General features: G+C 50.2%; 53 protein-coding genes (1 of these 53 cut by a window edge). 13 read left to right on the top strand and 40 right to left on the bottom strand.

Annotated features, from left to right (window positions below):
* A protein-coding gene (locus tag AC0YNV_RS13580) for a right-handed parallel beta-helix repeat-containing protein (protein WP_475768574.1) crosses the window boundary here: on the top strand, nt 1-756 show its 3' portion. 498 nt of this gene lie to the left of the window's left edge; only the last 756 of its 1254 coding nucleotides appear in the window; the start codon falls outside the window, past its left edge; it ends in the stop codon at nt 754-756.
* Nucleotides 757-900: 144 nt separating this feature from the next.
* Here AC0YNV_RS13580 and AC0YNV_RS13575 read toward each other — a convergent pair whose 3' ends face one another.
* From AC0YNV_RS13575 to AC0YNV_RS13460, 24 genes are all read right to left on the bottom strand, one after another.
* A complete protein-coding gene (locus tag AC0YNV_RS13575; protein ID WP_210038272.1) occupies nt 901-1047 on the bottom strand; it encodes a paeninodin family lasso peptide in 147 nt (48 codons plus the stop codon).
* A 197-nt stretch (nt 1048-1244) separates the two neighbouring features.
* Nucleotides 1245-2426: a nucleotidyltransferase domain-containing protein gene (locus AC0YNV_RS13570; RefSeq protein WP_475768573.1), complete on the bottom strand. Its 1182-nt coding sequence runs from the start codon at nt 2424-2426 to the stop codon at nt 1245-1247.
* Nucleotides 2427-2461: 35 nt separating this feature from the next.
* Nucleotides 2462-3409, bottom strand: a complete 948-nt coding sequence (locus AC0YNV_RS13565; RefSeq protein WP_475768922.1) for an aldolase — start codon at nt 3407-3409, stop codon at nt 2462-2464.
* A 104-nt stretch (nt 3410-3513) separates the two neighbouring features.
* Nucleotides 3514-3657 carry a paeninodin family lasso peptide gene (locus tag AC0YNV_RS13560; protein WP_475768572.1) on the bottom strand — a complete coding sequence of 48 codons (144 nt, stop codon included), beginning with the start codon at nt 3655-3657 and terminating at the stop codon, nt 3514-3516.
* A 26-nt stretch (nt 3658-3683) separates the two neighbouring features.
* Nucleotides 3684-5618: an asparagine synthase-related protein gene (locus AC0YNV_RS13555; protein ID WP_210038269.1), complete on the bottom strand. Its 1935-nt coding sequence runs from the start codon at nt 5616-5618 to the stop codon at nt 3684-3686.
* The gene (locus tag AC0YNV_RS13550) at nt 5615-6859 is read right to left on the bottom strand and encodes a sulfotransferase family protein (protein WP_475768571.1); all 1245 of its coding nucleotides are present in this window, start codon (nt 6857-6859) and stop codon (nt 5615-5617) included. Before AC0YNV_RS13550 ends, AC0YNV_RS13555 begins: the two co-directional genes overlap by 4 nt.
* Before the next feature lie 158 nt (nt 6860-7017).
* Complete coding sequence (locus AC0YNV_RS13545) at nt 7018-8355, bottom strand: UDP-glucose dehydrogenase family protein (protein WP_475768570.1); 1338 nt, start codon at nt 8353-8355, stop codon at nt 7018-7020.
* 34 nt (nt 8356-8389) lie between these two features.
* Nucleotides 8390-9502: a hypothetical protein gene (locus tag AC0YNV_RS13540; protein WP_475768569.1), complete on the bottom strand. Its 1113-nt coding sequence runs from the start codon at nt 9500-9502 to the stop codon at nt 8390-8392.
* Nucleotides 9503-9512: 10 nt separating this feature from the next.
* The gene (locus AC0YNV_RS13535; RefSeq protein WP_475768568.1) at nt 9513-10883 is read right to left on the bottom strand and encodes a sugar phosphate nucleotidyltransferase; all 1371 of its coding nucleotides are present in this window, start codon (nt 10881-10883) and stop codon (nt 9513-9515) included.
* 79 nt (nt 10884-10962) lie between these two features.
* On the bottom strand, nt 10963-12006 hold the full coding sequence (locus AC0YNV_RS13530; RefSeq protein WP_475768567.1) for a glycosyltransferase: 1044 nt from the start codon (nt 12004-12006) through the stop codon (nt 10963-10965).
* A gap of 45 nt (nt 12007-12051) precedes the next feature.
* Complete coding sequence (locus tag AC0YNV_RS13525) at nt 12052-13089, bottom strand: NAD-dependent epimerase (protein WP_475768566.1); 1038 nt, start codon at nt 13087-13089, stop codon at nt 12052-12054.
* A 28-nt stretch (nt 13090-13117) separates the two neighbouring features.
* Entirely contained in the window at nt 13118-14410 is a 1293-nt protein-coding gene (locus AC0YNV_RS13520) for an oligosaccharide flippase family protein (RefSeq protein WP_475768565.1), read from the bottom strand.
* The gene (locus tag AC0YNV_RS13515; protein WP_379113932.1) at nt 14403-14699 is read right to left on the bottom strand and encodes a serine O-acetyltransferase; all 297 of its coding nucleotides are present in this window, start codon (nt 14697-14699) and stop codon (nt 14403-14405) included. The genes AC0YNV_RS13520 and AC0YNV_RS13515 overlap by 8 nt, the downstream gene beginning before the upstream one ends.
* Nucleotides 14700-14986: 287 nt before the next feature.
* Nucleotides 14987-16261 (bottom strand): UDP-N-acetylglucosamine 1-carboxyvinyltransferase, encoded by a 1275-nt coding sequence (locus AC0YNV_RS13510; RefSeq protein WP_475768564.1) that lies wholly within the window; start codon nt 16259-16261, stop codon nt 14987-14989.
* A 95-nt stretch (nt 16262-16356) separates the two neighbouring features.
* Nucleotides 16357-17592, bottom strand: a complete 1236-nt coding sequence (locus AC0YNV_RS13505; protein WP_210038259.1) for a glycosyltransferase family 4 protein — start codon at nt 17590-17592, stop codon at nt 16357-16359.
* Nucleotides 17589-18149, bottom strand: a complete 561-nt coding sequence (locus tag AC0YNV_RS13500) for a WcaF family extracellular polysaccharide biosynthesis acetyltransferase (RefSeq protein ID WP_475768563.1) — start codon at nt 18147-18149, stop codon at nt 17589-17591. Before AC0YNV_RS13500 ends, AC0YNV_RS13505 begins: the two co-directional genes overlap by 4 nt.
* A gap of 4 nt (nt 18150-18153) precedes the next feature.
* Nucleotides 18154-19221 (bottom strand): glycosyltransferase family 4 protein, encoded by a 1068-nt coding sequence (locus AC0YNV_RS13495; RefSeq protein ID WP_210038257.1) that lies wholly within the window; start codon nt 19219-19221, stop codon nt 18154-18156.
* Nucleotides 19222-19282: 61 nt separating this feature from the next.
* Nucleotides 19283-20608 (bottom strand): hypothetical protein, encoded by a 1326-nt coding sequence (locus tag AC0YNV_RS13490; RefSeq protein ID WP_475768562.1) that lies wholly within the window; start codon nt 20606-20608, stop codon nt 19283-19285.
* The gene (gene gmd / locus AC0YNV_RS13485; protein ID WP_475768561.1) at nt 20599-21591 is read right to left on the bottom strand and encodes a GDP-mannose 4,6-dehydratase; all 993 of its coding nucleotides are present in this window, start codon (nt 21589-21591) and stop codon (nt 20599-20601) included. The genes AC0YNV_RS13490 and gmd overlap by 10 nt, the downstream gene beginning before the upstream one ends.
* Nucleotides 21592-21615: 24 nt before the next feature.
* Complete coding sequence (locus tag AC0YNV_RS13480; RefSeq protein WP_475768560.1) at nt 21616-22554, bottom strand: GDP-L-fucose synthase family protein; 939 nt, start codon at nt 22552-22554, stop codon at nt 21616-21618.
* A 37-nt stretch (nt 22555-22591) separates the two neighbouring features.
* Nucleotides 22592-23290, bottom strand: coding sequence for a sugar transferase (locus AC0YNV_RS13475; RefSeq protein WP_210038253.1), 699 nt, complete (start codon nt 23288-23290; stop codon nt 22592-22594).
* Nucleotides 23291-23301: 11 nt separating this feature from the next.
* Nucleotides 23302-24198, bottom strand: coding sequence for a UTP--glucose-1-phosphate uridylyltransferase GalU (galU, locus tag AC0YNV_RS13470; RefSeq protein ID WP_210038252.1), 897 nt, complete (start codon nt 24196-24198; stop codon nt 23302-23304).
* Between the two features lie 242 nt (nt 24199-24440).
* A complete protein-coding gene (locus tag AC0YNV_RS13465; RefSeq protein WP_475768559.1) occupies nt 24441-25130 on the bottom strand; it encodes a CpsD/CapB family tyrosine-protein kinase in 690 nt (229 codons plus the stop codon).
* On the bottom strand, nt 25111-25845 hold the full coding sequence (locus AC0YNV_RS13460) for a YveK family protein (RefSeq protein ID WP_475768558.1): 735 nt from the start codon (nt 25843-25845) through the stop codon (nt 25111-25113). Before AC0YNV_RS13460 ends, AC0YNV_RS13465 begins: the two co-directional genes overlap by 20 nt.
* A 296-nt stretch (nt 25846-26141) precedes the next feature.
* Here AC0YNV_RS13460 and AC0YNV_RS13455 point away from each other — a divergent pair, with 296 nt between their 5' ends.
* Entirely contained in the window at nt 26142-26510 is a 369-nt protein-coding gene (locus AC0YNV_RS13455; protein ID WP_210038249.1) for a helix-turn-helix domain-containing protein, read from the top strand.
* Between the two features lie 178 nt (nt 26511-26688).
* Here the strand turns inward: AC0YNV_RS13455 and AC0YNV_RS13450 are convergent, their stop codons facing one another.
* From AC0YNV_RS13450 to gltB, 4 genes are all read right to left on the bottom strand, one after another.
* Nucleotides 26689-26829 (bottom strand): hypothetical protein, encoded by a 141-nt coding sequence (locus AC0YNV_RS13450; protein ID WP_475768557.1) that lies wholly within the window; start codon nt 26827-26829, stop codon nt 26689-26691.
* A 198-nt stretch (nt 26830-27027) separates the two neighbouring features.
* The gene (locus AC0YNV_RS13445) at nt 27028-27174 is read right to left on the bottom strand and encodes a hypothetical protein (RefSeq protein WP_475768556.1); all 147 of its coding nucleotides are present in this window, start codon (nt 27172-27174) and stop codon (nt 27028-27030) included.
* A gap of 506 nt (nt 27175-27680) precedes the next feature.
* On the bottom strand, nt 27681-28718 hold the full coding sequence (locus AC0YNV_RS13440; RefSeq protein ID WP_475768555.1) for a right-handed parallel beta-helix repeat-containing protein: 1038 nt from the start codon (nt 28716-28718) through the stop codon (nt 27681-27683).
* Between the two features lie 197 nt (nt 28719-28915).
* Nucleotides 28916-33520 (bottom strand): glutamate synthase large subunit, encoded by a 4605-nt coding sequence (gltB, locus tag AC0YNV_RS13435; protein ID WP_475768554.1) that lies wholly within the window; start codon nt 33518-33520, stop codon nt 28916-28918.
* Nucleotides 33521-33941: 421 nt separating this feature from the next.
* Between gltB and AC0YNV_RS13430 the strand changes: the two genes are divergently transcribed.
* Nucleotides 33942-35324 carry a stalk domain-containing protein gene (locus AC0YNV_RS13430; protein WP_475768553.1) on the top strand — a complete coding sequence of 461 codons (1383 nt, stop codon included), beginning with the start codon at nt 33942-33944 and terminating at the stop codon, nt 35322-35324.
* A gap of 146 nt (nt 35325-35470) precedes the next feature.
* Here AC0YNV_RS13430 and AC0YNV_RS13425 read toward each other — a convergent pair whose 3' ends face one another.
* From AC0YNV_RS13425 to kapB, 4 genes are all read right to left on the bottom strand, one after another.
* Nucleotides 35471-37495 carry a YhgE/Pip family protein gene (locus tag AC0YNV_RS13425; RefSeq protein WP_475768552.1) on the bottom strand — a complete coding sequence of 675 codons (2025 nt, stop codon included), beginning with the start codon at nt 37493-37495 and terminating at the stop codon, nt 35471-35473.
* Between the two features lie 127 nt (nt 37496-37622).
* Nucleotides 37623-38210 carry a TetR/AcrR family transcriptional regulator gene (locus AC0YNV_RS13420; RefSeq protein ID WP_210038242.1) on the bottom strand — a complete coding sequence of 196 codons (588 nt, stop codon included), beginning with the start codon at nt 38208-38210 and terminating at the stop codon, nt 37623-37625.
* A 169-nt stretch (nt 38211-38379) separates the two neighbouring features.
* On the bottom strand, nt 38380-38913 hold the full coding sequence (pyrE, locus tag AC0YNV_RS13415) for an orotate phosphoribosyltransferase (protein WP_475768551.1): 534 nt from the start codon (nt 38911-38913) through the stop codon (nt 38380-38382).
* A 15-nt stretch (nt 38914-38928) separates the two neighbouring features.
* On the bottom strand, nt 38929-39327 hold the full coding sequence (kapB, locus tag AC0YNV_RS13410) for a kinase-associated lipoprotein KapB (protein WP_475768550.1): 399 nt from the start codon (nt 39325-39327) through the stop codon (nt 38929-38931).
* 347 nt (nt 39328-39674) lie between these two features.
* On the opposite strand from kapB, the gene AC0YNV_RS13405 reads away from it, so the two are divergent.
* Both AC0YNV_RS13405 and AC0YNV_RS13400 read left to right on the top strand, forming a co-directional pair.
* Entirely contained in the window at nt 39675-40790 is a 1116-nt protein-coding gene (locus AC0YNV_RS13405) for an MGDG synthase family glycosyltransferase (RefSeq protein WP_210038239.1), read from the top strand.
* 154 nt (nt 40791-40944) lie between these two features.
* Nucleotides 40945-42360, top strand: a complete 1416-nt coding sequence (locus AC0YNV_RS13400; RefSeq protein ID WP_379113930.1) for an NAD-dependent malic enzyme — start codon at nt 40945-40947, stop codon at nt 42358-42360.
* A gap of 30 nt (nt 42361-42390) precedes the next feature.
* Here AC0YNV_RS13400 and AC0YNV_RS13395 read toward each other — a convergent pair whose 3' ends face one another.
* Nucleotides 42391-43029: a hypothetical protein gene (locus AC0YNV_RS13395; protein WP_475768549.1), complete on the bottom strand. Its 639-nt coding sequence runs from the start codon at nt 43027-43029 to the stop codon at nt 42391-42393.
* A gap of 119 nt (nt 43030-43148) precedes the next feature.
* Nucleotides 43149-44438: a glycosyltransferase family 39 protein gene (locus AC0YNV_RS13390; protein WP_475768548.1), complete on the bottom strand. Its 1290-nt coding sequence runs from the start codon at nt 44436-44438 to the stop codon at nt 43149-43151.
* A 114-nt stretch (nt 44439-44552) separates the two neighbouring features.
* Between AC0YNV_RS13390 and AC0YNV_RS13385 the strand changes: the two genes are divergently transcribed.
* From AC0YNV_RS13385 to AC0YNV_RS13375, 3 genes are all read left to right on the top strand, one after another.
* Nucleotides 44553-45257 (top strand): glycosyltransferase family 2 protein, encoded by a 705-nt coding sequence (locus AC0YNV_RS13385; protein ID WP_475768547.1) that lies wholly within the window; start codon nt 44553-44555, stop codon nt 45255-45257.
* Nucleotides 45258-45337: 80 nt separating this feature from the next.
* The gene (locus tag AC0YNV_RS13380; protein ID WP_475768546.1) at nt 45338-45700 is read left to right on the top strand and encodes a DUF2304 domain-containing protein; all 363 of its coding nucleotides are present in this window, start codon (nt 45338-45340) and stop codon (nt 45698-45700) included.
* Complete coding sequence (locus AC0YNV_RS13375; protein ID WP_210038233.1) at nt 45697-46068, top strand: EamA family transporter; 372 nt, start codon at nt 45697-45699, stop codon at nt 46066-46068. Before AC0YNV_RS13380 ends, AC0YNV_RS13375 begins: the two co-directional genes overlap by 4 nt.
* 60 nt (nt 46069-46128) lie before the next feature.
* On the opposite strand, the gene mgrA is transcribed toward AC0YNV_RS13375, so the two are convergent.
* From mgrA to AC0YNV_RS13355, 4 genes are all read right to left on the bottom strand, one after another.
* The gene (mgrA, locus tag AC0YNV_RS13370; RefSeq protein ID WP_210038232.1) at nt 46129-47118 is read right to left on the bottom strand and encodes an L-glyceraldehyde 3-phosphate reductase; all 990 of its coding nucleotides are present in this window, start codon (nt 47116-47118) and stop codon (nt 46129-46131) included.
* 270 nt (nt 47119-47388) lie between these two features.
* Nucleotides 47389-49215, bottom strand: coding sequence for a B12-binding domain-containing radical SAM protein (locus AC0YNV_RS13365; protein WP_475768545.1), 1827 nt, complete (start codon nt 49213-49215; stop codon nt 47389-47391).
* Nucleotides 49216-49362: 147 nt separating this feature from the next.
* Nucleotides 49363-50925 carry a stalk domain-containing protein gene (locus AC0YNV_RS13360; RefSeq protein ID WP_475768544.1) on the bottom strand — a complete coding sequence of 521 codons (1563 nt, stop codon included), beginning with the start codon at nt 50923-50925 and terminating at the stop codon, nt 49363-49365.
* A gap of 119 nt (nt 50926-51044) precedes the next feature.
* Nucleotides 51045-51926 (bottom strand): helix-turn-helix transcriptional regulator, encoded by an 882-nt coding sequence (locus AC0YNV_RS13355; protein WP_475768543.1) that lies wholly within the window; start codon nt 51924-51926, stop codon nt 51045-51047.
* A gap of 150 nt (nt 51927-52076) precedes the next feature.
* On the opposite strand from AC0YNV_RS13355, the gene AC0YNV_RS13350 reads away from it, so the two are divergent.
* Nucleotides 52077-52889, top strand: coding sequence for a phytanoyl-CoA dioxygenase family protein (locus tag AC0YNV_RS13350; RefSeq protein ID WP_210038228.1), 813 nt, complete (start codon nt 52077-52079; stop codon nt 52887-52889).
* Between the two features lie 108 nt (nt 52890-52997).
* On the opposite strand, the gene AC0YNV_RS13345 is transcribed toward AC0YNV_RS13350, so the two are convergent.
* Entirely contained in the window at nt 52998-53711 is a 714-nt protein-coding gene (locus tag AC0YNV_RS13345) for an SDR family oxidoreductase (RefSeq protein ID WP_475768542.1), read from the bottom strand.
* A gap of 118 nt (nt 53712-53829) precedes the next feature.
* Here AC0YNV_RS13345 and AC0YNV_RS13340 point away from each other — a divergent pair, with 118 nt between their 5' ends.
* Complete coding sequence (locus tag AC0YNV_RS13340; RefSeq protein ID WP_475768541.1) at nt 53830-54270, top strand: MarR family winged helix-turn-helix transcriptional regulator; 441 nt, start codon at nt 53830-53832, stop codon at nt 54268-54270.
* An 87-nt stretch (nt 54271-54357) separates the two neighbouring features.
* Here AC0YNV_RS13340 and AC0YNV_RS13335 read toward each other — a convergent pair whose 3' ends face one another.
* Nucleotides 54358-55182 (bottom strand): squalene/phytoene synthase family protein, encoded by an 825-nt coding sequence (locus AC0YNV_RS13335; RefSeq protein ID WP_475768921.1) that lies wholly within the window; start codon nt 55180-55182, stop codon nt 54358-54360.
* 195 nt (nt 55183-55377) lie between these two features.
* Here AC0YNV_RS13335 and AC0YNV_RS13330 point away from each other — a divergent pair, with 195 nt between their 5' ends.
* Genes AC0YNV_RS13330 through AC0YNV_RS13320 form a run of 3 tightly spaced genes read left to right on the top strand, consistent with a single transcriptional unit; the run spans nt 55378 to nt 57560 of the window.
* The gene (locus AC0YNV_RS13330) at nt 55378-55929 is read left to right on the top strand and encodes a sigma-70 family RNA polymerase sigma factor (protein ID WP_475768540.1); all 552 of its coding nucleotides are present in this window, start codon (nt 55378-55380) and stop codon (nt 55927-55929) included.
* Nucleotides 55926-56753, top strand: a complete 828-nt coding sequence (locus AC0YNV_RS13325; RefSeq protein WP_475768539.1) for a DUF4367 domain-containing protein — start codon at nt 55926-55928, stop codon at nt 56751-56753. Before AC0YNV_RS13330 ends, AC0YNV_RS13325 begins: the two co-directional genes overlap by 4 nt.
* Before the next feature lie 3 nt (nt 56754-56756).
* Nucleotides 56757-57560: a hypothetical protein gene (locus AC0YNV_RS13320; RefSeq protein ID WP_475768538.1), complete on the top strand. Its 804-nt coding sequence runs from the start codon at nt 56757-56759 to the stop codon at nt 57558-57560.
* The last annotated feature ends 111 nt before the right edge of the window (nt 57561-57671 follow it).

Genomic DNA, 57671 nt, shown 5'->3' with positions numbered 1-57671 from the left:
ACATCTGATGTGCACTTGAAGGGTGGAAGATTTACAGGGGACGCACTGCCAACGGATGGCTCTTATGCATCCAGAATTGCCGTACTCGTCCAAGAAAGCGAAGATTGTTTAATCGAAAATATAACCATGAAAAATTTCTCGCAAGGCGTCAATTTATACAAGTCAAACAAAAGCACAGTCAGGCATGTCGTGACTGAATATAACAAAGGTTCCGGCATTATCAGTATACGATCCAAGAACTCCATCATCAGCTCCAATACAATAAGCAATTCCGGTGACGGCCATCTTTCGCTATATGGCGGAGGAGAATACAATACAGTTTCCAATAATACGGTTTCCGAGAGTCGTGCTGGCAAGAGCGATCAGCAAGGAATAACACTGGAAGCGGAAAAGTATAGTATGATTAAAGGAAATACGGTGACAGGCTTTTACTATGGCATCGATATTAAAAATGATTCCAGATACTGCAATATTACACAAAATACAGCCACGAATAACCGATATAACATCGCTCTAAGGTTGGGAGATCCCAACAGCAAACAGCTGCCTAGCCATAACATCATTATTTTCAAAAACAACGCGATGGATCCCCGTAAAGGTGGACCGAACGCCGGCATCTACGTTTCCTATGCGGGAGGCGGACATATTATACAAGGCAATACAACCAACATAGGCAAGCTGATTTATGGCAGTACAGTGATTGAAGAAGATATGCGAAACAAATTCGTTAATTTCGCATCCAATATCTTGAAATAAATCAAACAGTGGTCCTTACAGCCAAATAAAAGAGCGCCCGATCAACAGTCCGGCGCTCTTTTATTTGCGTACAGGCAAATAAGCATGAAAAAATGCCCCTATACACAAAGGTATAGGGGACTTGGACTAGCAGTTAAGTACGAATTAAGAGACCGGAGGCGTATCGGTAATATCAAGGTCACTTGGAGATACGGAGTCGATGTACTTCGAACCTTTACCCTCGAGCGTTCTGCTCACTTGCAATGTTTCCAGGGTTGGTTGTTCCCAGACATTCTTCACTTGTTGTTCCATGTTATCACCTCCTTTCATTAGCGATTTATCCGTTTGCATGCGGCTGATGGTCGCTCTCTAATTGGGATGTGATTCTATAAGTGAAATCAGACTTTCCTCCACTCTTGGCAGGAGCGGCTCTTGATAGGCCTTAATAAAGCCTGATTGATCTTCAAATGCTGAAATTCAGGTTGGGTGAGCAGATCAAGCTTCGCTTCTTATGGCGACGTCTGCTGTCTCATCCTTCGCCAGCACCACAGGAACGGCCGCAAGGGGAAGTAGAGCAGATGCAGCTGTTTGGGCAAAGGCAAGGTTTCAAGATCCCGGTTGTTGGGATACATCAAACTGACAATCAAATACCATTTTTGCGGCATGGATCTTAAGGAGAACAAGTATTTCCGGTAATAAATATCCAGGTCTTTGGGGACCGGGGACAATGTAATCATATCCTTCATAAAAACAATCGCTCCCTGTGCGAGCCTGCTTGAATGCAGACCGGCCGTGAGGGGCTTCATCTCCATCGTAATCGGCGTGTGAAACAGCTCTGCAGCTAATAGAAGAGCCTGTCCTCCCACTTGTATGGAATCATGTCTCATCATAATACGGAGGACACTGGACCAATCCAGCTCTTGCCGGACCATATGATCGATGTCTGCCAGCCAGCGCAGTCGGAACCAGCCGTGACGCGCGCCATGCAGGGCAAGAAAGAAAAACAGATCTTCATTACCTAATGTGTAAGCAAAGGGGCCGGCCTGAGAGCTGGCTCTTCTTCGTTCCCACAATTCATCAAAGGAAGGTTCCTTTCCCTTGTCGGGATTCAATCTCCAGTGCAGCTCGATCTGGATTTTGCTATCCGGATGGGTATAGGAGATATGATGAACTCTCCACTTCCAGTCACTGAGAACCCGCACTTCATCGCTGTCCAGAACGAACCCGCTTTGAAGCAAAAGCTGTTCGGCCTTCTCCACATCCTGCAGTGGCACAAGAATATCCAGATCCTTGCAGGTTCGAAGAGAGAGATCGCCATAAAGGATTTCCGATAAAACCGGTCCTTTCAGCATCAGGGAGCGGACATGCTCCTCATGGAACAGGGCGCAAACCTTATTCATTTCAGCTGTCAAATGAAGCATTTTGAATACATTGCCGGTATAGTCATGCTGCAGCGCATCCACAACCTCGGCAGGAAGCCACTGCCTATCCATCCTTTTGGTCTGAAGATAGACAGTCGGATACACACGATGATGCCTCACCAATTGGATGAATTTCTCCCAATCCACAGGTCCGGCATTTTGGAGCAGGCTTTCCTGCAGCTCCGGATCGGGATCAGCACCGGCGAATGAAAGCATAAGCATGAATTCTTTTGAAAATACACTTAAATCCAGCTTGGATGTTTTATTCATAACAAATGCTCCTTTGATCTTACGCCGCAGTCAGGTTAAATGTCATTGGCGAATTCCAACTTGCGGCTGACAAGCTGAATAATATGAGATGCCAATTCATGAGCGGTAAACCCGGCTGTAGGTCGGCGCAGCTGGAAGACTTCACAATGCTTGGCGATGGTTGCCGTGCCTGCAAAATGCCATTGCTCCAAATGCAGAAGCGAGATGAAATAACTGCGGTATGTATGAAGCAGCAGCAAGGGGAGGCGGTTCAGCATCTTAACGGGCTGAATATCCCAGGTTGCGCCTTCTGTCTTCACAAGTTCAAATACACCGCCCAATGGCACAGGCTCCGCATAAAATTTGGCAGCAACCGGTACCGCAAACTTGGTCACTTCCTCATAAAGTGGCGCGAATCCGCTGGATTCCATTCCCAGCTGGTCGATGCTTTCCTGCCATAATTTCTGCTGCGGATAAGCCGGAATAACGGTCGGTCCGTTTGCCTCGGCCAACGAGACTGCTATGACATCATCTGTCAGCAGCGGATAGCCTTGGCTGAGAAAGGCGGCAGCCAGCGTTGATTTGCCAGCTCCTGAATCGCCTACAAAAGCGTATGCCTTGCCTTCTATGACCACTGCGCTCCCATGCAGAGGCAGCAGATTCCGTTGGAACAGCAGCGCTCCCATGCAGGATCCCAGCAAATAGACGCGTATCTTTTTCTGATCCGCATCAGGCATAGGAGATACAACCACTTTGCGGCCTTCTTGAATGCTGTAGACAGCCGTACCCGGAATGTAGAAAAGCACACGCCCATCCTCGAAGATACAGAAATGGCGATCCATGGCTCGACCCTCATTCCATATAAAGGACAAATCGCCTTGTACAATTTCAACATCGATGTTTTCTGTCCGATTCGTGGAACGGATCAACTCAGGCAGCGGGATTTCACTGGTTAACCGCATACCGAAGGCTGTATAGATCGTCTTCTCGGCTGTAACCATGATCATCACCCTTCAAGGCTGGAATAAATCCTATACTTTCACGCGTATGTCAACAAGGGGCCCTTAGTCCATGGACGGCAAGAATAAGGGCCATGGGATGTTTTTCCTTAGGAAGGATCGTAGATGTCGCTGTCGGACGGGGTAACGATATCGATTATTTTTGTACCCTTGCCTTCCATCGTCAGCTTCACTTCAAGGACTTCAAGACTTGGTTCCAGCCATGATTTCTTCACATGGTTTTCCAATGCCATCACCCCCTCTCCCATCCCTTGCACAGCTACAGCCGGCTGAGAAACCGGTTGACAATCACGCTTCGCATCAGAAGTCGGATATCCGGATCGAAGGCTTCGTCCGGCCTGGGGCTGTCGCCAATCTTGGCAAGCGCCGTCCGGATCGCATCCACATTCAAAAATTCCGCTGCAAGAGGACTGCCGCACAGCTGCTGAACCTCTTCCTTGAAAGGCTTCCATACCGGGATCATACGGTGGACCCAATCCGCGCCCTGAACGCCCCGCACCCGCTGATTCAAGCGGACCTTATCCGGCAGAAGGCCTTTGGTCGCTCTACGGATCAGCGCGCGGTCCATCCCGTTCTTGACATATTGGTCAATCGGCACCGACAGGCAGAAACGGACCACTCTCGGGTCGCAGGTCGGATCCTTCTCCCAGATTGAGTATTTCAGCGAAAGCTTGGTGCCTTTCGTGCCCCGCAAATTGGCAATCATCAGACTCTCCAGATGACTTCGACGCGCTTCATTATAGTCTCTTTTCAGAAAACCGCTGAGCGCTTCGTCATGCTCCAGGAGCCTATCCACCACTTTCGTTTGCCGGGCAAATTCGGGATTGATCATGCGGGGAAGCTCAGACTCTCCTGTGGCAACCGATTGTTCCGCCACGAAAGGCCTCGCCTGCTTCCCGATCAGACGCATCAGATAGGATCGCCCGATTCCCCTGCGCTGGCTGAACATATGCAGTTCCCGGTAGAACTGCAGCCATCGCATTCTTTTCAGCAGCATGGTGTAATACTGAATCGCAGGTCCCCAAGAGATGGTCTGGTTGCCTCTAGCCCCGGTCAGGAGCATTCGGACCCCCTGCTTCGCAGCAGATTCATAAATGCCTCTGATCCAGAAGGTATTCTCGAAATATTTGTAGGGCATCTCGAGAAGCTCCAGCCAGTCGTCCACCTCCGAAATCGGACTTCTTCCGGGAAAATCCAGATAGTGGCTCTTAATATTTCCTACATGCTCCACCGTTGCCTGAATATATTCCCGCTCGTCTGCAACTCTGCCGCGAGTCGTCCAATCCTCAAAATCCGATACGGGCACGTAGCTGTACGTGTGCAAAGCTTTATTTTCCCTGGCGAGCGCGCTTGAAGCGAAGCTTGCGATCGTTCCCGAATCAAGGCCCCCGCTGAGCTTGGCGCCAACCTGGCCGTACGAGCGGATGCCCGATTGGATGGACGATTCGAACACTTCACGAAACGCTTCTTCGTATTCCTCATCCGATTTCAGGATAAGCGGCTCGGCGGGCATTACGCTTCCGTAACGCGACAGGGCAATCTGACCGTTCTTCACCGTAAGGGTATGGGCAGGCGGCAGCTGCCGGATTCCCTTATACAGGGTTGACGACGTGTCGGTTGATTCGATCATGACCGGAATGGACAAAAATTCGGCCAGCCACATCCGGTTCAATTCCTTCGACGTTCCCGGCAGCGTCTGCAGAGGGCCGATCGTCGTACAGAATGCGAACCGCTCCTGATTCTGATCAAAATAAAGCGTCCGGTTGCCGAATAAATCTCTTGCCCCGAACAGGAGCCGGTTCGCTTCATCCCAGATCATAAAGGTGAAATCGCCGATCAGATAGCCGGGAGCCTCCATTCCCCATTTGCGGTAAGCAAGCAAAATGAGATCGCTGTCGGTTAACAGCTCCTTATGGGAAATCCCGACGCGCAGCCTGCTGAGCAGCTCATTGCGGTTATCCAGAACAGCGTCCGCCGTTATCGCCAGCCTGCTCTCCGGATCATAGAAGGGCAAGCGTTCATGCACGGATTCGGGCGTCACCCACTGGGCAAGGCAGCCAAGCGAAACAGCGCCTTCCTGCCAAATACGCGTATCATCAGCGGGATAGCGCTCAAGCGATTCCATGAGATGATGAATCTCATCTGCCTTGAAATGATCATTATTGTGAGACACAATCCCAGCGATTGCACTCATCTTTTTTTACCGCCGATCAAATAGGTCGAGGCCAGATGAGACAATTGATTTCCGAATGGAATCATCGATTTCACCCGTTTTATCTTTTGCTTGGTCGCTTCCAGCTGGGATTGCAGACGTCTTTGCTCCAGATAGCTTTTTTCCAATCGCCTTTCCAGGGAACGAAGAGTAATTTGCAGCTGCAGCTGCTGCGAATTGACACTCTGCTGCAGCTCCGGCAGGGTCATTTCACTTGCAGCGCTGTCAGCGGCGTCCGTGTAATCGCTTCTCAGCTGATACCCGTCCGACCAGCTGCAGCCGGACGCGTCAATGAGCTGCTTCCTGCGCAGCTGAAGCAGTGCCGTATCAGGCTCCAGTTGAAATGTTGTACCGGTGATCCGCTGCGCTTCCTCCAGTTCCTCGGTATAGCCAAGATCGTGGAATATTTTCGCCCCGATCGCCCGGCAGTACATTTCAATTTCTTCTTTATCCAAAATTTCTTTCCAGCTGTGCAGGGAATCCAGATGCGGCTCATTATGATGAGTGACGAATGGATCGCCTACCCCCATGCTGTAATACAAATCCGATTTGGCCGTGTCCTGAAAATCGCCGTATTTCTCAAGGCCCTCTTCATACGACAAGCCGAGGAAGCTGCAAAGCTTTTGCAATTCCGCCTGCGGCCGCTTGACCATTTCTTCGTAACGCAGATGGTAGGCATATTTGCTTTTGACGGAGAAGTAATCCAAATATCGGAACAAACCCACAGTGATATCTGTCATTTTAATGTTGAAACCCGGATGCAGCAGATCTTCCTTCAGGTTGAAGCGGTCATTGACATGCTTATTCACTTTTTTATAGGAAGAGATAATGGACAATGGATTGCGGATCAGCCAGATCCTCTTGGATTGCGGGAACAACGAATCGATAAATTCAAGATTGTAATAATACCTTGGCGATTTATCGATCAGCATCTCTGCTCCGCTGCTTTGCAGCAATCCGTTATAGACTTGGAGAGAGAAAGCCCGGCTTGCATTCTCGAACGTCTGTTTCGGAAGAATGCCATGATAGAACTGCTTGATAATTCCATTGCCTCCATAGGGGCGATGCGCAGCCACCTGCAAATCGCTGAGTCCCATCAGGAACCACATCTCCTGGGTTGCAAATACCTTGCTGTGGTTTTGCAGCATCACGGTTGCCAGCGAGCTGCCGCTCCGGGGAGTACATAGTAAAAATATAAGATTATTACCACGATTGTTGATCAAGTTGATCCCCCCATAGAGCGTTTTGCTACTTAATGTTTCAATTATACACTAAATGATACATTTTGTAACTATGATTACAGCATAAATCCTCTTTTTACTAAAACTTTAGTCAAAAAGAAATTAAAAAACATTGGAATATTGCCGACGAACGGCAGCTATTAAAAAGACAGCTGCGGCGTTTGTTCTTTTACGCCGTTGTTCATGTTCGGCCGCCCTACAGAATAATAAACCAGCCCCGTATTCTCCAGTTCCTCTTCCGTATATATGTTGCGGCCGTCGATCAGGTTCGGCCTTGCGAGCCATGCCTGAATCTCTGTCGGCGAGATATTGCGGAACTCTTTCCATTCCGTCAGAACACATAGTGCATCGGCATTTTGAGCTGCGTCTTTGGCTGAATGGCAGTACTTCACCTTGGCGTGCTCAAGATTCTGCCGGAAATTATCTGTCGCGATCGGATCATACGCCTTGACAACCGCACCGCGCTGCAGCAGAGAAGTGATTATCTCAAATGCCGGCGAGTCTCTTACGTCGTCTGTCTCCGGCTTGAACGCGAGGCCCCATATGGCAATTGTCTTCCCGCTCAGATCATCCAGAATGGTTTCCAGTTTGCGGATGACATTAAACCGCTGGTCACGGTTCACCTCAACAACCGATTTCAACAATTTGAATTCATAGTCGACATGTCCGGCAATCTGGATCAGTGCCTGTGTATCTTTCGGGAAACAGGAGCCCCCATAACCGATGCCCGCTTTCAGGAACGAGGAGCCGATCCTTTTGTCATGTCCCATACCCTCGGCAACCAGCGTAACGTCGGCTCCGACCTTCTCGCAAATATTGGCGATCTCATTAATGAACGATATTTTGGTCGCCAGAAAGGCATTGGAGGCGTATTTAATCATTTCCGCGCTTCTGACATCCGTGAACAGGATTTGATCCGTCAGAGGCCTGTGCAGCTCCTCGATCATTTGACGCGCTTTATCGCTTGTTGTGCCAATAATAATGCGGTCCGGATTCATCGTATCCCGTACAGCCGATCCTTCTCTGAGAAATTCGGGTACGGATGCGATGGAGACCGGATGAAGCGAGAACTGTCTGAACTCATTTTCAATCTTTTCATTGGTGCCCACAGGTACCGTACTTTTTGTCATGATGACCTTGGGGCCCTTAATGGATAGCGCAATTTCCCTGGCCGCTCCCATAATATAAGTCAGATTGGCTTCCCCGTTTGGAAGCGATGGCGTACCGACCGCCAGAATGACGATATCGGCATGTTGTACTGCTGCGGTCAGATCTGTCGTGAAGCGCAGCCTTCCTGCTTCGGTATTCTTCTCGATCAGCTCCTTAAGTCCCGGCTCATAAATCGGAACTTCTCCCCGCTGCAGCAGTTCGATCTTCTCGCTCAATTTGTCCACGCATGTGACATCATTGCCCAAATCCGAGAAACACACACCAGATACAAGCCCAACATAACCGGTACCAATAACAGCCAGTTTCATCTTTAGCACTCTCCCACTTTGTACTGCTTCTCTTTTACATCACCAAGCCGCCTATAAAATCGCTTATATCCTGCACCGCATCCTGCGGAAATTCACTGCTTGCTTGCGTTTCACCCTGCTGACCAATGTATGCCGGAACAGGCTCCTTTATATCCACATGCTTTAACTGGCCCCATCCCATCAGACGGTAGGGGTGCCGGCCGTTCAATGCCTCAATCGTATTCCTGTCCTCGGCAAAGAGGCTGCGATCCAGCAAAATCAACGGTTTGTTCAGCATAACTGCCTCGCTTACCGTTCCCCAGCCGGGCTTGGTAATCACCATGTCCGACATGGCAACGTAATGCTGGGATTCCGTGTAACCCTCCGGTATCCGGATCACATTCGCGCGGTCGACCGCCATATTGCTCGATACGATAAAACGGCAGCTCTCATCCTCCCACAGGGACAATTCGGAAAGATCATCGACCGTTATGCTCATTCCAAGTGCAAAGAAGACAATCATTCCGGAGCGGTCAGGCTGTATCACCTTGCGGAGCCTGTCTAGTTCCTTATCGTCGGACCGGCGGCAAAAGAAATCCGTTCTGATTCCGCCGTGGCGTCCCCAAGGGGGTTCATTCCCGGAGCCTGGCAGGGCAATAAAATAATCCATTTGCGAATATGCCTCGTATAGCGGTTCGAGAAGCGGTTCATTCAACATCTGTTTGTAAGCTGTAAACCAAGTAAAATTAGACAAGCCGACGGTTCTTACGTTTACTAGATTTGCAGCCAACAAAGGGATTGGTGAAATATCCGAAATGACCAGGCTCACCTTATTTTGCCGGAGAAACATGCATTCCCTGTCCACTTCCTCAGGGAATGCAGCGATGTATCGCGTATATTGCAGCTTCAGCAGCTCAAGATCAGGTTCAATGGAGCCCGCCTTCAGGCAGTAGCCGAGGTCGCTGGCGGCAGAGCGGTATTCAATCTCCGCTTCGCGGCAGTCCTTCAACGATTCCTTTATAAATCCAAGCGATCGGGAAGAGCAGACAATCAGTCTGAGCCTCGTTTGCGACTGCTTCGCCAGCCTGCGGATAACGGCTATGCTGCGCGCGGCATGGCCATACCCATAATCAGAAATATAGTAACAAATTGTTATCATAAAAGCCATGGACCTTTCCTTACAGCTTGATGCAGTGCTCCGTCACTTCGTCCCATGTCGTGTAGATCTCAACCACCTGATTGACATCCTGCTCAACGCCGCTCTGCACCACGATAATTTCCAGCTCCGAGATGGCGCGGACACTATGCAGGGTTTTCATTGGGATGTGAAGCACGTTGCCCGCCTGAACCTGCATGAAATTGCCGTTCTGGACGAATTCACCCTCGCCCTTGACAATCGTCCACACTTCCTCCCTGTTGGAATGAAGCTGATAGCTCAGGTTCTTGCCCGACTTGATGCAGACGCGCTTGGTGAGCACACAGCGGCCGTTCTCGTATTTCTGGTCATCCAGAATGCGGTGCCAGCCCCACTGCCTTTCCTCGTACATCGGTCCTTGATCGTAATTGATGAAATCCTTAATGCGCGGGCTTGCGCTCTTGTCCGTAACCAGAATGCCGTCCGGGCTGACAGCAACAACAACGTTGGACAAGCCGAGAATGGATACCGGGATATCAATTTCATTGATCAGATGCGTATTCTCGCAGTCATGACTGATCGTGCCCCAGCCGATCTGATTGTTCTTCATCTCTTCCGTCAGTGTATTCCAGGTGCCCAGGTCCTTCCAATATCCCTCATAAGGCAGGACGACGATATTGGCCGCTTTTTCCACCACTTCATAATCAAAGCTGATTTTCGGCATCGTATTGTACTGCTTCGCCAGCTCCTCATAATGAATGGAATGACCCCTCTGCTCCAGCAGTTGGATGACATAGCCAAGCTTGAAAGCAAACACGCCGCAGTTCCATAAGGCATGCTCCCTGATCAGCTCTTCCGCGTATTCCTCCGTAGGCTTCTCCAGGAAGCGGCTGACCGTACGGTAGTCGGAAGTGTCCGTATCCTGCTCCTCAGGTATGATATAGCCGTATTTCGATGAGGGGTAGGTCGGCCGGACACCGATCAGCGCAAGATCGGCATCCGAAGAACGAAGCACCGTCTCCAGCTGTTTCACGGATTCGAAGAAATGATTTTCGACAAAAGGATCGACAGGCAAAATCGCGATGACCTCATCCAGACTGACGCCCTGAAATGAATAAAGATACGTGGCAGCCAAGGCAATGGCGGCGAACGTATCTCTTCGTTCAGGCTCTATGATCAAAGGCACGTCAGAGCTGATCTGACTTTGCATCATTTCGATCTGCGATTTGCTGGTGGCGATATAACTGGAGTCTCCCAGGCCATTGGCCTTGATCTGGCTCCAGACCCTCTGGACCATGGATACCATTTGGTCATCGTCGTTTTCCAGCACCTTTAGAAATTGCTTCGACCTTGCATCATTGGATAAGGGCCATAAGCGTTTTCCGGAACCTCCGGACAACAGAACCAGTTTCATCCTAACACTTCCCTTCTTCCAGTACTGTTCAGGCAGTTTGCTTCTGCGGCTCATACTTATAGATCCGAATGTTGCGATCTTACATTTTCTTCAATTCGCCTGATTCGCCGAACACTACTGATGTCCGCTTGCTTTCCGCATCGGAAATGGTGGACTTCCTTTGATGTCCTTTCATCCGGCTTAATAAATGAAAGGTCAAATTTTGAATGATTTTACTTTTTCGCAGCAGAGCCAGCAGCATGATAGAGATAATATTGTTAACCGTCCATTTTTCTTTCACGCTTAGCTCATTAAAATAAGAAGACCCTTCTAAATCCTTTTGCGTTAATGAAATAATCGAAAGTCTCCAAAAAATTAATGAAAGTCTCTTCGTTCTTCCTCTGTATAAAGCACAATATACGCCGTGAGATTGAATAATATCTTTTTTTCCGTTCGACTGCTGATCAAAACATTGCCGCGCAATTTCCGCAAAATACATTTGCATGGAAATTTTACTGGAAGAGGCGCTGACGCCATCTGACAATGTATATCTTGTATATAAGACCTCGGGTACCACTGCAAAGTCTGTGTGTAAACTCATTCTTAGCCACAAATCATAATCCTGAGCGAATTTAAAATAATCCCGATATCCGCCTGATTTATCATAGACGCTTTTTCTAAACATCACTTCACCATGCAAAAATATGTTTTTATGGAGAAGTTGTTTTGAAATTCCTGCCTTTTCGTCGATGACAGGCTTGCTGATCATGAAACTGTTATTTACAACATTCTCATTTGCAACATGACATCCTACTACTCCAATTTCAGGTCTGTCTGTCAACACCTTAACCTGTTTCTCGATTCTTTCCGGTAATGAGATGTCTCCCGACCCGTGTATTGCGATGATATCATGTGAGGCACAACTAACCGCCTTCATAATAGACTTCACGAACCCTTGATTAGGATGTGAAATAATCTTCAGTCTCGAATCGGTGAAGGAATGCATTACTTCCAATGTGTTGTCTGTAGATCCATCATCAACAGCGATGATTTCAATGTCGGAATAGGTTTGATCCAACAGGCTCTGAATCGATGCTATAACATGCTCAGCCCTATTGTAGTAAATGGTAACGATCGATACCACTATTCAACACCTCGTTTAACATGGTTGGCCTGAAATCAGATGTTATTATTTGGAGGAAATGCCATTTTCACTTTTTACGTCGTAATACTGCAAATACCAATCAAGAAATTTATCTAAGCCTTCTTCAATTGAAGTTTGAGGTTTAAAGTCAATTTCTCTCACCAAGGCATCCACGTCCGCATAAGTCTCATGGACATCGCCAGGCTGCATCGGAAGATATTCCTTGTTTGCTGTTCTATCAAGCTTCTTCTCAATGACAGAAATAAAATGTTTCAATTCCACTGGATTATTGTTTCCTATATTATAAATCCTGTATGGGGCTGTGCTTGTGCTTGGATCAGGATTATCGCTGTTCCAATGCGGATTTGGTTCGGCCTTTTTGTCAATAAGCTTCACAATTCCATCGACAATATCATCAATATAGGTGAAGTCGCGTTTCATATTGCCGTGGTTGAATACTTTTATTGTTTCGTTGTTTAAAATGGCTTTAGTGAAGGAGAAATACGCCATATCAGGTCTGCCCCACGGCCCGTATACCGTAAAGAAACGAAGGCCGGTTGTCGGCAATTTATACAAATGGCTGTAAGTGTGAGCCATAAGCTCATTCGCTTTTTTCGTTGCTGCATACAAGCTTACAGGATGGTCTACGTTATGTGTTACAGAAAATGGCATTTGGGTGTTTGCACCGTATACCGAGCTTGAAGACGCATAGATCAGATGTTCAGCTTTATAATGCCTGCATGCTTCCAGGATGTTCATAAAACCCGTCAGGTTGGAATCGATATATGCCCTTGGGTTTGTGATACTGTAGCGGACTCCCGCTTGCGCCGCCAAATGCACCACCACCGAGACTTCATGCTGCTTGAAAATCTCCTCAATCTGCTCGTAGTTCTCCAGCTGGCACAAATAGAATTTGAACTGACTATGCTGCTTTAATAGCTCCAGTCTGGACTGCTTCAGAGCTGGATCGTAATAATTGTTGATACTGTCTAACCCAATGACTTCGCAGCCCTCACTTAATAGTTTGTTGGCCAGATGAAATCCGATAAAACCAGCTGCTCCGGTAACCAATATTTTAGCCATTCGTTCCACCTGCTTTCTTCAGCTGCTGTTACCTCTTCAGGTCGCTCCGCTTAATAATAAGCAAATCCTTGATTTTAACACCGGTATTGCGCGAATATATGACCAAGAACAAAAGACCTCCGATAACATAACTAATTGAAGATGCCATTGCTGTTCCGTTAATATTGTAAAGCGGAATGAAAATGAAATTTAAAACAACATTCAGGATTAGCGGAAGAATATATGCTGCCAAGGCAAAAAGCGGTTTCCCACGTCCTGCAAGATCAGCATTCAGCACTTTAAAGAAAAACATAATAAAGATGCCTGGAAGAAGCAGCCTGATCACTTGCGCAGCATCGGCAAACTCTTTCCCATACAGGATATTAACAATAACTGATGAAAATAAAGCAATAAATACACATACCGCCAAAGCCACAGGAAGGAGCATTCGCAGCAGTTTAGCCGCTCTGTTAATAGCCTCCTGTTCTGTTTTGCTGTTGGCGCTTTTGGCGAAGAGCACCATTCCGACCGCTGCAGGAAGCTGCCAGATCAATTCAGCCAGTACGGTTCCAACGGTAAAAATGCCAATGGATCTTACATCCGAGAATTGTTCCAGCATCATAATGTTTATTCGATAATTTAGCTGCAGTACGAACAGCGCTAAGGCATAGGCGATACCTTTCTTTATAAACTGAACAGGAATTCCCTTAATATATCCGATCTGAAACGGCGCCAGTTTTCTGACCATCAGATAGGATTGAACTGCAATCATAAGGGCAAGCAAGAAATTCACAAGTGTTGCTCCTAGTATGTCAAGACGCAAAAGACCAACCAGAACAACAACAAATGTAATATTGAGCCCTGTATTCCACAGCTCCAAATTGTTAATGTTACCGATTCTGTCTTTTCCTTGCAGGATTCCATTCGTATATCTGGTGAACAGGGTAAATGGAACACTTAGCAAAGCAATCAACAACAGCGTCCCGCTGTACTTCCCATAATAAAACAAACCATAATATCCGGAAACAATCAACAAGGAAATAATCGACATAACGATCCATATCAAATATGTCGTTTTAATAATATCAGTGAACTCATGGGTTTTCTGTCCGACAAAATAGGCCGTAGCCTGCCGGACGCCAAGATCGGCGATCGTGAACATCAGCGTAGGCACCAGAAAAATGACGGTTACAACGCCTCTGCCCTCGGCGCCCAGAAATCTGGCAAGCAAAACAGAGATCAGAAATCCGCCGAAAAGCGTAACTCCCCTCGTCAGAACAGTAGTGATAATATCTTTTACCGTCTTTGACGATATGCGGCGCGCTGTTGCTAATTCAACCAATTTTATCAACTCTTTTTTCAATAATTTTAGCAGGTACGCCCACCGCTACCGCATTCGGGGGAACATCCTTGGTGACGACGGCATTAGCGCCGATTACAGCATTTCTCCCTATCGTTACATTGCCGATAATTTTTGCACCGGCATAGATCGTCACATGATCCTCAATGATCGGGTAGCTTCTGCTCAGCCCCGGCTTGCCGTGACTTCCCAGCGTGACCTGTTGAAAGATCGTAACATTGTCGCCGATCATCACATCCTCCCCGATCACAACGCCAGTAGGATGCGGCATCTTGAGATTTCTGCCGATCTTCGAGCGCTCGGAGATATGACAGTGGAACATGACTTTGCAAAAATAAGAAAAGATCAGCATCAACACCTTATGAAGCTTCGATTGATGCTGAAAGTAAGTGATATGTCTGTAAAGGAACAGCACTTGAAAATTTATAGAAAAGAAGAAAGTGATCAGCTTTGCCTTCCTGGATCCTGAATTCGCACAATCCTGCAAATCCTGCCTGACCCGGCTTCGGAGATCACGAAATGTATGTTTTCCGTTCACATGGATTCCTCGGTTCCGTATTAGGACTGTTGGCTCTCAATGTTCGCGCCCAGCTGCTGCAGCTTGCTCACAATGTTCTCATAGCCGCGTTCAATCTGGCTGACATTGCTGATCACCGTCGTGCCTTCGGACACCAGAGCCGTGAGGATGCAGGATGCGCCTCCCCGGAGATCAGTCGCCTTCACTTCCGCACCCTTAAGCGGACGGCCGCCTTCAACGATTGCCGTATTTCCGAAGGAGTGTACGCTTCCTCCGAACTTCTTCAGCTCGTCGATATATTTGAAGCGCTCCGTGAACCGCAGATCGGTGATGGTGCTTTTCCCGTCTACCACGAATGCGAGGGCCGCGAAGATCGGCTGCATATCGGAATTGATTCCCGGATAAGGGGCCGTGAACAAATCGAACGAGCGCTTCGCTTTCTTGCCGGAAGCATATACCGAGCCGCCCCACTCGAATACGTCAATGCCGATTTCCTTCAGGAGCCTGGCGTCTTCTTTGATGAAATCCAGCGAGAAGTCGGGAATGCAGATTTCGCCTCCCGTCATCGTCGAAGCGATGATGTAGGTGACCGCCTCATCCCATCCGGGCATGACCGAATAGCGGATACCGCCTTTGATGGATTTGGCGCCTTTGATCTGGACGACCCGGTTGGAGCATTCCACATCCGCCCCCATCAGGTTGAGCAGCTTGGCAAGCTCCATAATTTCTGGACGCGTGTTGGCATTGAGAATGGTTGTTTCGCCATCTGCGATAGCAGCAGCGATCATGATATTCTCCGTCCCCGAAGTCGTTGGCAGGTAGAATTCAATTTCAGCCCCGATATTCCCTGATGAGGCGATATGGATTCCCTCATCCGTTTCCTCCACGGCGGAGCCAAGCTTGCTGAGCCCCAGAAGATGCAGATCATATTTGCGGTCACCAATTTTGCAGCCGCCCGGCATCGGCAGCAGCAGTTCGGACTTCAGCGCCGACGCCAGCCCGAGAAGCAGCAGCGAGTAACGGATTTCGCTTGCGACGGGGTTAATGCTGCCGCTTGGAAAGGCGCCTCTCGCACATGATACCGTTGTGCCGTCGACTTGAATCTCCGCCCCGGCTTCCTTGAGAACCTGAATCAAAATCTTCACGTCCCGCAGCTCTACCGGTACGTTGTCCAGTATGGTAGGCTCTTCGCCCAGGCAAGCCGCTGCGATCATCGGAAGCGCCGCATTCTTGGCACCCGACAGCTTTACCGTTCCCGACAGCACATTCCCTCCTGTCACTGCAAAGGTTTTGGTTTGAGTCATTGTCGTTATCATGTCTGAACACTCCCTATCCAAGGTTTTTTATATATAGGTAAACCATTAAAACACGACTCGTACATGTTCAATAACGGACTTTTTGTCAACCGCTATTACATCGACAGAAGCAGCTTCCTGTATTTCTCCAACGACAGATCCCTTCGCAAATGCTGCTCCAGGTAGGCTCTGCCGCGTGCGCCGGTCGCTTCCAGCTCGCGCCGGTCGAGATGATACAGGACATTCAGCTGCCTGATCGTTTCCTCGTAATCCTGCGGTTCGGCCACGACGCCGCAGCCGCTTTTTTCAATCAGCCGGTGAGCCTCGCTGCCGCTCTCCAGAACACCCAGCACGGATTTCCCTGCGGCCATGACGCCATAAATTTTACTTGGAACGGATACGCCTTTTATTCCCTTTTGATTCACGACCATATGAACATCAGCCGCGTTAAGCGAATATTTCAGATTTTCTATCGGCTGATAGGGGAGAAAATAGACCTGCTCCAGGCTGTTCTCCTGCACGAACTGCTGCATCTGCTTCTTGACTGCCCCCTCACCGATAAATACAAAGACAAGATCCTTCTTGTCCTTGAATTCCTTGGTGATCTTGATCACATTCTCCAGGTCGTAATAGAGGCCCAGATTTCCCGAGTACATCACAATAAACTTATCCTGCCAGCCGTTCTCCGCAATAAACTCGGCGACCTTGGGATGCTTCTTGGACAGCGGGATAATTTCCTGTTCGTTCGTCCAGTTGTTGATCACTGTATTCTCTGTGACCTTCTGGTCGGCGAAACGCCTCATCAGCGTCTCCTGCATATCCTGGCCTACAGTAATGATGTGATCCGCATATTTGCAATTCAGCGTATCCATCCACCTTGCCGCCTTGAAGAGCTGCTTGCTCTTGGAGAACCCTACTGCCTCGGCCTGTTCAGGATTGAAATCCTGAATGTTATAAATATGCTTCGCTCTTTTGAAAAATTTTCCGAGCGATCCAATCAACCCGCCCAGTATCGGCGGCTGGGAGATGGTATAAATAAAATCAAGATTCTTCTGGCGCAGAACCAGAATATTGGCATAAAAAAAGTAGGTTGTAATAAAGCGCAGCCTACTTAACTTGTTTTGTTTATCAACCTTGGGGAGCTTGATCCGAATGATGCTGATATTCTCCAGCTTGTCATGGGTGATCCGCTTGCTTTCCTCATTCTTCTCCCCCGCGTACCCAGGCTGCGCGGCAATAACGGTTATATTGAAGTCATGCTGGATGTGCAGGCATAATTCCGTCAGCAGTTGACCGGTTGAAGCGTAATCCGGATAGAAATAATTAATGACAAACACAATATTACGCTTCATGCCATAACCTCTTTCATTATTCGTTCTTTCAAGTACTTCGCAGGGTACCCGACATGAATCTCGCCTGCCGGTATATCCTTCATCACCGTGCTCCGCGCTCCCGCCACGCCGAGCTCATAGACCGTTACGCCGGGGCAAACGAACACATCGCTCGCAATCCATGCTCCATCCTTGATCACAATGGGCTTTACGATCAGTCCGAAAGCAGGATCATTAAGCTTATGGCTCCCGGTGCACAAGTACGAATGCTGCGAGATCACGCAGTTGCTGCCGACGATGATCTCGTCAAGGCTGTAGAACTCGACGTCATCGCCGATCCAGGAATGATCGCCAATGCTCACTTTCCAGGGATAGGTGAATTTGGCCGTCGGCCTGACTCTTACGTCGATACCAATCTTCGCTCCGAACAAACGCAAGAGGCGGTTTCTGAACCCGTACATATTATGCAGCGAGAATCTGAACACCGTGCCCTGCACGAACCACCATAGAAGCACAACAACGCCGCTGCGTCCCCGTGAATACCACGATTGATCATATTTTGACAAGTCCACATTCATCGGTTCAGACCTCATCCATTATGACTTCCAGCCGGTTGATATAATCAATTTCCTTGAAGTTCTTCAGCGTCTTGCTTCTGTTCTCGCGGGCAAAAGCAGTAAGCTGGCTCCGGTCCGCAAGCAGGCCGGTTATAGCGGAAGCAAGCGCGTCGGGATTTTGCGGTTGTACCAGAAAACCATTATGGGAAGTTACGATATCAGGAATGCCTGCATGCTTGGTCGAAATAATGGTCAGTCCGTTTCCCATCGCTTCGATAATGGAAATCGGCTGCCCCTCGTTCGGGTAATAAGTAGGTAGTGCAAACACGTCACATCGAGCGAGCAGTTCTTTCTTGCTTTCCCCTGCCACGATTCCGTAATATCGAACCGAATTTTCTAATTGATGGTGTTTTACAAAATCAAAGAATTCCTTCTCATCCTGTGCGTTATAAAATTTTCCGGCAAAATGAAAATGGACCGGATTGTCCTTGAGCTGCCTGGCTGCAAGCAGCAAATCGAAATATCCCTTGCTCTTAATAAAATTGCTCAAATAAAGGACGTCCAGCTGCTCTTTGCCTGCTGACAGCTGATTCAGCTTAGCTTCAAACTCCGTCTCGCTCAGCAAAACATCATCCTCAATGCAATTCTCGCAAACCCTGATCTGCTCCGGACTAAGCAGCCCTGCGAACAAATCCCGGAGACCGTCGCTCAGAACAATCATAATATCGATCCGCGACAGCAGTTTCCGGTTCATCATTCTCTGAACGGGGTTGAACTGCTTGTACAGCTCCTTGTAGTAGCCGCCGTGGTAATGGATAACCACTCTTTTCTTCTTGCGCAGCAGCCGCCATAATATGAACATATCTCGAAGATTGCCCATCTTGGTTTGGGAGATGGTGAAATAATAAATATCAACATCGATGCTCTCCACCTTGTTGATATGCGCTGCGATTTTTTTATTATCCTTGATATCAACATACGAGAGATCATACTTCTCATTGAACAGCTTGGAATTAATAATGGTTTGCAGCGCCTTGGACAACCCATGCACCGGCGGTGGAAGCTGGCCAACCAAGCAAATTCTTTTCATCATTTTCACCCTGCATCATCTTAAAATTAATTAAGGGCCTGCGTGAATGCTCCACTGCAAGCCCTTAACGGTCCGCACGACTTGCTAATTTAGGAGGAAGCCCGATAACACTCTTGTTGGTTTTCCCCACTATGGTGTGAAGCTGATTAAAGCAAAAGAAAAACACGACTCCGTAGGATGTAAGCTTGAACAGTGTGATGGGATCATAGGCGAACCATCTTGGAATGGTGCAAAGAACCATCACGAGATAAAATTGCAGATACTGATTTTTGGCCCGATACACCCGGTTGAATAGGATAGCCAGAAAGATAGCAATCAGAATCGTGCCGGCGTAGGAAAGCCACACATAAAAATACGTGCTGATGAGCCCGCCTCCGCCGGATTGGGCATACTGTGCGGAAAGTGATGATAAATTCGCCCCGCCCGTTGCAAACTTTGAAGGTAAAAATATACGCTCGATGAAGCCAATAAAGGAACGCGAACGAACCATGTCACTGAACACCTGTTCTTTGATTAACCCAATATAAACGGCGGAATTGTAAAACACATCACCTTGATTACTTTGTAAAAATCTCGATCCATCCTGACCTGTTTTAAACAAGGAGATCGTTCCTGTACTCACCCGGATATCAGCGAATATGGTCATGACCAAATAGCCGACTATTGAACCCAGGGAAAAGAACAGATTGGATATTTTCTTGTGATCGACATACAAAATAAATAAGAGAAGAAGCATCTGAAGGGACTCGATCCGTCCCTCCGCAACCGTATTTTTGACAATGAACAGAATGGACAGAACAATGATCAATAGGTTCCTTGCCTTGTTTTTGCCAGAAAATAAATAAGCCAAGGCAGTGAAAATAAGAAAATACTCATTAATAGCAAGACCTTGAGTCAATTGAAATCCTTGTCCCTCAACCAGGCGATGTCCTGTTTGACCGATAATGAGAATAACAGACATTGCAAATACTCCAAGACCATAAACAATGGCATTGTCTTTGTTTGGAAGCCGGTTAATAAATATTTCTTTGTTTTTGTTGATATCTTTTTTTAGAAACAAGTATAAGACCAGCAGGAACAGCACATGCAGGAACATGGCGAATTCGAATATATCCTCCTTCTGAAACCGTTCATAGAAGGTGATATTAATGCCGAATGAAAAATAAGGCAGCAGATTCAACGTATAGGTGAGAATAAACAAAAACATAATTTGCAGAATTTTGCTGTTTCTCACCCGGTAAATTAAAGCTATATTTACGAGAATCCCGTAATAAAGAAAGATTTCCGCCGATTTAAAGTAATACCAGGCGCTTAAGCAGATGACGCCTATCCCGAATATGAAATATTTCGTGATGAAGTCCTTGCTTATTGCTTGGGCCTTTAGATCCATTGAAGTGCTTTCCCTTGGCTTTGTATGGCTTCCATTCGCTTCAGGTCCGATTGAACCATCATCTTCACCAGTTCTTCAAAGCTTACTTTCAATTCCCAGCCCAGCTCTTCCTTGGCTTTGGAGCAATCGCCAAGCAGCAGATCCACTTCCGCCGGACGCATAAACTGCTCATCCATGACCACATAATCTCTCCAATTAAGACCGACGGAAGAGAAAGCAATGTCGACGAATTCCTGCACCGTATGGGTTTCTCCAGTTGAGATCACATAATCATCCGGGGTGTCCTGCTGCAGCATCAGCCACATCGCGGCGACATAGTCGCCAGCGAATCCCCAATCCCGCTGTGCGTCCAGATTTCCCAGCCTCAGCTCGTTGGCAAGACCAAGCTTGATTCTGGCCACGCCGTCAGTTACTTTTCTCGTCACAAACTCCAGCCCTCGTCTGGGCGACTCATGATTGAACAAAATGCCGGAGCAAGCGAACATATTATAGCTTTCACGGTAGTTCACCGTAATCCAGTGGCCGTATAATTTTGCTACGCCGTAAGGGCTGCGCGGATAGAATGGCGTGCTTTCCTTCTGCGGAGTCTCGACCACCTTGCCGAACATCTCACTGCTGGAAGCCTGATAGAATTTGGCCATCGGCTTCATAATACGAACCGCTTCAAGCATATTCGTGACTGCAATAGCCGTCATCTGGCCCGTTGCGATAGGCTGCGGCCAAGAGGCTGCCACGAAGGATTGTGCGGCAAGATTATAGACCTCATCCGGATCCGAGACCCTGACCGCCTCGATGAGCGAAGCCAGATCGTTCAAATCTCCCGAAACCCAGTTGATTTGATCCTTGATATGGATAACATTCTCATAGTTAGGCGTGCTTGTGCGTCTGCGCATGCCATATACCTGATAGCCTTTTGATAGTAACAATTCAGCCAAATAGGAACCATCCTGACCGGTTACGCCGGTAATCAATGCTCTTTTCATAATATTCCTCCATTTAATCGGATTTTAAGCCTGGATGAGAGTGTCCTGATTAAAGGCGCTGTACACCGAACGAAGTCCTTCATCAAGCGGAATTCTCGCTTTCCAGCCCAATGAGTTAATCTTGGTGACATCAACCAGTTTGCGCGGCGTACCATCTGGAATCGAAGCATTGAAGGAAATATCACCCTCATAGCCGACAATGGATTTGATCAGCCCGGCCAATTCTTTAATCTCGATATCTTCTCCGACGCCAATATTGATGATTTCATTGTCCTCATAATGCTCCATCAGGAACAGACAAGCCTCAGCGAGATCGTCCGAATGCAGAAACTCGCGTTTGGGAGTACCGGTACCCCACACCTCTACAGCCGGTGCGCCGCTTTGCTTGGCTTCATGAAATTTCCGGATTAATGCCGGAAGCACGTGAGAGGATTTCAAATCGAAATTATCATTGGGGCCGTACATATTCGTAGGCATCGCCGATATGAATCTTGTGCCGTATTGACGGTTGTATGACTTGCACATATTGATGCCGGCAATTTTGGCGATGGCGTATGGCTCGTTGGTAGGCTCGAGTTCACCTGTGAGCAAATACTCTTCCTTGAGGGGTTGAGGCGCAAACTTTGGATAGATACAGGTTGAACCGAGGAATAACAGCTTTTTCACATTATACTGATAAGCGGCATCGATAACATTGGTTTGAATAAACAGATTATCGCGGATAAAGTCCGCCGGATAATCATTATTCGCCGCAATGCCGCCGACCTTGGCCGCCGCGAGAAACACGTAATCGATTTGCTCTTCCGCGAAAAACCGGAGCACAGCTTCGCGCTCCCTCAAATCCAGTTCCTTGCTTGTGCGGCAGACAAGATTCGTATAGCCCTCTGCCTCCAATTTTCGGAGAATGGCGGATCCAACCAGGCCTTTATGTCCGGCAATATATATTTTTGCGTTTAAATCCATGCTTCTCACCTCACTCTTTGGCTTATCTCTATATGTTCTAGAAAGCGTCTTTGGAACCAAGCAGCACTTTGACGGTTTTCAAAATAATCTTGATATCAAACAGGATGCTTCTTTGCTTGATATAAAGAAGATCGAGCTGAACCATTTCATGAAAGCTGAGGTCGTTGCGGCCGCCGACCTGCCATAAGCCCGTGCAGCCCGGTATGACTCTCAGGCGCAATTTGTCATAATTCGTATATTCCTCGACTTCTCTTGGGAGCGCAGGCCTGGGACCAACCAGCGACATGTCGCCGCGGATAACGTTCCACAGCTGCGGCAGCTCGTCGATGCTGGTTTTACGGATAAATTTGCCGATTCTTGTAATCCGCGGATCATCCTTCATCTTAAACATCGCACCGCTGATTTCGTTCTGTTCGAGAAGATTCGTCAGCAGCTCCTCGGCATTGGAGACCATCGAACGGAACTTGAACATCTTGAAGGTCTTCTCATGCTTGCCGACTCTCACCTGTTGAAAAAAGACAGATCCCTTGGGGTCCTCAAGCTTAATCATGATGGCGACAACAATAAATGCCGGACTGATTACAACCAGACCGATGAAAGCGAGGATGATATCCATTGCACGCTTCATCATCAAATAAGAACGTTTATTACTCTTCCGCTCCAGGCCATAGCTGCCATAGATGGAGCCGCTCTCCAGCGCAACCTCGGCTTCTTTATTTTGTGATGTAGGAGCCAATTGAAATCACCTCATCTTGAAATAATCTTATTTTTGGAATGTTCGCGCTCAAGAATGCCTTCCAGGGCCTCCAGCAGAGGTAATCTCAACTCATCTTTGCGAAGCGCAAAATCCAGGGTTGTCGTAATGAATCCCAATTTCTCTCCTACATCATAACGGGTGCCTTCAAAATCATAGGCGAATACGCCCTGCACCTCATTCAACCGCTGAATCGCATCGGTCAATTGAATCTCTCCGCCTGCCCCCTTTTCCTGCTTCTCCAGGAAGTAGAAGATTTCCGGCGTCAGTACATAACGTCCCATAATCGCCAGATTGGATGGTGCGCTCCCCAGCTTCGGTTTCTCCACAAATCGGTTGACCATATGCAGCTTGCCGTTGGAATCCACCGGATCGACAATGCCGTAACGTTCTGTCTGCTCGTAAGAGACGGCTTGGACACCGATTACGGAACGGTTCGTTTTCTCATATTGATGAATCAGCTGCTTGGTGCAAGGTTCTTCCGAAACGACAATATCATCGCCCAGCAGAACAGCAAATGGTTCATCGCCGATAAAATTGCGCGCACACCAGACAGCATGACCGAGCCCTTTCGGTTCCTTCTGGCGTATGTAATGTATATCAACATTGGAGGATTTCTGAACCTCCTCCAGAATGCTTAATTTCCCTTTTTCCATCAAGCTTTGCTCCAGCTCCAGGGCGATGTCAAAATGATCCTCAATCGCACGCTTGCCGCGGCCGGTAACAATAATAATATCCTCAATACCAGAAGCGATGGCTTCCTCAACAATATACTGGATGGTTGGCTTGTCGACGATGGGCAGCATTTCCTTGGGCATCGCTTTAGTGGCGGGGAGGAATCTTGTCCCCATGCCTGCGGCTGGAATAATAGCTTTTCTCACTTTTTTCATTCAACTTCACCCTATCCTGTTATATTTTTTTATATGTTAAGTCTAGGTTGCTAAAAACGCGAGCTATCGATTTTATCTACAGAAAAATCGATAGCTCGAATTTTTAGAAAAACGGGCATCAAACCCGACCTCTCATCACACCCTTGACAATCATGTCTAAGGTTTCATAACCCACAGCGTGACCGAGTGCCTACAGTGATAAAGGTGCAGTAGACATTACCTATACACGCGCCATATTTTAGTTACTCAGCAGTACCATAGACATTTTTAAAGCTCGATTTGACATCTTTGCGGTTCAGGTTATTCAGAACAGCGCCGATAATCCGCGCATTGACATGCTCAAGGCTGGCTTTGGCCTTTTTGACCATTTCCTTCTCCGCCTTGCCCGCAGCCACAACCATAATGACCCCGTCGCAAAGCGAGCTGACGATCAGACTGTCGGTTACGGCAAGAACGGGAGGCGTATCGATCAGCACGATGTCAAAATGCTCCTTGAGATCCTTAATCAATGTGTTCATACGATGGTTGCCCAGCATCTCGGAAGGATTGGGGGGTATAGGTCCCGAGACAATTAAAGACAGATTATCAATACCTGTCGTTTTAAGAGCCTCCTGCCACTTGATTTGATCTGTCAATATATTAGTCAAACCGTTTCGATTATTTTGGGCAAGAACATGATGCAGAGATGGCTTTCGAAGATCAGCATCCAGCAGCAGAACCTTCTTGCCCTCCTGGGCATAAGCTACAGCCAGATTGCTGATGGTGGTTGTTTTCCCTTCATCTACTTGAGCGGAAGCAACCATTAGAACTTTCATGGGCGTATCAAGGAAAGAAAACTGGATATTTGTACGCAATTTGCGGTAAGCTTCTGAAATAGGCGACTTGGGATTCAATAACGTGATCAGATTACTCTCATTGATTGATTGAGGCATAAGCACTTTCACCTACTTTCTTCTTTTTAGAAAGCGATGCTTTGCGCGGGCTGAGATCCTCTTTCGTTATATTCATAACAAGAGCCAGTGTGGGAAGGCCAAGCTCACTTTCCAATTCGTATTCATTCTTGAAGGTATTGTCGAGATAATCGAGCAGGAAAACTATACCCAGTCCTATCACTAATGAAAGGATGATAGCCACAAGGAAATTCATCAACGGACTCGTATTAAATGGAACCGGAGAGCCCACCTCGCTTGCTTCGCTGAGTATCGTTACGTTGTCAATGTTCATAATGCTGGGGATCTGCTCCTTGAATACAAGCGATATTGCATTCACGCTCTTGGCGGCATTCTCGTAGGATACATCACTGTAAACCAAATTCATGATTTGCGAGTTATTGGCAGAAGCCACCGAAATCTTGCCCGGGCTGACTCTCAATTCAGGAAATTGCTGATGCACCTTATTAATGATTGCCGGAGATTTAATAATTTCCTTGTATGAATTTATTAACATAATACCTGTCTGTATGTTGCTTACATTGATGGAATCTGCAATCTGGGAGGACTGATTGACAATTAGCTTGGCGTTCGCCTGATACATTGGTGTTGTTAAGTAGAAGCTTTTAATGCCTGCAAGAATACATCCGATCGCAACAACGATAATGACCAACCAAATCTTTTTGATTACAATTTTAAAATATTGTTTAAGTTCCACCTTTGTTCCTCCCGTGAGAATGAGGTTTTAGCCCTCATTTAATAAAACAATTCGTTTATTCAGCAATAAATGTAAAAAACTGTTTATCCAGTACGAATTAAAAAATGATTTGTGGTAATACTGAATAACAGGTATGATACGTAATGTATCATTTTCAATGTTTACTTTACGATACGGATTGTAGCATGTCAAGGATTTTTTCATAGTTCTTACAAGCTTGCTACGTTTTGTTTCATATCATGCATTTGTAAGCGTTTCGTATTAATATGTTGGTATGGCTGGTTAGGAGGAGTATTATGAACATAGGAATTCGTATTGCAAAATTGAGGGAAGATAGGGGGTGGACTCAGGAACATACCGCTGCTTCACTGGGAATTTCGCGAGCGGCATTATCTCATTACGAGAAAAACCGCAGGGAACCAGATACCGAAACACTTTCCAAATTCGCCGACTTGTTTCATGTTTCTGTAGACTTCCTCGTAGGAAGAACAAATTCTCCTCATGTTACACTCGACGATCCGATACGCCAGTTTGTCGATCAATTAGAACTGGCGGACGAACAATTGCTGCAGAATTTCGCCTTGACCATAGATGGCCGCAAGTTAACTGTTGAAGAAGCGCGGCGGTTCATTGCTTTTGTACGCGCAGAGAGAATGATGAATTAAATGAGCATCCTATAACTTTTCAAAAAAAAAACCACAGTTGGCCAGCTAAGCCAACTATGGTTTTTTTGTCCTTATAGAAATTATGACGTTTCACTCCTGTAAATGTCTATAAGGTTAGAAGGAAGAATCCAATCTTGCAGCCAGAGGGCAGCAAAGTGCCGCCTCTTCTTGCTTATCCTCATTTCTTCCCTTCCACGGAAGCGTTGATTTGAGACCAGCTGTTAGAAATAATGCCGAGCTGTTCCATAATCGCTCTCACATCGAGCTCTACCTGCTTGCCTGCCGCGCGATCGGTCTTTTTATCCTGGTTTGAATTCATTCCAAATCAACACCTCAGCTCTTTGTGTTTTCATGAACCATACAAATGCGCTCTTGTTAATTGGTTATTATTCAAATCGATTTCAAACTGACATCGTAATTAAAAAATCTTCGCATATAAGAATTCGTTTTCTTACATACAAAGATTATAATGATCTATGATGGTTGTCAGAAACCTGTTTTCAAGAAGAACTGCCGATCAGCTTAACCGTTTCTTGGCGCTGCTTCGATACTCATCCTCCCATTCCTTGGATATGCCCATTTGTTCCATAATCATTCGAATATCAATGGTTTCCTTTTGCTTGAGCTTCATATCGTGCAGTTGTCTTTCATTCGCATGAATCATTGCAACAAATCACTCCTTAGACCTATTAAATCGACCGGCTACTGGAAGACTGTAATCATTGTAACCGCTTTGATTTGTTTAAGTTGTCGTTTGTTGGAAGTCAAAACCGTACTTTGTTCCTGTTAATTTGTCGAATTCGCAATCATATTGGGAGTTTCTATTCATTTTTCATAGCTTATTACCGATATAACCGATAATGGGTGCACTTTGATCTCTTGACAGCTCACTATGGAAGCGTACTGTCTTCAGTTCCAGCTCACCGCAATCCATTTCTATAACGGATTACAAGAAGCATCATACCATGTATACTCCCGTATGTAAGCCTCCTACGGTACCAAAATGCCTCATTTCGCGATTAAGTTTCTCTCAGATATTCTAATGTTTTTCTCATACAATCACCTCTTTGCAACAAAAAACGGCCTTACAGGAATGTGAAAGCTTGCATAAAGCAATTTCACAGCAGCCCATAAAACCGCACCATCCCAAAACGATAATTACCCCGACTTTTAGGTTATGAAACGATTATTAATAATTTTAATTTGATTGAGCGACAGATTATTATTGATCCGTACGCCGCCAATCAAGATCAGCATGTTTTTATTGATGATATTCTCCGAAATCACATGCCCGCTTCCAACCTTTACAAGAATGCCGGCACTGGGACTAAGCCTGCGCGGACTTGTGACATCATTTTTTGAAATGGTAATATTGTTGCTTGTGGCTTGAAGATTGTTGCCGTCATCCCCTGGTCGAATCGCAATATTAAATTGATTATTCGTACATTGATTCTCAAGAAGGATACAGGAATCCGAGCCATTTTTGACATCAATTCCATAATAAAAGCCTCTTACCGTATTGTTTTTGATTACGCTGTTTATCTCTCTTTCAAGCGTGATCCCCTGTTGATTCAAATTTCCATCGCGATCCTCGATTACCGTGCAGTTTGATACCGTGTTGTATTGGCCGCCTCCAAAAAGCGAAAGATGTCCGTCACGGGAATTTCGGATTTGACAGGAGTCAATCAGGCAGCGGTCAGAATTGAAGCTAATAATGCCGGAACCATTATTGAATTCGCTCATGATCCGGGAGATCGAGCAATCCTCAGAATTATACACATTAATACCTTGGGAGTAATTCCTTATGGTCATCCCTTCAACCGAACAGGACCGGCAATCCTGAAGCAGGAGACCCACCCTCGAGGTTAGAATGCCGTTCGAAGGTAGTTGATCCCCTCTAAGACTTCCGCCCTGGAAATGAACATTCGAAGCCTTATAAACCCAGAATGCTCCGTAGCTGTCTGCAGTCTTGGTCTCGAAAATGGCATCGTTCATTATAATGGTTATCGGCTTTACGATTTTCAATGCAGCATAACTGGTTCCATAGCCTGTTGTTATTTTATGAAGCGGGTTTTTGCTTACCTTGTAGTTACCCGCGGGTACAAGCAGAGTTCCGCCTTCCGGGACAGAATTAATGGCGGTTTGAATAGCTAGCGTATCATCATGAATACCGTCACCCACAGCATTAAAATCTGTTATCACATTCATACTCACCATAATTCCTCCTCCTTCCTATTTATCCTGATAATCTATTCTATTATTGGAACCTCCGATTGTTTCTGGTTGCATGACCCCTATGCCGATAAGTAGTTGCCAAAGCCGCCCTTTTGAATCCTTCACATTCTATAAGTACAAAAAAAAGAAAGACTGCCGGGGTCACCCTGCAGTCTTCCAATTCCATTTGTTTAGTTGCCGCCAATGCGGGCCAGCTCTTTCATATTGGCTTCAAATGCTGCCAAGAGAGCAGCCTCGCCGGCTAAGCCGGTTTGCTCCATCTTCTCGATTTGCTCCAGCATCCGTTTGTAATCCTTCGGAATGATCTTCACAAACCTCGTTATCGACGCATCCCAATCCTTCAGCACCCGTTCGCCGATTGCGCTGCCCGTATAAGTCACGTGGCGCTCAATCATTTCACGAAGCTCCGTAACTTCTCTGGCATCTTCCACGCGCTCCAGAAGCACCATCTCGATGTTGCAATGCCTGTAGAAGTCACCGGTCTCATCCAGCACGTAGGCGACGCCCCCCGACATCCCTGCGGCAAAATTACGGCCTGTGTTCCCCAGAATTACAACACGGCCACCCGTCATATACTCACAGCCGTGATCGCCTACACCTTCGACAACGACCTTGGCGCCCGAGTTTCTTACAGCAAAACGCTCACCGGCAATGCCGCTGATATAAGCTTCACCGTTCGTAGCGCCGTAGAGCGCGGTGTTGCCAATGATGACATTCTCCTCGGCCTTAAACGTCGCCTGAGGCGAAGGAGCGATGATGATTTTGCCGCCGGATAGCCCTTTGCCGACGTAGTCGTTGGAGTCGCCCTCCAGAGAAAGTGTAATCCCCTTCGGTACGAAAGCGCCAAAGCTTTGTCCTGCAGAGCCGATAAAGTGATACGAAATAGTATCCTCCGGCAAACCCTTTGCTCCATAACGGCGGGTTACCTCGCTACCCAATATCGTCCCGACAACACGGTTGATGTTGCGGATCGGCAGGGTAGCGCTGACTTTCTCGCCGCTCTCAAGCGCACGCTCCGCGATCGGAAGCAGCTTCTGCATATCAAGCGACTCGTCAAGCTTGTGATCCTGCTCCTGAATACAGTAGCGCACAGCGCCTTCAGGCAGCTCAGGCTGATGCAGCAAGCGCGTCAGATCGATTCCTTTGAGCTTGTAATGTTCGATCAATGTCTTCGTCTCCAGACGGTCGACACGTCCAACCATATCCTGCACCGTGCGGAATCCAAGCTCGGCCATGATTTCCCGAAGCTCCTGTGCGACGAACAGCATGTAGTTCGCTACATGGCTCGGATCGCCCATGAATTTCTTGCGCAGCTCAGGGTTTTGCGTTGCCACTCCCACCGGACAGGTATCCAGCTGGCAGACACGCATCATAATGCAGCCGAGTACGACCAGCGGAGCCGTGGAGAAACCATACTCCTCAGCGCCCAATAGAGCAGCGATGGCGAGGTCGCGCCCGTTCATGATTTTGCCATCGGTTTCGACGACGACGCGATCACGAAGATTGTTCAGCATCAGCGTCTGGTGCGTTTCCGCCAAACCAAGCTCCCAAGGCATTCCGGCATGACGGATGGAAGCCAGAGGCGATGCTCCTGTTCCTCCATCATAGCCGCTGACCAGAATAACATCGGCACGGCCCTTGGCCACCCCTGCGGCAATCGTCCCGACGCCTACCTCGGATACCAGCTTCACGTTGATGCGCGCCCGCGGATTGGCATTCTTCAGATCATGAATCAACTCCGCCAAATCTTCGATGGAATAAATATCATGATGCGGCGGCGGAGAAATCAGACCCACACCCGGCGTCGATCCGCGCACTTCAGCAACCCACGGATAAACCTTGCGGCCAGGCAGCTGCCCGCCTTCACCAGGCTTGGCGCCCTGTGCCATCTTGATCTGGATCTCATCCGCATTGACGAGGTAATCGCTGGTAACGCCGAAGCGGCCGGAGGCCACCTGCTTAATAGCACTGCGCCTAGAGTCCCCATTGGCATCCGGGATAAACCGGGCCGGGTCCTCGCCGCCTTCGCCCGTATTGGATTTGCCGCCAATGCGGTTCATCGCAATTGCAAGCGATTCATGGGCTTCCTTACTGATGGAGCCGTAGGACATTGCCCCGGTTTTGAACCGTTTGACGATGGACTCCACAGACTCAACCTCATCCAGAGGAACCGGCTCTGAATTATGTTTGAAATCAAGCAGCGAACGAAGGGTCAGATGCTTCTTGTCCTCGCCTTGCACAAGCGCTGAAAACTTCTTGTACAGCTTGTAATCGTTCGAGCGCGATGCCATCTGCAGCGTGTGGATCGTTTGGGGACTGAAGAGATGGTCCTCGCCGTCCTTGCGCCATTGATATTCGCCGCCGGAATCCAGCTCCTTCTCGCCGCCTTCCTGCTCGGTAAACGCGCGGTTATGATGCTTCAGATTCTCGTCGGCAATCACATCCAGGCCAATACCGCCGATGCGGGACTGCGTCCAGGTGAAATATTCGTCCACCAGCTCTTCCTTCAAGCCAACAGCTTCGAAGATTTGCGAGCCGCGGTAGGATTGAATGGTGGAAATCCCCATTTTGGAGAGAACCTTTACAACGCCCTTGGTCGCTGCCTTGATGAAGTTCTTCACAGCTTTATCATGCGTAACGCCGCGCAGCATGCCTTGGCGGATCATATCGTCAAGCGTCTCGAAAGCCAGATACGGGTTGACCGCACTGACGCCGTAGCCGAGCAGCAGGGCAAAATGATGCACCTCGCGCGGTTCGCCGGATTCGAGCAGGATGCAGACCTTGGTCCGCGATCCTTCGCGGATCAGATGATGATGCAGCGCCGATACCGCAAGCAGAGCCGGAATGGCCGCATTCTCGCGGTCTACTCCGCGGTCGGACAAGATCAGGATATTATGCCCTTTGCTGATTACGCGGTCAGCCGCTTCGCACATTTGGGTCAAAGCGCTGCGCAGACCCTCTTCGCCATTAGCCGCCTGGTACAGAATAGGCAGTGTAATCGACTTGAAACCGGGACGGCGCACATGGCGCAGCTTGGCAAACTCTTCGTTGGACAGAACAGGCGAAGCCAGTCTGATATGACGGCAGCTTTCAGGTTCCGGTTGAAGCAGGTTGCGCTCGGGTCCGAGAGTCGTTCCTGTCGCTGTAATAATCTCCTCACGAATGGCATCAATCGGCGGATTCGTGACTTGAGCGAACAATTGCTTGAAATAATTGTAAAGACGCTGCGGACGCTCCGACAGCACGGCCAGAGGAGCATCGTAGCCCATGGATGCAATCGGTTCCACGCCGCTGCCAGCCATCGGCTCCAGCACTTTGCGCAGATCTTCGAATGTGTAGCCAAAAGCCTGCTGGCGCTGCTGCACGGTTGCATGATCCGGTTCAGGCAGCTCCGGCGCATCGGGCAGATCATCCAGACCGACGAGATGCTCGTCGAGCCATTCACGGTAAGGATGCTCCTTCACGATTTGCGCTTTGACTTCTTCATCGGTAATGATGCGGCCTTCCTTGGTATCCACCAGCAGCATCCGTCCCGGGCGAAGACGATCCTTGTACAATATATTGTCCGGCTCAACCGGTACGGTGCCCGCTTCCGAACCCAGAATGATAACGTCATCCTTCGTCACGTAGTAACGCGCAGGACGAAGCCCATTGCGGTCGAGCAGAGCGACGATCTGGGTGCCGTCTGTGAACCCCATTGCCGCAGGCCCGTCCCATGGCTCCATAAGCGTGCTGTGATATTCGTAGAATGCCTTCTTGTCGTCATCCATGCCCTCATGGTTCGACCACGGCTCGGGAACCATCATCATTGCGACATGCGGAAGAGACCGGCCGGACAGATACATAAATTCCAGCGTGTTATCGAACATCGCGGTATCGGAACCGTCCGGATCGATAACCGGCTTGATTTTATCCATATCGGAACCGAACAGTTCGGTTTCGAACAGGGTCTGGCGCGCATGCATCCAGTTGACATTGCCGCGCAGCGTATTGATCTCGCCGTTATGAATCATATAACGGTAAGGATGCGCCCGCTCCCAGCTCGGGAACGTGTTCGTGGAGAAACGGGAGTGTACCAGCGCGATCGCCGTTTCCACCGCTTCATCGTTCAGTTCCAGATAGAACGAACGTACCTGCTCGGTTGTAAGCATTCCTTTATATACGATTTTCTTGCTCGACATGCTCGGGATATAGTACGTGTCCGCACCCTCGGCACCGGAGTAGCGGATAGCATGCTCCGAACGCTTGCGGATGACATAAATTTTGCGTTCAAAGGCAAGCTCATCCTGAATATCGGCGCTGCGGCCGATAAACACCTGGCGGACAAACGGCTTTACGCTCTTGGCGGATTCGCCAAGCTTCCCATCATTCGTCGGAACCGTGCGCCAGCCGATCAGAGTCTGGCCTTCTTCGCGAATAATGGATTCAAGCTCGCGCTCGTGCGCGCTGCGCAGCGCTTCATCCTGCGACAAGAACAGCATGCCTACCGCATACTCTCCGTTTGCCGGCAGCTCAATGCCTTGCCCCTTCAATTCCCGAGCGAAAAAAGCATGCGGAATCTGCAGCATGATGCCCGCTCCGTCTCCCGTGTTGGGCTCGCTCCCTTGGCCGCCGCGGTGTTCCATATTCTCAAGCACCGTCAGCGCTTGCTGAATAATGGTATGTGATTTTTTCCCTTTGATGTTAGCCACAAAGCCCATACCGCAAGCGTCTTTCTCTAATTGCGGATCGTACAGGCCTTGCTTCGGCGGCAACCCATAACGATTCTCTTTCATGTCGTGCAACCTCTCTATGAGAAAATTTGTGGATAAACGGTGGTTACAAAAGATCCGTCTTCATTTTCGCCCTGCTTTGGTTTAGAATGAAGGAATGCGTAAGCATACAGCATACCAAACCAGCGAAAAATGAACAAGTTAAAAGACGCTGTTGTACGCTCGCAAGCAAGCTGTAATCATCAGCATCTTCCGATAAATCTGCGTCAAAACGTTATTATTTTATTTTAACATCACCCCATAATGATATCAATTTAATATTTTTATGGTTCTGATAAGAGATCTTTTACGGTGCGGAGGTTTTAACAGTCAAGAAGAAACAGCTCCACCCTCCTTTGGCGGCTCACAACAAGTTTCTTCATCTTAGAAATACAAGCAATTCGAACCGAATACTTTTACATTTTATCAAAAGGACGTGGAGAGATTGAATAGCAACTTCAGGAAAATGAATTTCGCCGCCTGCATACTCGCAGCCTCGCTGCTGGCAGGACCTGCCGTCTATGCGGCGGAAACATCATCGCTTATGCCGGCTGCAGGCACTTCTTCAATCGGAACGACCGGCTATCAGGGAATGCAGCCGAACGCTGCCGCCCTGCAGCAGACTTATGCGGCGCTGGCCGCAGCCGCGGAAACAAACGCTCCGCTGCGTATTGCCGCGGTAGGCGACTCCCTCACAGCCGGCTATGAGAATGGAATGACGGAAAGCACCGTGCCGTATGGCTATGCAGACCGCGTTTATGAGCAGGCTCTGTATCATGGAGCGGCGGAGCTTCAGAACTTCGGCGTGCTCGGCCTGAAATCCGATGGGCTCCGCCAATGGCTGGAGGCCGCGCAGAACGGAACAAGCGTGACCGCCGACGGCATTCAGCCCGGCCTTTCGAAGTATCGTCTCGCGCCTGAGACCATTGCCAAGTCCGCTGAGCTTCGCACGGTTCTGGAGCAGGCCAATCTGATCGTCATGACGATTGGCGGCAATGACTTCCTGCCCTTATTCGATGAAATGAAGCAGCATGTGATGAGTCCAAGCGATATCCAGAGCTGGATCGACACGATGCTGGCAAGCTATCAGACTTCCCTCGAAGCGTCGCTAACCGCCGCGCTCGCCATCAATCCCAAGGCTGAAATTGTATTTGCCGACCAGTATCTTCCCGTGCCAAAGCCCTCCCCTATCAACAAGGCGGTAACTGAGGAGCAGTATGCCGTCCTGCAGGGCGCCGTGAAGCAGCTTCGCGAGCTTGACGAATCCGTAGCGTCACGATTTCTCGAACAGGGCTATCAGGTGAAAACCGTGGACGTATCCGAGCCGTTCATTGGCAAAGAGCTGGCCTATACCAGTATTCTTCAAGGGGATATCCATCCCAAGCAGGCCGGTTATGAACAAATGGCCATGGCGTTCGCCAAGGGCATCTGGGGCGACTACCGCAAGCCCGCTCCGCTTCCGGCGGGAGTGCCGCTGGATATCGTGATCAATGGCAGCGTGCTTGGCGGCAAAAACAAACCGATCCTCAAAAACGACACGACCTTCCTTCCGATGCGCGACATCGCGGATGCCCTAAAAGCTCAGCTGACGTGGGACGGCAAAACCAAGACAGCCACAATCAGCGCAAACAATAAGGTCGTCTCCTTCACGATTGGAGCCAAAACGATGAAGGTCGACGGAACGGCGGTTCCCTTGGAGACGCCGGCTTATCTGCAGCAGGCAAACGGAGGTTCGTTCACCTACCTGCCGCTGGCGGCCCTTTCCAGAGGGCTCGGCTACCAGGTTGTTTACCGCAAATCCCTTCAAACCGCATTCATTAATTCTTAAGCTTCTTGGTTCTTCTCCTATTGACTGAGGAGAACTAACAGTTAAATGAAAAAAGCCGTATTCCCCGCAGATATTAATGAGGGAATACGGCTTTTTTTTGGCTGCACACCGGATAACTGCCATACCGTTATTAGATAACAGCCGGCTTATAGACTCAGCATTCTGCTTTCCGGCACATCCGCTCTGCGGCGGTTTTTGCGGAATAGAAACAGGAAGAAAGCCAGAGTCAATCCCGCGAAGACAATACCGAACAAGGCGATATGGAGGGATTGGTTCCCTGTTTGGCCAAGCGATTCTCCCGTAATGATGGACCTGAAGGCCGAGATCGAATACGTCATCGGCAGCCAGTCGCCGATGCTCCTCAGCCAGGCCGGAACCAGCTCGCGCGGATAGGTGCCGGCACTGCCGGTCAGCTGCAGGATAAGCAGAATGACCGCGACGAATCGTCCGGGCTGATCCATCGTCGTAACGAGGAACTGGATAATCATCATAAAGGTAATGCTTGTCAGCACCGAGAGGCCGACGAAGGGCCACAGATGATTCACATGCACGCCGATCCCGTAGACAAGGATGGCATCGGCAATCAGCGCCTGAATCATGCCGACGCTCAGGAACAAGAGCGCCTTGCTGGCGAACCAGCTCCAGCCGGAGCGGGGAAGCTCGCCGGTCTCCCGCACCGGCATGACCATCGATGACAGCAATGCTCCTACAAACAGGCCAAGCGAAAGGAAATAGGGCGTAAAGCCCGTGCCGTAGTTCGGCACCTCGCTGAGCTTGCGCTCCTCGACATGGACCGGCTTCGCGAACATGTCATACAGGGCGTCGGTTCCCTGGACGCCGCTTGTTTGGGCTGCGGCTGCGCCGAGCTTGCCGGCCAGCTCTGCCGTGCCTCCGGCGAGCCGCTGCGCGCCGCTGGCAAGCGCGGCGGAGCCGCTCTGAAGCTTGCCGGTGCCAGCGGCAAGCTCGGCCGCTCCGCGGCCTGCTGCGGCTGCGCCGTCCGCGACCTGCACGGCGCCGCCGGCCGTTTCCCTGGCGCCCGCGGCCAGCCGGGCCCCGCTCTTCATCGCGTCTGCGAGCTTCGCGTGCAGCGCGTCCATGCCCTGCAGCAGGGCGCTCTGCCCTTGCTGCAGCTGCGCCGCCCCGGCAGCCAGCTTCGCGCTGCTGCCGGCAAGCCCGTCCGCGCCCGCCGCCATCTTGCGGGCGGCGGCGAGCAGCTCCTGCAGCGCGGGGTCCTGCGCTGCGTCGCCTCTGTCGGCGGCGTAAGCTTCAAGCGCCGCCGACAGCTTCGCCGAGCTGTCCGCGAGCTGCCCGCTGCCCGTCTTCGCCGCCACAAGCCCGCCGGCCAGCTGCTTGCCCGCCTGCAGGGCATCTCCGGCACCGCCGCTGAGCTGTCCGGCGGCAGCCTCAAGCTTGCCGAGCCCGTCTGACAAGGCCGCCGCGCCGGAGCTCAGAGCAGCCGTGCCTTCCGCTACGCTGCCCGCTCCCTTGCCAAGCTTATCGGCGCCGCTTTTCAGTTCCAGCGTTCCGCTGGCCAGCTTGCCCGCGTTCTCGAGCAGCAGCGAAGCGCCGTTCGCCGCGTCCGCAGCCCCGTCCTTCAGCTTGGCGGCTCCCGCGCTGGCATCCGTAATGCCGTCGGCAGCATCGCCGATTTGATGGAATACCGCTTGGGCATAGGCTTTGGTAACCTCCTGCGACAGCTCCGCCTGCAGCTGATCCATCGCCGTATGACCGATTTTCGCAGCCAGATAATTATCGCTGTCATTGGAGATATAATTCAGCGAAGCGGGCTGCGGATTCTCGTCCAGCAGCGTGGTTGCCTGCTTGGAGAAGACAGGAGGGATTTCAATGGCATAGTAATAATCCCCGGACTCAAGGCCCTTCTCCGCAGCTTCCCGATCGACAAAGGCCCAGCGAAATTGCTTGTTTTCCTTCAGGCTCGCGACCAGATCCGAGCCTACCGTCAGCGTTTCACCCTCAAATGACGCTCCCTGGTCCTCATTAACGACAGCTACCGGCAGCTCGCCAAGCTTCCCGTAAGGATCCCAGAAGGCGCCAACCAGCATGCCGCTGTACATAATTGGAATGAACAGAACACCGATGATCGGGATCAACAGCTTGGGACTGCGGACAATACGTGCAAGCTCTCTGCCAAACAAGGTAAAACCCATCATAACCGCCTCCGAATGAATAATGAACATATGACCAATTTGGTTATTTGGTCACTTTGATTCAAAAAAATAAGCAGCGTGTGCCGCTTCTCAAACCGTCAACAACAGCTTCGTTATATTAGTGCAGCCTTCAAGCCCCCACTCCGCTTTTGAGCAAGGAAGCAAAATACCCGGCGATTTCCTCGCGCGCAAGGGGTTCATGCTCTTTGCTCCAGTCTACGGCAAGCGATATGTACAGTCTGAGCATGATGAAAGCCGTCAGCTCCGGATCGACGCTGCGCACCTCGCCTTTCTCGACTGCCAGTGCAACTTCATTTTGTATACATGTGACGATAGCCCGCTCCAGCTTGGCAATCCCCTCCTTGGCCATGGGAGTGCCCAAATCGCGGACTTCCTGGGACAGCTTGACGATCAGCTCATGCTTCTCGCGAAAGCGGAGCAGTTCATACAACACAATCGTCAGATTTTCGAAGAAGGGCGTTTCGCGATTAATCGTGCGATCGGCAAGCGAGCGCAGCTCGCCGGTCAGCTGTCCGATTATTTCATCGAACAATTCTTCCTTGGTGGCGAAGAAGGTGTAGATGGTGCCCTTGCCGACTGCTGCGATTTTGGCCACAAGCTCCATTGTCGTTGCTTTATAGCCGAACATGGCGAACGATTGGGCAGCCGCTTCGACAACCTGCAGCCGGCGGTCAACCGGAAGCTTTCTGATATCCATTTGCCGAAGCCTCCTTCTCGCGGATTTGCCATTTAAAATCTGTTATTGACCAAAATCCCAAATCGGTCATCTGGTCGATAAGCAAATAATACCACCTTTTGCCGCACCAGGCAACCCTTATTGTTCAAATCCCTTTAACCCATTCGTTGCACGGCCTCCGCCCTCCGGACTACTGCCGCTGTCCCAGCTCATTCAGTTCTTCCATTGTAAAAAGCGCATGCAGCCGCAGGTTTATTTCCTCCAGCCTTTTGCGTCCTTGCGGACTCCTCAGGATGACGCAGATGACGTTATCCACGATAGCTCCCGCTTCACGCAGCGCATTGACACTCATGACAACCTGCCCTCCCGAGGTTATAACATCCTCGACGACACATACCTTTTTGCCCGCCACATCGATTCCTTCGGCAATTTTGCAGGTTCCATGATCCTTCGCTTTCTTCCTGACAAATGCGGAAGGGATGCCCGTCTCCAGCGAAAGTGCCGTTGTCAGCGGAATCGCTCCCATCTCGATGCCAGCCAGAACCTGGGTTCCAATCGGAATATAGACTGACATTTCCGAGGCGATGACCCCCAGCAGTCTGGGGTCGGATTCGAACAAGTATTTATCAAAATATTCATTGGAAATTTGACCTGAACGCAGTACAAATTCTCCGGTTAAATGGGATACCGCATAAATCTCCTTGGCCAGCCATTCCTTCCCCATCTTGAGCGCGCCTCCTTAAATTTTATATTCCCGCTGCAGCTGCGCAAGCTGCTCCAGGCCGCGCTCAGCCCACCGCTTCAACCGGTCGAGCGCTGCCAGCTCATTCTCCAGGGCTTCTTTAAGCGAATCCGGATAAGACGGGACCTCACCATTGTAGGGCACGAGATCGCCATAGGGAATATTGGCCTTCTCCGTATAGCTGAGCGCTCTGCGCTCATGAAACATCGGCACGTCCGGATTTTGCGGATTATGGAGATCGCCCTGCTCCGGATGCTTGAGTACAGCCAGTACTTTTACCAGTGCGCGCGGACTGCCGCCCGCAGCTTCCATCACTTCACCAATGTACTCTCCTGTCTTGTAGCGGACCGCTACCAAAGAACCGATTTCCGGAATAAATTTATGTTGCTGCTGCATCTTTTTTATCCTCCTGCTCGTCTATAAATTCAAGCTGATTATTTAAGAATAAGGCGCCTGTCCTTCGTTTACCTAATTTTTAGAATAAATTACTGAGGATTCCTCCGCAAGTCTCAATTCCTAACTTGTTTTGAACGGACTTGCAAAGTAATATAGGGTAGAGGGGATTTTTTGAAATATAAGAAAGTATTAATCTTCATCATACTTTGCTTATATTTCTCCGGAATGAAACGCACCCCGCCTCCAAAGGACGGCGACAGCCGTTTCACCTGGCGTGTTGTTATCGCCGATAGGAAAGACATCCTGGGGACATTTTTTCCTATGTGGTCAGAAAAGTAGGTGAGAAGTTGCGTAAAAAAAGAGTGCTGCTGCTCTCTGAAGGATTCGGTTCAGGTCATACTCAAGCCGCCTATGCGCTGGCTGTCGGACTGCGTGCGCTCAATCCGGGTATTTCCACCCGCGTCATTGAGCTTGGCAAATTTTTAAATCCCGTGCTTGGTCCGTTAATTGTTTCCGCCTATCGCAAAACAGTCAGCAAACAGCCGAAGCTAGTCGGCATCGTATATCGTAGACAATACAAGAAATCTTTAAACAGGTTCACCCAGCTTGCGCTTCACCGGATATTTTATACTCATACCTCTCAAGTTATTTCCCAACTGAAGCCGGATTTGATCGTATGCACCCACCCTGTTCCCAACGCGGTGGTCTCCCGCTTGAAGCGTCTTGGTCTCAATGTTCCATTATACACGCTTATTACGGATTATGACGCTCATGGCACGTGGACCAGCTCCGAGGTCAACAAGTATCTGGTCTCCACCGAGCTTGTGAAGAAGAAGCTTACCGACCGGGGCATCCCTGCAAGCAGAATTGAAGTGACGGGCATTCCGGTTCATCCGAACTTCTGGGAAACGCATGATAAAGCGGAGCTCCAGGCTCAATTCGATTTGAAGCCCATGCCCACTGTCCTTATTATGGGAGGCGGCTGGGGGATTATGTATAGCGACAATCTTCTGGAGTATATGACACGCTGGCGGGACCGCATACAGATTATCTACTGTGTGGGGAATAACGACAAGGCCAGAGAAAAAATGCTGGCCGATCCGCATTTCCAGCATCCCAACATCAAGGTGCTGGGCTTTACCAAGGAGATCAGCAAGCTGATGGACGTATCCGATCTGCTGATTACCAAACCCGGCGGCATGACCTGTACCGAGGGTCTCAGCAAGAGCATTCCGATGTTGTTCTATGAGCCGATTCCCGGACAAGAAGAGGTCAACTGCGAATATTTTGTTGAGAGCGGCTTCGGCGAAATGCTTATAGACACAGAGACGATAGATAAATGGTTTGAAATGATTCAGGAGCCTTACAGCGCTGTCCAGCATCGGCGTGATCTGATGACCAAACGCAATCAGCATTATAACCCGATGCAATGCTCCCGTGCCGTCCTGCAGCTGATGCAGTGACGGCTTCTTTTTTCAGAGCGCTTGAAGCTTTGAGCTTGAGTCCCGTCCTGATGGATTAGTGTAGAGTTTGCGCCGCTTTTGCATATCCTGCCTCTTTTGAGGGTAAATAAACGAAAGTACATGTGTTCATTCACAATCAGGGAGGCTATTAAGAATGAGGAATGTGCCGCTGGATGGGAAAACCGTTATTTTACGGATTGAGCTGGATACGCAAAAGGTCTTTTTTGGCGCCGCTGCCACGGCGATTGAGCGGGCAGGCGGCGATATTATCGCCATTGACGTCATACAGACCGGACGCGACCGCACGGTGCGCGATCTGACCGTCAAGGTGAGTGAAGCGGCGACCAATGAACGAATTGCCAAGGCGCTCGAAGAGCTGCCCGGCATCCGCCTGATCAATATTTCGGACCGGACCTTCCTGCTGCATCTTGGCGGCAAAATCTCCGTTCAGCCAAAAACGCCGATTCAAAACCGCGATGATCTGTCGCGCGTCTACACGCCCGAGGTTGCCCGCGTCTGCAATGCGATCTTCGAGGATCCCTCCAAAGCCTATACCCTGACGATCAAACGGAATACAGTCGCAGTTGTTTCCGATGGAACGGCCGTGCTTGGTCTTGGGGATATCGGTCCCTACGCGGCTATGCCTGTAATGGAAGGAAAAGCGATGCTGTTCAAGCAGTTCGCCGATGTGGACGCTTTTCCCATCTGCCTGGATACCCATGATACCGAAGGCATCATTGCCGCGGTCAAGGCCATTGCTCCCGGCTTCGGAGGTATCAATCTGGAGGATATTTCCTCGCCGCGCTGCTTTGAAATTGAACAGCGGCTGCGGGATGAGCTTGATATTCCCGTCTTTCATGATGACCAGCACGGGACTGCCGTCGTATTGTATGCTGGACTGCTGAATGCCCTGAAGCTGACCGGAAGGAATATTGCCGATGCGCGTATTGTCGTTTGCGGCATTGGCGCGGCAGGAACGGCATGCACGAAAATGCTGCTTGCCGGCGGAGCGCAGCATGTTGTCGGCGTCGACCGCGAAGGCATCATATGCCGCGACCATCATTATCCGAACGGCATGTGGCAGTGGTATGCCGAGCACACCAATGATGAGCGGATGAACGGCGGCCTGGCTGAAGCGCTCAAGGACGCCGATGTGTTCATCGGCTTATCTGCCGGAGGCATTCTGAAGCGGGAGCTGGTCATGAGCATGGCCCCGGATCCGATCGTATTCGCGATGGCCAACCCCGAGCCGGAAATCCGCCCGGAAACGGCAGAGGATATCGTCGCTGTCATCGCAACGGGACGATCCGATTATCCGAACCAGATCAATAATGTACTGTGCTTCCCCGGCATTTTCCGCGGCGCCCTGGACTGCCGTGCGAGCTGCATCAACGAGCCGATGAAGCTGGCTGCCGCCGAGGCGATCGCCTCGGTCATCAGTCCTGACGAGCTGAGTCCACTGTATATCATACCAAGCGTATTCAACCAGCGCGTGGTCGAAGAGGTGCGAAGACGGGTCGTGCAGGCCGCCATCGACAGCGGTGTCGCCAGACGCACGCCGCGGGAGTAAATGACGTTTTATGCGTTTTATGCAGGCTGCTTATTCATACAGCAGCCTGCGCTGCCCGGTGATGGTCTCCTTCAGCCTTTCTGTTGCATAGGCTCCGGGCGAGATCACAGCCGGTTTGATATAATAAGCCACCCGGAATGAGGAGCCGTCCTTAAGCAGTACGCGCAGATGATAGCTTCCTCCGCTTAAGCTTTTGGTTTCTTTATTCAGTTTCGTCCGGTCAACCAGTTCGAGCTTGATGTACTCCTCCTTGAACACCTTTGCCGCCTCCGCTGTAAAGGCCTTCATCGGGGAGCCGTCAATGCCGCTTTCGAAACGGACTCCCGCTATTTCCCCCTCGATATCATAAAGCTCGCCAACGGTCCTGGCAGAAGGATTCTCCGCGACTTCATACGACTGGTCTCCGGCAAGAAGACGATAGCCTGTCTTATAACCCTTCACCGCATACAGCGGAGTCCCTGCCTGCAGCAGGGTGGCATCGCCGTCCTTCATCTGATAGCCCAGACAGGCGTCGTCAGCCATCCTGTAGCCGATCTCTCCGACCTTCTTCCCGGGCTTCAGTCCGGAAGAGTCGCTATCCCGGTTCTCGATATACATACGGCCGTAGAATTTGATTGCCGCAAAATAATCTATGGTGGCATTTCCGCAATTTTTCGGAGCTTCCTTCATGTTTTGAGCCTTCGTATTTTTAACAGTCTCCGCTTGCACGGCTGCTGGCCTGGATAATGAAACAGTTGAACAGCCTGCCAGCGTAGTTGCTGCTGCTATCATACGGATTTCGCTGATGATTATGGCTGATCTAATGCACCTGGTAACCTGCTGCCGTTGCTCATTCTTTTGCGCCGCTCCGCTATTAACACAATTCCCGCAGCGGCGAAAATAATCAGCAGGCTCACAAGAGGATAACCGTAGCGTCCAAAGGTTATAAAAGGCAGATGGATAAACCAATAATAAAGGAAGGGAAGCAGAACCGGGAGCATCTGCTTCATTCTCTTGAGGGCCAAAAGCAGTACAAGGCCGACGAAGCCCGTTAATACATAGAGCCAATGAAGCACATTAATCGCAGGTCTTGGAAGACCCGGCACCGGCCTTGAATAGAAAGGAGCCGAGAACAAATAATAGGTTTTGCCCGCCGTAAACCAGTAGGTATAAGCAATCGGCGTATGCTTGAAGCTATACGCGATGAGACGCTGTGCCGCGATCTTCTGCGCCGTATCGTTGGGCCCAAACAGCTTATTGTCCTTGTATTCGGGATACTGCTCGAAGAAGCCCTTGGGAGGCATGCCCCGTTTGACCAGTGCACCGAGCAGCATGGGGTTTCCGGTTGATTTGGTGAATGGGATAAATTCATGAAACTGCACATAGTTGCGGATCCACCAGGGCGAGAGCAGCGCCATGCTGCAAACGCCGACGATAGCCGTATATTTGACAATATCCTTCCAGCTGTAACGGTGGACGAGCCAAAGTATAAGCAGGCATATGGGAAACAAGGCACTTTGCGGCTTTACATAACAGGCTAAACCCAGCATGATGCCAACCCATACATAAGCGGCGGCCGTTTTTTTGCGAATGGCAAATATTGTGCTGCAAAGCAGCAACAAAAGCAGCACTTTATACGTCGATTCAGTTAGAATCGCTCCCGAAGCGAACAGATCCGGAATATAGCAGGCAGCCAATATAATAGCCGCAAGGCCGACACGGCTGTTGAACACCGATCTGGCCAGAATGAAAAGCAGATAAATAGAGAACGATTGCATCAGACATTGCAGCAGCCGAAAAGCCATAACTCCAGCATCCCGGTCCAATATGGCGATAAACCCGCTTAGCATGACCGGTATGGTGGGCATAATGAAATTAGTAGGCAGGTCGCCGCTGTTATAGACAAGCGTATGGTCCTGCAGCAGAACCTGTGCGGCATAAACATATTTGACATCGTCATTATCGCGCTTCTCATAAGATCCCAGGAGGAAATGATCGCCAAGGACAAGCACGGACGTCGCATGCACAAGCAGGACAAGCGCCATCACGGTATAAACCCATCTTCTTATCACAGGCGTCTCAGATTTCAAAGAAAACAATCCTACATCTCCTTCTTTTACAAATATTTGGTATCGCTTATCCAACGTTTTCCATTATACTATACAGGCCCTGTATAAAAGCAAATGATTTGAAATGAGAAGGATGGATCGGAAATGGAGCACAAACGAGCCAGTGATATACTAGTGATCATTCCCGCCTATAATGAGGAAGCGACGCTCGCACGGACCGTGCATGAGCTCAAACGCCATACCATTTATGATTTTGTCGTCATTGACGACGGCTCCAGGGACCGAACGGCGGAAATCATCCGCAAAGAGGGATTCCCCTCCTTGCGCCATGCGGTTAATCTCGGAATTGGCGGCTCCATGCAGAGCGGTTACCGGTACGCCGACAGCAATGGCTATCTCTACGCCATTCAGCTGGATGCGGACGGACAGCACCGCCCCGAAGATATCGCCAAGCTCGTGGAGCATATTCAGTCCAGCTGCTGCGATATGGTCATCGGTTCCCGTTTTGTCCGTCACAGCGGCTACAAAGGCAGTCTTCTGCGGCGATTCGGGATCTTCTATTTTCACTTTCTGGTGAGAGTGCTCACCGGCGTTTCCATCTATGACCCTACTTCCGGCTTCCGCATTGTGAACCGCTCGACCATCGAGCAGTTTTCACGAGCCTATCCAACGGATTATCCGGAGGTCGAGGTGCTTGTCAGTCTGTGCAAGCAGGGCCGTAAAATAACAGAAATCAGCGTCGAGATGAGAAACCGCCAAGGCGGGGTCTCTTCGATCAACCTGTCCAAATCGGTTTACTATATGATGAAGGTCACCATGATCTCACTCATCCGCAAAAGCTTCTCCTAGAAGCCTTTTAAAGCCTGTGCTTCTTAGTAAAGCCTGCAGCGATTCCTGAAAAGCATGCGCCCTGGAAAGGATCATTTATCATGAATCAAATCGTTTCTCTCATTATTACGCTGCTGTTTCTTGTTATCATTGTTTGTCTGACGGTGTCGCACCGGCTGAGGGACCGCTATGCGTTTCTGTGGCTTATAACAGCCATCGCCGGCGTCGTCGCGGCGCTGTGCATCCCGCTGCTCAACCGGTTCGCCTTGTGGATCGGCATCTATTACATGCCGACTTTTGTCTTTATGATGACGATCCTGTTCATCCTCGGACTGCTGGTTAGACAGACAATGAGCTTGTCCAATCAGTCGGACCGCATGAAGACCTTGACGCAGGAGCTTGCCGTGATGGAGAAGAAAATGCTGGAGCTGCAGCAGGCAGTCGAAGGACGTGAAAAGCATTGAATCTGGTTCAATTTGTACTCATTCTGGTCAACACGCTCATGCTCGTAACCGGTCAATTTATATGGAAGTATGGCCTCATGCAGAAATCCAGGCCGTTCGAAAGCTTCCGCACCATTCTGGAATTAGTGTTCTCCCCTTATATTCTGGGCGGATTGTTCATCTACGGCTGCGCTACGATACTTTGGCTGTATATCGTCTCCAAGGTGGATCTGAGTCTTGCGTACCCTATCCAAAGCCTGGCCTATGTCATATCGATCATCGGCGCCTACTACATATTTGACGAATCGCTCTCCGCTTTGAAAATCGCCGGCTGCCTGCTCATTCTCGCCGGTGTCGCCTGCATCGGACTCTCTGCCAAATATGCATAGACGGATACAAAAAAAGCCTTCCGCATGAGGATCACTCCTCAGTGGAAGGCTTGGCTTGTTCTAGCGCAGAATATCCTCAATCTGTGAAAGCTCTTCTTTGGAGAAGTCCAGATTGCTGAGCGCGGCTACATTATCCTCGATCTGGCTGACCCTGCTTGCCCCGATCAGCGCCGATGTTACGCGTCCGCCGCGCAGCACCCAGGCCAGCGCAAGCTGTGCCAGAGACTGGCCGCGTTCGGCTGCAATTGCATTAAGCTTCTGCAGTCTGGCCACACGCTCAGGCGTTACCGCGCTTTCCTGCAGAGCGCCGGTCCGGCTGGCAGCACGCGAATCTTCAGGAATACCGCCGAGATATTTGTTCGTGAGCAGCCCCTGGGCGAGCGGGCAGAAGGCGATGCTGCCTACGCCGTTTTCCTCCAGCACATCCTGCAGGCCATTCTCGATCCAGCGGTCAAACATATTGTAGCTGGGCTGATGAATAACAAGCGGTGTGCCAAGACGTTTCATGATGGCAATCGCCTCTGCGGATTGTTCCGCACTATAACTGCTGATACCGACATACAACGCTTTGCCCGAGCGGACGATATGGTCAAGCGCACCCATCGTTTCTTCAAGCGGCGTTTCCGGATCCGGACGGTGGGAGTAGAAAATATCGACGTAATCGACGCCCATCCGCTTCAGGCTTTGATCAAGGGAAGCGATTAAATATTTGCGTGAGCCCCACTCCCCGTAAGGGCCTGGCCACATATAATATCCTGCTTTGGAGGAAATAATCAGTTCGTCCCGGTACGGCTTGAAATCGTTCGCCATAATACGCCCGAACATTTCTTCTGCCGAGCCCGCCGGAGGGCCGTAGTTATTGGCCAGGTCAAAATGCGTAATTCCCAGGTCAAATGCCCGGTGAAGCATGGCGCGGCCATTCTCAAATGTATCAACGCCGCCAAAATTATGCCAAAGACCAAGTGAAATGGCTGGAAGCTTAAGGCCTGTCCGTCCAACACGGTTATACGTCATGGACGAATACCGCTCTTTATTTGCCGAATATACCACGTTATCGCTCCTTCTTCATTCGATTCAATCGAAAGAATAACTTGCCTCCCCTATCTTACACTACTGCACTACCGTACTCAAGTCTCTTAAACAGCCTGAGCCATGATAGATTACACATTTGATATAAATGCAAGAACAAACAGCAGTCACCGTACTTTGGCGGCACAGGAAGCTTCTTCCCTAAAAAAAGACTATCCCACGCTCACGCTGTGGAATAGTCCAAGCTTGCTGTATGCCGGAGTGAGGATGGCATTCTCCCCACAGTCCGTTCTACATCGTTCCCGTACGCTGCTTGGCGTGAACCAGCCTTTGGATGAATGGCTTCGCCGCTGCACCATCCTCCTTGCCGCCGCCGCTGTAAATCACAATAAGCAGCGATTGTGCTTCCAGGGACAATATGCCTTCTGACAGATAGAGCTCCAGATCGAACGGCAGCAGTTCGATAACAGCGTGCTTATGCAGCTCCTTCTCGCCGAGGCCCAGCGTAGCGAATGCCTCCGAGACATCCTGCGGTTCTTTCGCCAGCTGCTGCATCCAGCCGTTCCACGCGGATTTGTCCATCGTAAAGTCCCACCACACCTTGCGCGGCTTATACTTGTGATTCAGATAATAATCCAGCTTCATGAGCCCAAGCGCAACCTCGGGCTGCCAGTGCTTGCCCGCTTCTGCCGTGCGGAGAATATGCACCTCGGACAGGAACGTCCACAACCGGGAGAAAAGGTCCTCCAGCTGATGGCCGATTTTCTGCCAGCCGCGTCCTTCCCAATAATCGCCGAACTGCTGGAAGAAGTCGAAGGCCGAATCAAATGCCTGCCCGATTAGATAGTACAGCGCATGGTCCATCCGGTGCGCATTCCAATATTTCTCCAGCACGTCCTCCACCCGCTTGATCCGCACGATATCCGAGAACGGCATAATATCGTTGCCAAGAATCTCGTAAGGCGCCCGGTCCATATAGATGTATCCGTGCTTATCCGCATCGCGGCGCATGCCGGTGCCCCGCAGCATCTTGAGGAAGCCAAGCTGCAGCTCCTCCGGCCCCAGCGCGAAGACATCGTTGAAGGTTTTGCGGAACGTATCGTAATTCTCCAGCGGCAGACCGGCGATCAAATCAAGATGCTGATCGATCTTGCCGCTCTCCTTCACCTTGGTAACGGTGCGGCTCAGCTTCGCAAAATTCTGCCTGCGCTGCACCTCCGCGTTCGTTGGATCATTGGTTGACTGCACACCGATCTCGAAGCGGAAAATCCCCGGCGGCGCATGCTCGGCCAAATAATCAAGCACCTCGGGACGCATGATATCCGCGGTGATTTCAAACTGGAACACGCAGCCTCCATGATTTTCAATGAGAAAATGAAAAATCTCCAGCGCATAGTCGCGTTTGATATTAAAGGTGCGGTCCACGAACTTGATCAGCTTCGCACCGGACTGGATCAAATAAAGCAGATCCGCTTTGGTCCGTTCCATATCAAAATAGCGGACACCTACCTCAATGCTCGACAAGCAGAACTGGCAGCTGAACGGGCAGCCGCGGCTGGTCTCGAAATAAGTGACACGGCTTTGCAGACCGGCGATATCCTCCGGAAAACGGTACGGTGACGGAAGCTTGGCCAATTCCAGCTTCGGACGCGGCGGATTGACGATGATTTCTATCGTACCGTCCTTGCGCTCTTTGCGGTAAGCGACGCCAAAAACCATATGCAGCTTCTGCGTATCCCGCAGCTCCGTGAGCAGATGATGAAAGGTTTCTTCGCCTTCGCCAACCACAATATAATCGACCTGCGTCAGACGCTCCATCCAGAAGGCCGTGTCATAGCTGACCTCGGGGCCGCCCAGTACTATACGTAGCTCAGGCATGATTTTGCGCAGCATATCGATGACCGTAATCGTCTCTTCGATATTCCAGATATAGCAGGAGAAGCCGATTACACTCGGTTTCTTCGCGTAGATGTCGGCGACAATGTTCATCACCGGATCTTTGATCGTATATTCCGCAATTTCGATGTCGAACTCATGCTCGCTGAAGGCTTTCAGGCAGCGCATCGCGAGTGAGGTATGAATAAATTTGGCATTCAAGGTTGCCAGTACGACTTTCATATTGTTTAATTCCCTCTTTATCGTTATGGCTTACAAGCAACTCTATTGTACCGAATATGGCACAAAAAAAGAAGGGCAGCCCCCGCTCCCGCAGCATAATGCCGCAAGAGAGAAAAACCGCCCCGCTTCTATCATCGTTCAAAGAGGTCAGGTGCGGACCTGAACGATCATCTTCTCTTTGCCTTGCAATTGAACAACGGGATAACGGACAAGCCATTTGCCATCTGCAGCAGCCGTCACCTCTGCCGCGTTCAAATTCCGGGGCTCGAAGCTGAACTCCTGCTCATAATAGACGGCAAGCTGAATGGTGTCGTCCGGCAGCAGCTTATGCAGCTTGGTGCCCGTATCGAGCGCCCAGAAGCGCAGATCATCATTAGCCATATTCCCGTACAGCATATAGAATGCAGGATCAATTACGGCCGAAACAACCAGCCAGCCCTTGTCATCGCGCTTGACCTCAATGCGCTGCAGCTTCGTTCCGCCCTGCGAGGTACTGATTTCCCCGAACTCCTTGTCGACCAGATCGCGGATATCATCGTCAGTTGCACCCACAAGGGTATCCGGCAACGTTGAGGGCAGGAAGTCAATTTTCTCGTTGGCTTTGTTGTCTTCAATATTATAAAGAAGGATGCTGACATTAAGCACGGATACCGCAAAATTCAAATCCGCTTGCGTGGACTCGATTCCCGATGACGTGATCCCTACAAGCTCGCCGTAATCGTCGAACAGCCCGCCGCCCGAGCTGCCGTGATCAATCGGGGCGCTGATCTGATAGGTCTGAACGCCATCCGCCTGCTGCAAATTGCTGACAATGCCATCCGAGACTGTGTTCTGGAGTCCAAGCGGACTGCCTATGGCAATGACATGCGCCCCTTTGCCCACGCCGTATCCGATTGTGGCAGGCTCTACTCCCAGAGGCTTTGTCGTCTGAATGACCGCCAAATCCGATTTCTCATCATAGCCGACAATGCCTTCCACCTCGAAGGTATCGCCGCTGCGCAGCAGAACAGTTGCCTTCCCGGCTTCCTGCATCACATGAAGGTTGGTAACAATCCGGTTCGGTCCAATAATTACCCCGCTGCCCTGCGCCGAATCCGTCGTAATCATGACGACCTTATCGTCGTTCATCTCCACAACTTCTTCGGTCGAAAACGTATCATACTCCCCATAGCCGGAATCAGGATCATCGGCTTCTGTCTCATCCTCATAGGCTTGCGCTTGCAGCGCCTCAAAGGAAGTGATGCGGATCAGGCGGGCGGCGGAATCGAGCTTAACCTCGGCGCCAAGCGCTTCCGCAACAAAACGAAGCGGCACCATTGTCGCTCCTTTAATCATCTGCGGCGGTACTGCCAGGGTCACGTTCTTCCCGTTCTTGACGGCCTTGCTTGACCCAAGCTGCAGCGTAATGGTCGTACGGTCCTTGACAACTATAATCGTCTTGGTCGCAGGCTCCCAGGTTACGCTGGCTTTCAATGCATTGAAAATAGTGCGCATCGGCACGATGGTCGTTCCTTTAATCGTAACGGGCGATGGTGTTAAAGCCAGCTTCGTTCCATCCACAAATACCGGTATAACATCAGCTTGTGCAGCGGTCTTGGAGGCCGCAGCAGCAGCGCTGTAATCCGCCAAACCCGGGAGCGGTACGAATACCAAACCGGCCGCAAGGACAGATAACAATACACTTCGTTTCCAGACAAGCTTCAATTTCACTTTTGAATTTCCTCCAGTTATCTGCCAATTTCCCACGTGGCTATCGTATCACCCCGTCCTCTCTTTTGTCTATGAAATTGAAATGAAAGATTTATAGATTTCAAGCCATTAGCCAGCTATTAAATTTCATGCTCCTGTTGCTTGAATTCCGTTGGGGTCAGCCCTGTTTCATCCTTGAAATTCCGCGAAAAATAATGGATGCTGGCATACCCCAGACGCTCTGCAATCCGCTCCATCTTCTCTCCCTGGAGCAAATGGTATTTGGCCTTGCGGATCCGTTCGGAAATCAGGTACTGCTTGGGCGTCACGCCTGTGCATTTCTTGAACAGCGAAGAGAAATAAATCGCATGATAGCCGCATAAGCCGGCCAGCTCCGTTACGGACCAGTTCGCCTCGGGATGCTGGCCGATCGCGGCAAGCGCCGGTTCGATTTTGATCCGCTCCGCCGATGGAGGCTGCCGGTTCAGCAGATGCCGGACCAAAGCCGTAACCAGCTCTGTCATTAAGGCGCGCAAATAAACCGCATACCCGGGCTGTTCATTGCTGTATTCCTGAACGATGCGCAGCAGGTACGGCTCCAGGGCCGGCATCGTAATGAAGGCTGGCAGGCTGAGTCTGTCATGGCCTGGAACTTCAATCGTAAAGCCGCTGTCTGCAGAATGGAGCATCTCCTCTTCCGAGCAGTTCTGCAGGGCATAAGCCGGGTGGACCGGCTCGGGTGAGGCATGCCGCAAGTGAAAATGGAGGCTAATATATTCAGTCCTGTTCAAGGTCCTCAGCCGGTGAGGATGCAAAGAACCATAGATGACGCAATCTCCGCCTGCAAGCAAATACCGCTGCCCCCCGATCAGGGCCTCCGCTTCTCCGGACAAGATATAGAACAGCTGAAAGTCGGGATTTTTGCGTGGGCCCCAAACCGTATTCGCTTGCGCCTCCGCGCGGGCGGCAAAGTTCACGGTTGGCGCAAGCTCATGAATCGATCCCAGATCAGTTGATTTCAAAAACGCCCCTCCCTCCCCTTCGCGAGCCATTATGATTCGTATTGGAAAAGTGCAAATCCCTCTTCAGTATTTGTAAAGACAGCGCTACCATTCTCCACTATGCTTAGCTTATCAACGAAATACAGCCAACACATCCGGGAGGAATATACTATGTTAAGTCAAGCACAAATTGAGGAATTTGAAAACAACGGTTTTTTGAAAGGCGGCATTGTCTTGAGCGATGCCGAGGTTGAGGCGCTTCGCGATGAGCTGGATCTGGTCATGAACGGGCAATCCGTGAAAAAACCGGTGCTCTCGCACAATATGCTGGCGAAGGGTTATGACGATATGAAAATGACGGTCAGCGAGTCCGTCGTGCAGATCGTCAACATCTGGATGGCCAGCGATGTTTATTTCCAGCATACGGCTAACAAGACGATCTGCGAGGAAATCGCCCAGCTGACGCGGACCGATGAAGTCCGTATCTGGCATGATCAAATTCAATATAAACCTCCTGTTACCGGCGGACCGACCAAATGGCATCAGGATCACCCGCTGTGGCCGATCATTACCCCTTCCGATCTCGTCAGCGCCTGGGTTGCCCTGGATGATGCCACAATCGAGAACGGCTGTATGTGGATGGTGCCGGGCAGCCACAAATGGGGGAATCATCAGCAGTATCTGGAAAGCAATGCGGAATTCAAACCGGTCCACAAGCAGCCTGAGCTGCTTCCGGAGGGAGCGGATACTGCGCCGGTGCCGTTTGAAATTAAAAAGGGCCAGGTCGGCTACCACCACTGCCTGACCTGGCACGGCAGCCCGAACAACCGCTCGCAACACAAGCGCCGCGCAATCGCCGTTCACTATATGCCTGGCCACACACGTTATGCTCCAACGGCCGGGCACCCCATGCTGCCTTTTGTCTCGGTTGAACCGGGCGAGCTGCTGACCGGAGATCATTTCCCTCTCGTCTATCAACGATAAGGGCAGACCAACAGCTCCGGCTGATGTCTTACTAAAAAACCATTCGCAGCGTGCAGCGGATGGTTTTTTTTCAGCACAATCCCAATTCGAAACAACGCTCCGTGAAAACTACCAGGTTATCGCTCCTTTATCGTCAAAAAATCCACCGGTTGGCCCACCCTCGTCAAGGGTTGCCAAATGAATAGCAATAGCCGCTCCCTCTTTCGGAGTGCGGGTTCCGCTGTAACCGTTAAAATCAGTCGCGACATGGCCAGGAGCAGCCGCATTGACCTTGATTGGCGTATCAGCGAGCTCTCTGGCATAATGCACAGTGATCGCGTTAAGAGCCGTTTTGGAGGTGGAATATGAAATAGACGGCTGGCCAACGAAAGCCCCTTCGGATCCCAAAGAACCGCGTAAACTCGATATATTTACGATTCTGGCAGCGGGAGCCTGGTGAAGCAGGGGCAGCATTTCATTAGTTACGGAGACCACTCCGAATACATTTGTCTCATACACTTCACGGAACTCGGCGGCGGAGGCAACTCCAGGCTTGTTCCGCGAAACATTCGTACCCGCATTGTTGACCAAAATATCCAGCCGGCCGAAGCGGTCCTCCATGTATTTCGCCGCCGTCAGGATGGATACCGGATCCGTCACATCAAGCTGCAAGAAATGAACGCTGCCTTCATGGGCCAGTTCAGCCGCGGCCGCTTCTCCGCGCTCCCTGCTGCGGGCGCCCAGCAGAACTGTTTTCCCCTGATTGGCGAGCCCCGCGGCTATCGCTTTTCCAATTCCCTTATTTGCCCCTGTCACAAGGGCTACCTTCTCCGATAGACTCATTGTCATGTCTCCTTATGATCGAGTAAAAACCCGCAGGACAGGCTGACTCTTGGTTGATGTGTCAACTCGGATTATACAAGCTTGTGGTTGATGTGTCAACCATGATAATATTACCTGCATGAGCGATAATTTAAGTCTGGAAGAATTAGATACATGGCATGCCTGGAAATCCATGCATACAAGGACGATGAGCCGAATTGTACAGGAAATATCGGAGAATACCGGGCTTTCGGAGGCTGATTTTGGCGTGCTTTCACGGCTAAGTGAACTTGGCGGCGGTCAGCTTCGACAGCAGGAACTGGCAGATTCCATGAAGTGGTCCAAGAGCCGGTTATCGCATCACTTGACAAGGATGCAGGAGCGGGGATTTATTCGAAGAAAGCAGCTGGAGTCCGAACCGGGCGTTCTTGTTTCGATCACGGCCGCAGGCCAATCAGCTATCGATACTGCGCGGCCTATACATGCGGCAGCCGTACGCCGGCAATTGCTTGACCACTTTACTTCTCAGGATATCCAGGTAATCCGCGCATTAGCGTCCAAGTTGGAGTCCCTCATGTAAGTAACAAAAGCTTGATAATCCTTAAACACGGATAGCCAGGAACTTCCGGAAGGAAGAAGTCCCTGGCTATCGGTGTTTGGAGCTTTATTACCCGTTCAGCCGATTGACAATCTTGAGAACGGCATCTCTTGTTAATTTGCTGCCGCCGGCAGCGAGAATGTTCACCGTAGCCTGAGCGAGCGCAAGCGGAATTTTGCAGAACTTTCGGGCCGGTCCCGGCTTTAATTCGGCAATATACTCATCAGCCAGCTTCAGATTGCGCTGTGTATATATGAGCATTTCCTTGAAGTCCCATCCATTCGGATAAAAGTCCACGCCCCGTTTGAGATCTTCTTTGCGGTTTCGCAGGATATTGACGGCCTGCAGTCCTCTGCCGAAAGCAACAGCCTTCACTCTATCAGATTGGGTATCATCATGCCATAACCACAACTCAGAGAGCATTTCTCCGACCATACCCGCTACGCTGTAGGTGTAGCCGTCCAGATCCTCTTCTGTCTGAATATTCCATTTTGCCTGGGCCCACTCTCCCATTTGCTTGGCCATCTTTGCATTATAGTGAATAACCGTGTCCGCAATGGAAGGTGGACAAAGAAGCATCCAATCGCGCAGTCTCATCGTTACTTCCGGCAGGACGTCGCGATAAGGCATCAGGACTTCATTAGTTGCATGAATGATATCGGAGCTTTGGGATGCTTCATAAACTCCTCGCAGCAGATCAATCTTCAGTTGACCCGGGATCTCCTCATGATCTTCGATTTCATCGATTGCCCGCATACATAAATAGCCAGAGGTTACGGCTTCCTTCAAGCCCATATCCAGGCCGTTGATCGGAATGTAAAAGGTACGGCTCGTCTTCTGAAGCATGATCAAGGCGTCATTCAAAATAGCGTTCGTAATGGGTAGTCCCTCCAAAGTAGCTTTACTAATCGTACTGTGTTCAAACTTATTATACTTTTCTATCATAATACCATACCTCTCCCTTGGAGCACCAATCCACGGACTATTCGTTACCGTCTGACGGCCATTTTCTCAATTTCATTTATTTTCCCCATAAAAAGTGTAGCGAAAAATGTATTGGCGCCGTCTATAGGGTACGGAGGTGGTTACATGCCAAGGCCGGCCGGCCCCAATGACAAATCAAGCTTCCCTGAAAATCCCTCCTCAGCGCTTGAAAGCTTAATGGCGGAATATGGCTCTGCCGTGCTCCGCACTGCTTATTTCTATCTGGCCGACAGACATTTGGCTGAGGACGTCAGTCAGGAAGTGTTTATCCGCGCTTACCGGAACTGGTCCACTTTCCGCGGGGAGAGCAGTGTGAAAACCTGGCTGAGCAGAATAACGATTAATTTGTGCAAAGACCGTTTGGGAAGAAAAGCTGACCAGGAACAGCCGACCGATCCCGTTCTGCTGACCAAAGCGGAACGGTACAGCGCCGAAGAAGAAGCGATGGCCAGATGGAACCGGACAGAAATATTGAGGCATGTTGTCAAGCTGCCCTCCCACTATCATGAGGTGATCTATTTGTTTTATTATCTCGATTTATCTACGCGTGAAATAGCGGAAGCGACCGGTTCCCCCGAAGGTACCGTCCGCGGAAGGCTCCATCGTGCAAGAGAGATGCTCAGCGGCTATCTGGAGAAGGAGGGACTGGCCCGATGAAGACGCCGGATACAGAACTCCGTCAAACATTTAAACAGGAAGCCGATGAGCTGCTATTCGATGAGCTGTATTTCGATAACCGCCTGAAAGAATCTGTACGGCAGCGGCTATTGGAAATCCAGCAGCCCCCTTCTCACAAAAGCCCTCATAAAAGATGGCTGCCGACCAAAGGCTGGATTTGGGGATCGGCAGTTGCAGCCGCCATTATATTGATTTTGCTGGCTGCGGCTCCATTTCTCTTGTCGCCGGCAGCTCCCGGCAGCGTTGCAGGTACTCAAGGAGGCAATAACGGCCAATCGGAGCCGATGGTCGGCGGGCAGCAGCCCGGCGATACGCTGAATACGCCTATGCTTGGGCAGAACAATCCAGGGGATGACATTCCTGCGCCTGCACCGGGCTCCTCCAGTCAGGAAATATGGGTGCTTCCATCCATTAAGGAAGCCAAGGTCTGGTTCGGTGATGCGCTGCTGGTGCCTTCTTACGTGACAGCAGGATTCGCGCTTCGTGAAATTAATGCCAGCGGTCCCCGTGAAGGAGAAGCGGCAGAAATTGTCTTCAGTTACGTTTCTGCCAATCAATCCTTCGGGATATTTCAGCAGAAGCGGGTTAAAACGGGTTTTCCCGCAAATGGCAAAGCCGTCGATATCAATGGGGCTGCCGGCTCCATCACAATAGGCGATCCGGGCGAGGATGCAGGGGATACGGATCGGAACATTCAGCTCCATTGGCAGGCCAACGATATCGACTATATGCTCTCCGGGATTTTACCGGAGGCAGAGGCGCTGCAAATCGCACGTTCCATGAAATCTCTACAGGAGGAATAAACCATGACAACACTATTAAACGTAAAAGCGCGTTTGACGAAGGTGCTGCTGATCGGCGGCTGTCTGATGCTCTTGTCGGCCAACGCGGCATTCGCTGCACCTGAGAACTCACCGGGCAATACCGCCCAAAGCACCGTAAGCCAGGAGGATCTGCTGCAGAAGCAGCAGGAAATCGACAGCTATGTCGCGGGTAAAGGGCAGGATGAACTCGCGGAACAGGGCTTCCAGGTTACCACAACAGCCCCCGGGCAGGACGCGGTCGAAATAGGCATCACACCTTATAGTGAAGCCCATGCGGAGTTTCTGTATGAGAAATTCGGCCGTGACCAGGTGAAGGTTGTGGAAGGAGAGCAGGCTGTACTGTTCGGCGAGATGATGCCGGCTGCAGCAGATCAACCTTCCGCGGATCTGCTGCAGAAGCAGCAGGAAATCGACAGCTATGTCGCGGGTGAAGGACAGGATGAACTTGCAGAACAGGGCTTCCAGGTTACCACCACAGCCCCCGGGCAGGACGCAGTCGAGATCGGCATCACACCTTATAGTGAAGCCCATGCGGAGTTTCTGTACGAGAAATTCGGCCGTGACCAGGTGAAGGTTGTGGAAATGGAGCAGGCACAGCTGCTGGACGCAGCACCTGCCACCGCCCAGAATACAGCTGATGCTGATTCCGTTTCCCCCGGCAGCCCGAACGCATCCGCTGGAATGTCCGGGACCAGCCCTCTGATGGTCATCATCATTATTGCCGTCCTTGCCTTGGGTGCTGCAGCGGCAATCAGACGCAAGCAGCTATTTTCCAGAAAGCATTGACCACGCGAGGCCCTCGGGCTTGATTAACAGTTTATGATCCCGTGCAACCAACCGGCAATGCTGACCAGGCAGTGCAGGCGGCGCGCTGACATACGGAAAGAGACCGATAAT

The sequence above is a fragment of the Paenibacillus sp. JT31N11 genome (assembly GCF_056269285.1).
This window is presented reverse-complemented; position numbering and strand designations above follow the sequence as displayed.

Excerpts from the sequence above, each read along its gene's own strand:
- AC0YNV_RS13575 (WP_210038272.1), bottom strand. The coding sequence starts at position 1,047 with ATGGAACAACAAGTGAAGAATGTCTGGGAACAACCAACCCTGGAAACA.
- AC0YNV_RS13570 (WP_475768573.1), bottom strand. The coding sequence starts at position 2,426 with ATGAATAAAACATCCAAGCTGGATTTAAGTGTATTTTCAAAAGAATTC.
- AC0YNV_RS13560 (WP_475768572.1), bottom strand. The coding sequence starts at position 3,657 with ATGGCATTGGAAAACCATGTGAAGAAATCATGGCTGGAACCAAGTCTT.
- AC0YNV_RS13555 (WP_210038269.1), bottom strand. The coding sequence starts at position 5,618 with ATGAGTGCAATCGCTGGGATTGTGTCTCACAATAATGATCATTTCAAG.
- AC0YNV_RS13545 (WP_475768570.1), bottom strand. The coding sequence starts at position 8,355 with ATGAAACTGGCTGTTATTGGTACCGGTTATGTTGGGCTTGTATCTGGT.
- AC0YNV_RS13540 (WP_475768569.1), bottom strand. The coding sequence starts at position 9,502 with ATGGCTTTTATGATAACAATTTGTTACTATATTTCTGATTATGGGTAT.
- AC0YNV_RS13535 (WP_475768568.1), bottom strand. The coding sequence starts at position 10,883 with ATGAAACTGGTTCTGTTGTCCGGAGGTTCCGGAAAACGCTTATGGCCC.
- AC0YNV_RS13525 (WP_475768566.1), bottom strand. The coding sequence starts at position 13,089 with ATGGCTAAAATATTGGTTACCGGAGCAGCTGGTTTTATCGGATTTCAT.
- AC0YNV_RS13515 (WP_379113932.1), bottom strand. The coding sequence starts at position 14,699 with ATGCCGCATCCTACTGGCGTTGTGATCGGGGAGGATGTGATGATCGGC.
- AC0YNV_RS13510 (WP_475768564.1), bottom strand. The coding sequence starts at position 16,261 with ATGATAACGACAATGACTCAAACCAAAACCTTTGCAGTGACAGGAGGG.
- AC0YNV_RS13505 (WP_210038259.1), bottom strand. The coding sequence starts at position 17,592 with ATGAAGCGTAATATTGTGTTTGTCATTAATTATTTCTATCCGGATTAC.
- AC0YNV_RS13500 (WP_475768563.1), bottom strand. The coding sequence starts at position 18,149 with ATGAATGTGGACTTGTCAAAATATGATCAATCGTGGTATTCACGGGGA.
- AC0YNV_RS13495 (WP_210038257.1), bottom strand. The coding sequence starts at position 19,221 with ATGATGAAAAGAATTTGCTTGGTTGGCCAGCTTCCACCGCCGGTGCAT.
- AC0YNV_RS13490 (WP_475768562.1), bottom strand. The coding sequence starts at position 20,608 with ATGGATCTAAAGGCCCAAGCAATAAGCAAGGACTTCATCACGAAATAT.
- gmd (WP_475768561.1), bottom strand. The coding sequence starts at position 21,591 with ATGAAAAGAGCATTGATTACCGGCGTAACCGGTCAGGATGGTTCCTAT.
- AC0YNV_RS13480 (WP_475768560.1), bottom strand. The coding sequence starts at position 22,554 with ATGGATTTAAACGCAAAAATATATATTGCCGGACATAAAGGCCTGGTT.
- galU (WP_210038252.1), bottom strand. The coding sequence starts at position 24,198 with ATGAAAAAAGTGAGAAAAGCTATTATTCCAGCCGCAGGCATGGGGACA.
- AC0YNV_RS13465 (WP_475768559.1), bottom strand. The coding sequence starts at position 25,130 with ATGCCTCAATCAATCAATGAGAGTAATCTGATCACGTTATTGAATCCC.
- AC0YNV_RS13455 (WP_210038249.1), top strand. The coding sequence starts at position 26,142 with ATGAACATAGGAATTCGTATTGCAAAATTGAGGGAAGATAGGGGGTGG.
- AC0YNV_RS13450 (WP_475768557.1), bottom strand. The coding sequence starts at position 26,829 with ATGAATTCAAACCAGGATAAAAAGACCGATCGCGCGGCAGGCAAGCAG.
- AC0YNV_RS13445 (WP_475768556.1), bottom strand. The coding sequence starts at position 27,174 with ATGATTCATGCGAATGAAAGACAACTGCACGATATGAAGCTCAAGCAA.
- AC0YNV_RS13440 (WP_475768555.1), bottom strand. The coding sequence starts at position 28,718 with ATGAATGTGATAACAGATTTTAATGCTGTGGGTGACGGTATTCATGAT.
- gltB (WP_475768554.1), bottom strand. The coding sequence starts at position 33,520 with ATGAAAGAGAATCGTTATGGGTTGCCGCCGAAGCAAGGCCTGTACGAT.
- AC0YNV_RS13425 (WP_475768552.1), bottom strand. The coding sequence starts at position 37,495 with ATGATGGGTTTTACCTTGTTTGGCAGAGAGCTTGCACGTATTGTCCGC.
- AC0YNV_RS13420 (WP_210038242.1), bottom strand. The coding sequence starts at position 38,210 with ATGGATATCAGAAAGCTTCCGGTTGACCGCCGGCTGCAGGTTGTCGAA.
- pyrE (WP_475768551.1), bottom strand. The coding sequence starts at position 38,913 with ATGGGGAAGGAATGGCTGGCCAAGGAGATTTATGCGGTATCCCATTTA.
- kapB (WP_475768550.1), bottom strand. The coding sequence starts at position 39,327 with ATGCAGCAGCAACATAAATTTATTCCGGAAATCGGTTCTTTGGTAGCG.
- AC0YNV_RS13400 (WP_379113930.1), top strand. The coding sequence starts at position 40,945 with ATGAGGAATGTGCCGCTGGATGGGAAAACCGTTATTTTACGGATTGAG.
- AC0YNV_RS13395 (WP_475768549.1), bottom strand. The coding sequence starts at position 43,029 with ATGAAGGAAGCTCCGAAAAATTGCGGAAATGCCACCATAGATTATTTT.
- AC0YNV_RS13385 (WP_475768547.1), top strand. The coding sequence starts at position 44,553 with ATGGAGCACAAACGAGCCAGTGATATACTAGTGATCATTCCCGCCTAT.
- AC0YNV_RS13380 (WP_475768546.1), top strand. The coding sequence starts at position 45,338 with ATGAATCAAATCGTTTCTCTCATTATTACGCTGCTGTTTCTTGTTATC.
- AC0YNV_RS13365 (WP_475768545.1), bottom strand. The coding sequence starts at position 49,215 with ATGAAAGTCGTACTGGCAACCTTGAATGCCAAATTTATTCATACCTCA.
- AC0YNV_RS13350 (WP_210038228.1), top strand. The coding sequence starts at position 52,077 with ATGTTAAGTCAAGCACAAATTGAGGAATTTGAAAACAACGGTTTTTTG.
- AC0YNV_RS13345 (WP_475768542.1), bottom strand. The coding sequence starts at position 53,711 with ATGAGTCTATCGGAGAAGGTAGCCCTTGTGACAGGGGCAAATAAGGGA.
- AC0YNV_RS13340 (WP_475768541.1), top strand. The coding sequence starts at position 53,830 with ATGAGCGATAATTTAAGTCTGGAAGAATTAGATACATGGCATGCCTGG.
- AC0YNV_RS13330 (WP_475768540.1), top strand. The coding sequence starts at position 55,378 with ATGCCAAGGCCGGCCGGCCCCAATGACAAATCAAGCTTCCCTGAAAAT.
- AC0YNV_RS13325 (WP_475768539.1), top strand. The coding sequence starts at position 55,926 with ATGAAGACGCCGGATACAGAACTCCGTCAAACATTTAAACAGGAAGCC.
- AC0YNV_RS13320 (WP_475768538.1), top strand. The coding sequence starts at position 56,757 with ATGACAACACTATTAAACGTAAAAGCGCGTTTGACGAAGGTGCTGCTG.